Annotated in this window: 56 protein-coding genes and 1 tRNA gene; 20 read left to right on the top strand and 37 right to left on the bottom strand. The window is 65.4% G+C overall.

Going from position 1 to position 55,572, the window contains the following annotated elements:
• Positions 1-283 precede the first annotated feature (283 nt).
• Entirely contained in the window at positions 284-934 is a 651-nt protein-coding gene (locus G6N51_RS26185; protein WP_163750580.1) for a hypothetical protein, read from the top strand.
• Positions 935-1,289: 355 nt separating this feature from the next.
• On the opposite strand, the gene G6N51_RS26180 is transcribed toward G6N51_RS26185, so the two are convergent.
• Together G6N51_RS26180 and G6N51_RS26175 are read right to left on the bottom strand one after the other, a co-directional pair.
• The gene (locus G6N51_RS26180; protein WP_083172569.1) at positions 1,290-3,122 is read right to left on the bottom strand and encodes a DUF2357 domain-containing protein; all 1,833 of its coding nucleotides are present in this window, start codon (positions 3,120-3,122) and stop codon (positions 1,290-1,292) included.
• A gap of 2 nt (positions 3,123-3,124) precedes the next feature.
• Positions 3,125-6,403: an McrB family protein gene (locus G6N51_RS26175; protein ID WP_158086229.1), complete on the bottom strand. Its 3,279-nt coding sequence runs from the start codon at positions 6,401-6,403 to the stop codon at positions 3,125-3,127.
• Between the two features lie 289 nt (positions 6,404-6,692).
• On the opposite strand from G6N51_RS26175, the gene G6N51_RS26170 reads away from it, so the two are divergent.
• A complete protein-coding gene (locus G6N51_RS26170) occupies positions 6,693-6,950 on the top strand; it encodes an ADP-ribosylglycohydrolase family protein (RefSeq protein ID WP_232078487.1) in 258 nt (85 codons plus the stop codon).
• A gap of 362 nt (positions 6,951-7,312) precedes the next feature.
• On the opposite strand, the gene G6N51_RS26165 is transcribed toward G6N51_RS26170, so the two are convergent.
• From G6N51_RS26165 to G6N51_RS26135, 7 genes are all read right to left on the bottom strand, one after another.
• The gene (locus tag G6N51_RS26165) at positions 7,313-7,681 is read right to left on the bottom strand and encodes a hypothetical protein (protein WP_142275003.1); all 369 of its coding nucleotides are present in this window, start codon (positions 7,679-7,681) and stop codon (positions 7,313-7,315) included.
• 509 nt (positions 7,682-8,190) lie between these two features.
• Positions 8,191-8,505, bottom strand: a complete 315-nt coding sequence (locus G6N51_RS26160) for an HNH endonuclease signature motif containing protein (RefSeq protein WP_083172564.1) — start codon at positions 8,503-8,505, stop codon at positions 8,191-8,193.
• 451 nt (positions 8,506-8,956) lie between these two features.
• A complete protein-coding gene (locus G6N51_RS26155) occupies positions 8,957-9,256 on the bottom strand; it encodes a hypothetical protein (protein WP_163750836.1) in 300 nt (99 codons plus the stop codon).
• Positions 9,257-9,495: 239 nt separating this feature from the next.
• On the bottom strand, positions 9,496-9,687 hold the full coding sequence (locus G6N51_RS26150; protein WP_142275002.1) for a hypothetical protein: 192 nt from the start codon (positions 9,685-9,687) through the stop codon (positions 9,496-9,498).
• Positions 9,684-11,510: an AAA family ATPase gene (locus tag G6N51_RS26145; protein ID WP_083172560.1), complete on the bottom strand. Its 1,827-nt coding sequence runs from the start codon at positions 11,508-11,510 to the stop codon at positions 9,684-9,686. Before G6N51_RS26145 ends, G6N51_RS26150 begins: the two co-directional genes overlap by 4 nt.
• Positions 11,507-12,496: a hypothetical protein gene (locus G6N51_RS26140; protein WP_083172558.1), complete on the bottom strand. Its 990-nt coding sequence runs from the start codon at positions 12,494-12,496 to the stop codon at positions 11,507-11,509. The genes G6N51_RS26145 and G6N51_RS26140 overlap by 4 nt, the downstream gene beginning before the upstream one ends.
• A gap of 122 nt (positions 12,497-12,618) precedes the next feature.
• Positions 12,619-12,810, bottom strand: coding sequence for a helix-turn-helix domain-containing protein (locus tag G6N51_RS26135; RefSeq protein WP_083172556.1), 192 nt, complete (start codon positions 12,808-12,810; stop codon positions 12,619-12,621).
• Positions 12,811-12,937: 127 nt separating this feature from the next.
• On the opposite strand from G6N51_RS26135, the gene G6N51_RS26130 reads away from it, so the two are divergent.
• Together G6N51_RS26130 and G6N51_RS26125 are read left to right on the top strand one after the other, a co-directional pair.
• Entirely contained in the window at positions 12,938-13,450 is a 513-nt protein-coding gene (locus tag G6N51_RS26130) for a DUF6214 family protein (protein ID WP_083172554.1), read from the top strand.
• Complete coding sequence (locus G6N51_RS26125) at positions 13,443-14,582, top strand: tyrosine-type recombinase/integrase (protein ID WP_083172552.1); 1,140 nt, start codon at positions 13,443-13,445, stop codon at positions 14,580-14,582. Before G6N51_RS26130 ends, G6N51_RS26125 begins: the two co-directional genes overlap by 8 nt.
• Here the strand turns inward: G6N51_RS26125 and G6N51_RS26120 are convergent, their stop codons facing one another.
• The 4 genes from G6N51_RS26120 to pgm form a co-directional block, all read right to left on the bottom strand.
• The gene (locus G6N51_RS26120) at positions 14,583-15,110 is read right to left on the bottom strand and encodes a hypothetical protein (RefSeq protein ID WP_083172550.1); all 528 of its coding nucleotides are present in this window, start codon (positions 15,108-15,110) and stop codon (positions 14,583-14,585) included.
• A gap of 107 nt (positions 15,111-15,217) precedes the next feature.
• A tRNA-Ala gene (locus G6N51_RS26115) sits at positions 15,218-15,293 on the bottom strand.
• Positions 15,294-15,346: 53 nt separating this feature from the next.
• Complete coding sequence (locus G6N51_RS26110; protein WP_083172548.1) at positions 15,347-16,516, bottom strand: MFS transporter; 1,170 nt, start codon at positions 16,514-16,516, stop codon at positions 15,347-15,349.
• A 92-nt stretch (positions 16,517-16,608) separates the two neighbouring features.
• Positions 16,609-18,237 carry a phosphoglucomutase (alpha-D-glucose-1,6-bisphosphate-dependent) gene (gene pgm / locus G6N51_RS26105; protein ID WP_083172546.1) on the bottom strand — a complete coding sequence of 543 codons (1,629 nt, stop codon included), beginning with the start codon at positions 18,235-18,237 and terminating at the stop codon, positions 16,609-16,611.
• 134 nt (positions 18,238-18,371) lie between these two features.
• Between pgm and crcB (G6N51_RS26100) the strand changes: the two genes are divergently transcribed.
• Both crcB (G6N51_RS26100) and crcB (G6N51_RS26095) read left to right on the top strand, forming a co-directional pair.
• Positions 18,372-18,767 (top strand): fluoride efflux transporter CrcB, encoded by a 396-nt coding sequence (gene crcB, locus G6N51_RS26100; protein WP_083172544.1) that lies wholly within the window; start codon positions 18,372-18,374, stop codon positions 18,765-18,767.
• Entirely contained in the window at positions 18,764-19,147 is a 384-nt protein-coding gene (crcB, locus tag G6N51_RS26095) for a fluoride efflux transporter CrcB (protein ID WP_083172542.1), read from the top strand. Before crcB (G6N51_RS26100) ends, crcB (G6N51_RS26095) begins: the two co-directional genes overlap by 4 nt.
• Before the next feature lies 1 nt (position 19,148).
• On the opposite strand, the gene G6N51_RS26090 is transcribed toward crcB (G6N51_RS26095), so the two are convergent.
• The 3 genes from G6N51_RS26090 to G6N51_RS26080 are packed head-to-tail and all read right to left on the bottom strand — an operon-like array spanning position 19,149 to position 21,014.
• On the bottom strand, positions 19,149-19,766 hold the full coding sequence (locus G6N51_RS26090) for a GNAT family N-acetyltransferase (protein WP_083172540.1): 618 nt from the start codon (positions 19,764-19,766) through the stop codon (positions 19,149-19,151).
• On the bottom strand, positions 19,759-20,637 hold the full coding sequence (locus G6N51_RS26085; RefSeq protein WP_083172538.1) for an LLM class F420-dependent oxidoreductase: 879 nt from the start codon (positions 20,635-20,637) through the stop codon (positions 19,759-19,761). Before G6N51_RS26085 ends, G6N51_RS26090 begins: the two co-directional genes overlap by 8 nt.
• Before the next feature lie 20 nt (positions 20,638-20,657).
• The gene (locus tag G6N51_RS26080; RefSeq protein ID WP_083172536.1) at positions 20,658-21,014 is read right to left on the bottom strand and encodes a DUF488 domain-containing protein; all 357 of its coding nucleotides are present in this window, start codon (positions 21,012-21,014) and stop codon (positions 20,658-20,660) included.
• 47 nt (positions 21,015-21,061) lie between these two features.
• On the opposite strand from G6N51_RS26080, the gene G6N51_RS26075 reads away from it, so the two are divergent.
• On the top strand, positions 21,062-22,336 hold the full coding sequence (locus tag G6N51_RS26075; RefSeq protein WP_083172660.1) for an HNH endonuclease: 1,275 nt from the start codon (positions 21,062-21,064) through the stop codon (positions 22,334-22,336).
• Here the strand turns inward: G6N51_RS26075 and G6N51_RS26070 are convergent.
• From G6N51_RS26070 to G6N51_RS26060, 3 genes are all read right to left on the bottom strand, one after another.
• Complete coding sequence (locus G6N51_RS26070) at positions 22,333-23,025, bottom strand: mycothiol-dependent nitroreductase Rv2466c family protein (RefSeq protein ID WP_174814425.1); 693 nt, start codon at positions 23,023-23,025, stop codon at positions 22,333-22,335. The two genes, G6N51_RS26075 and G6N51_RS26070, sit on opposite strands and share 4 nt — an antisense overlap.
• Positions 23,026-23,050: 25 nt before the next feature.
• Positions 23,051-23,971, bottom strand: coding sequence for an HpcH/HpaI aldolase/citrate lyase family protein (locus tag G6N51_RS26065; RefSeq protein WP_083172532.1), 921 nt, complete (start codon positions 23,969-23,971; stop codon positions 23,051-23,053).
• Positions 23,972-24,123: 152 nt separating this feature from the next.
• A complete protein-coding gene (locus tag G6N51_RS26060) occupies positions 24,124-25,086 on the bottom strand; it encodes a hypothetical protein (RefSeq protein ID WP_083172530.1) in 963 nt (320 codons plus the stop codon).
• Positions 25,087-25,398: 312 nt separating this feature from the next.
• On the opposite strand from G6N51_RS26060, the gene G6N51_RS26055 reads away from it, so the two are divergent.
• Positions 25,399-25,971 carry a hemerythrin domain-containing protein gene (locus G6N51_RS26055; protein ID WP_083172528.1) on the top strand — a complete coding sequence of 191 codons (573 nt, stop codon included), beginning with the start codon at positions 25,399-25,401 and terminating at the stop codon, positions 25,969-25,971.
• Between the two features lie 53 nt (positions 25,972-26,024).
• Complete coding sequence (locus tag G6N51_RS26050; RefSeq protein WP_174814424.1) at positions 26,025-27,482, top strand: protein adenylyltransferase SelO; 1,458 nt, start codon at positions 26,025-26,027, stop codon at positions 27,480-27,482.
• Here G6N51_RS26050 and G6N51_RS26045 read toward each other — a convergent pair.
• From G6N51_RS26045 to G6N51_RS26025, 5 genes are read right to left on the bottom strand one after another with little or no spacing between them, the layout of a single operon-like run.
• Positions 27,479-28,312 (bottom strand): LLM class F420-dependent oxidoreductase, encoded by an 834-nt coding sequence (locus tag G6N51_RS26045; protein ID WP_083172524.1) that lies wholly within the window; start codon positions 28,310-28,312, stop codon positions 27,479-27,481. The genes G6N51_RS26050 and G6N51_RS26045 overlap by 4 nt on opposite strands.
• Before the next feature lie 19 nt (positions 28,313-28,331).
• Positions 28,332-28,763, bottom strand: a complete 432-nt coding sequence (locus G6N51_RS26040; RefSeq protein ID WP_083172522.1) for a DUF4267 domain-containing protein — start codon at positions 28,761-28,763, stop codon at positions 28,332-28,334.
• A 57-nt stretch (positions 28,764-28,820) separates the two neighbouring features.
• Positions 28,821-29,090, bottom strand: coding sequence for a hypothetical protein (locus G6N51_RS26035; protein WP_083172520.1), 270 nt, complete (start codon positions 29,088-29,090; stop codon positions 28,821-28,823).
• 30 nt (positions 29,091-29,120) lie between these two features.
• Positions 29,121-29,540: a YkvA family protein gene (locus tag G6N51_RS26030; protein WP_083172518.1), complete on the bottom strand. Its 420-nt coding sequence runs from the start codon at positions 29,538-29,540 to the stop codon at positions 29,121-29,123.
• Positions 29,541-29,570: 30 nt separating this feature from the next.
• Positions 29,571-29,978: a DUF732 domain-containing protein gene (locus G6N51_RS26025; protein ID WP_083172516.1), complete on the bottom strand. Its 408-nt coding sequence runs from the start codon at positions 29,976-29,978 to the stop codon at positions 29,571-29,573.
• A 116-nt stretch (positions 29,979-30,094) separates the two neighbouring features.
• Here G6N51_RS26025 and G6N51_RS26020 point away from each other — a divergent pair, with 116 nt between their 5' ends.
• Positions 30,095-30,958 (top strand): phytanoyl-CoA dioxygenase family protein, encoded by an 864-nt coding sequence (locus tag G6N51_RS26020; RefSeq protein ID WP_083172515.1) that lies wholly within the window; start codon positions 30,095-30,097, stop codon positions 30,956-30,958.
• 158 nt (positions 30,959-31,116) lie between these two features.
• Entirely contained in the window at positions 31,117-31,332 is a 216-nt protein-coding gene (locus G6N51_RS26015; RefSeq protein WP_083172513.1) for a hypothetical protein, read from the top strand.
• Here the strand turns inward: G6N51_RS26015 and G6N51_RS26010 are convergent.
• Positions 31,329-32,741, bottom strand: coding sequence for a C45 family autoproteolytic acyltransferase/hydolase (locus G6N51_RS26010; protein WP_083172511.1), 1,413 nt, complete (start codon positions 32,739-32,741; stop codon positions 31,329-31,331). The two genes, G6N51_RS26015 and G6N51_RS26010, sit on opposite strands and share 4 nt — an antisense overlap.
• 152 nt (positions 32,742-32,893) lie before the next feature.
• On the bottom strand, positions 32,894-33,238 hold the full coding sequence (locus G6N51_RS26005; RefSeq protein WP_142275000.1) for a hypothetical protein: 345 nt from the start codon (positions 33,236-33,238) through the stop codon (positions 32,894-32,896).
• A 337-nt stretch (positions 33,239-33,575) separates the two neighbouring features.
• Between G6N51_RS26005 and G6N51_RS26000 the strand changes: the two genes are divergently transcribed.
• Positions 33,576-34,775: a glycosyltransferase gene (locus G6N51_RS26000; RefSeq protein WP_083172507.1), complete on the top strand. Its 1,200-nt coding sequence runs from the start codon at positions 33,576-33,578 to the stop codon at positions 34,773-34,775.
• Positions 34,776-34,783: 8 nt separating this feature from the next.
• Here the strand turns inward: G6N51_RS26000 and G6N51_RS25995 are convergent, their stop codons facing one another.
• A complete protein-coding gene (locus G6N51_RS25995) occupies positions 34,784-35,515 on the bottom strand; it encodes a class I SAM-dependent methyltransferase (protein ID WP_083172505.1) in 732 nt (243 codons plus the stop codon).
• A gap of 202 nt (positions 35,516-35,717) precedes the next feature.
• Between G6N51_RS25995 and G6N51_RS25990 the strand changes: the two genes are divergently transcribed.
• Positions 35,718-36,617: a universal stress protein gene (locus tag G6N51_RS25990; RefSeq protein WP_083172503.1), complete on the top strand. Its 900-nt coding sequence runs from the start codon at positions 35,718-35,720 to the stop codon at positions 36,615-36,617.
• Positions 36,618-36,670: 53 nt separating this feature from the next.
• On the opposite strand, the gene G6N51_RS25985 is transcribed toward G6N51_RS25990, so the two are convergent.
• Entirely contained in the window at positions 36,671-37,969 is a 1,299-nt protein-coding gene (locus tag G6N51_RS25985; RefSeq protein ID WP_083172501.1) for an MFS transporter, read from the bottom strand.
• 170 nt (positions 37,970-38,139) lie between these two features.
• On the opposite strand from G6N51_RS25985, the gene G6N51_RS25980 reads away from it, so the two are divergent.
• Entirely contained in the window at positions 38,140-38,862 is a 723-nt protein-coding gene (locus G6N51_RS25980; RefSeq protein WP_142274999.1) for a M15 family metallopeptidase, read from the top strand.
• On the opposite strand, the gene G6N51_RS25975 is transcribed toward G6N51_RS25980, so the two are convergent.
• Together G6N51_RS25975 and G6N51_RS29500 are read right to left on the bottom strand one after the other, a co-directional pair.
• Complete coding sequence (locus tag G6N51_RS25975) at positions 38,859-40,397, bottom strand: serine hydrolase domain-containing protein (RefSeq protein WP_232078486.1); 1,539 nt, start codon at positions 40,395-40,397, stop codon at positions 38,859-38,861. The two genes, G6N51_RS25980 and G6N51_RS25975, sit on opposite strands and share 4 nt — an antisense overlap.
• Positions 40,398-40,536: 139 nt before the next feature.
• The gene (locus G6N51_RS29500; RefSeq protein ID WP_264053230.1) at positions 40,537-40,671 is read right to left on the bottom strand and encodes a hypothetical protein; all 135 of its coding nucleotides are present in this window, start codon (positions 40,669-40,671) and stop codon (positions 40,537-40,539) included.
• Between G6N51_RS29500 and G6N51_RS25970 the strand changes: the two genes are divergently transcribed.
• The 3 genes from G6N51_RS25970 (at position 40,658) to G6N51_RS25960 (ending at position 43,429) form a co-directional block, all read left to right on the top strand.
• The gene (locus G6N51_RS25970; protein ID WP_306460842.1) at positions 40,658-41,257 is read left to right on the top strand and encodes an N-acetylmuramoyl-L-alanine amidase; all 600 of its coding nucleotides are present in this window, start codon (positions 40,658-40,660) and stop codon (positions 41,255-41,257) included. The genes G6N51_RS29500 and G6N51_RS25970 overlap by 14 nt on opposite strands.
• 139 nt (positions 41,258-41,396) lie before the next feature.
• A complete protein-coding gene (locus tag G6N51_RS25965; protein WP_083172495.1) occupies positions 41,397-42,872 on the top strand; it encodes a glutamate--cysteine ligase family protein in 1,476 nt (491 codons plus the stop codon).
• 125 nt (positions 42,873-42,997) lie between these two features.
• The gene (locus G6N51_RS25960) at positions 42,998-43,429 is read left to right on the top strand and encodes a hypothetical protein (RefSeq protein WP_142274998.1); all 432 of its coding nucleotides are present in this window, start codon (positions 42,998-43,000) and stop codon (positions 43,427-43,429) included.
• On the opposite strand, the gene G6N51_RS25955 is transcribed toward G6N51_RS25960, so the two are convergent.
• From G6N51_RS25955 to G6N51_RS25930, 6 genes are all read right to left on the bottom strand, one after another.
• Positions 43,401-43,790 carry a hypothetical protein gene (locus G6N51_RS25955; protein WP_158086228.1) on the bottom strand — a complete coding sequence of 130 codons (390 nt, stop codon included), beginning with the start codon at positions 43,788-43,790 and terminating at the stop codon, positions 43,401-43,403. The genes G6N51_RS25960 and G6N51_RS25955 overlap by 29 nt on opposite strands.
• Before the next feature lie 451 nt (positions 43,791-44,241).
• Positions 44,242-44,433: a ferredoxin gene (locus G6N51_RS25950; protein WP_046183509.1), complete on the bottom strand. Its 192-nt coding sequence runs from the start codon at positions 44,431-44,433 to the stop codon at positions 44,242-44,244.
• A 16-nt stretch (positions 44,434-44,449) separates the two neighbouring features.
• A complete protein-coding gene (locus tag G6N51_RS25945; RefSeq protein WP_083172492.1) occupies positions 44,450-46,813 on the bottom strand; it encodes a CaiB/BaiF CoA transferase family protein in 2,364 nt (787 codons plus the stop codon).
• On the bottom strand, positions 46,814-47,980 hold the full coding sequence (locus G6N51_RS25940; RefSeq protein ID WP_264052925.1) for a CaiB/BaiF CoA transferase family protein: 1,167 nt from the start codon (positions 47,978-47,980) through the stop codon (positions 46,814-46,816).
• Between the two features lie 46 nt (positions 47,981-48,026).
• Positions 48,027-49,559: an aldehyde dehydrogenase family protein gene (locus G6N51_RS25935; RefSeq protein ID WP_083172488.1), complete on the bottom strand. Its 1,533-nt coding sequence runs from the start codon at positions 49,557-49,559 to the stop codon at positions 48,027-48,029.
• A 4-nt stretch (positions 49,560-49,563) separates the two neighbouring features.
• Positions 49,564-50,766 carry an amidohydrolase family protein gene (locus G6N51_RS25930; RefSeq protein ID WP_083172486.1) on the bottom strand — a complete coding sequence of 401 codons (1,203 nt, stop codon included), beginning with the start codon at positions 50,764-50,766 and terminating at the stop codon, positions 49,564-49,566.
• A gap of 312 nt (positions 50,767-51,078) precedes the next feature.
• Here G6N51_RS25930 and G6N51_RS25925 point away from each other — a divergent pair, with 312 nt between their 5' ends.
• Positions 51,079-52,302: a cytochrome P450 gene (locus G6N51_RS25925; RefSeq protein WP_142274997.1), complete on the top strand. Its 1,224-nt coding sequence runs from the start codon at positions 51,079-51,081 to the stop codon at positions 52,300-52,302.
• 18 nt (positions 52,303-52,320) lie between these two features.
• Here G6N51_RS25925 and G6N51_RS25920 read toward each other — a convergent pair whose 3' ends face one another.
• Positions 52,321-53,442: an NDMA-dependent alcohol dehydrogenase gene (locus G6N51_RS25920; protein ID WP_083172483.1), complete on the bottom strand. Its 1,122-nt coding sequence runs from the start codon at positions 53,440-53,442 to the stop codon at positions 52,321-52,323.
• 111 nt (positions 53,443-53,553) lie between these two features.
• On the opposite strand from G6N51_RS25920, the gene G6N51_RS25915 reads away from it, so the two are divergent.
• A complete protein-coding gene (locus G6N51_RS25915) occupies positions 53,554-54,228 on the top strand; it encodes a TetR/AcrR family transcriptional regulator (RefSeq protein WP_083172481.1) in 675 nt (224 codons plus the stop codon).
• A gap of 270 nt (positions 54,229-54,498) precedes the next feature.
• The gene (locus G6N51_RS25910) at positions 54,499-55,545 is read left to right on the top strand and encodes a dihydrodipicolinate reductase (RefSeq protein WP_232078483.1); all 1,047 of its coding nucleotides are present in this window, start codon (positions 54,499-54,501) and stop codon (positions 55,543-55,545) included.
• Positions 55,546-55,572 lie beyond the last annotated feature (27 nt).

Raw genomic sequence — 55,572 nt, 5'->3', positions numbered from 1 at the left:
GGGCAGCTGTTTGACCCTTTCCTAGGTGTACCCCATCCAACCAAAATCAAACACCTGTTCGGTTGGGTGCAAGTTACTCAAGCTCCGCGCGGCGAGGTGGTCGGTTCCCGAGTGAAGTGCCCACGCTGGCGCACGGACCTAAGCTCCGCTAAGCGGTGAGTCGAACCCAGCCACCGCCAGACCAGGAAAGGAAACCTACCGTGGCAGGAGGAGCGGGAATGGAATCGGCCTGGTCGCGCCGATGCGCCGCCAAGAACGCAAAAACACTGTCCACCTTCAGAAGATGACCCGCAACCGACTCCGCATCCAACAGTTCCCGCTGACACTCCGATCGCCCCTGCACACCAACATCGTCGTCAACAACGACCACCAATGGGGCGACCGCCACGCCGGATTATTCAGGGCATTCCTAGACGGGATTGAGCCGCTTCTGCAACGAATCTTCTCAACGGTAGATCCTCACCCAACTTTTCGCGTGATCCGCTTTATCACACGGATGTTACGGGGACGCGGTTCGCTTTGGACGACACTTGACGATCCATTGTGGGGCAAGACAATTCAGGACCCGTCTTTAGTACTATCGAGTTCGCAACTGAACGTGCTGGCCGTGTCGATCTTTCTAGCACTGAACCTTGCGATACCGACTCTGCCTCTTCAGGTCATCGCCCTCGACGATCCGCTCCAGAGCCTAGACACATTGAATCTACTGGGCTTAGCTGATCTCCTGAGGAGAATTAAGGCGACGCGGCAAGTCCTGGTGTCGACTCACGATGAGCGTCTAGCCAACTTGTTAGTGCGGAAGCTTCGCCCGATATCCACAGACGAGCGGACAATACAACTCGATTTGAATGGGTGGACCTCCGCTGGACCAACCGTCAACCAACGTGAAATACCGCCAGACACAGAATCACTGCGGCTCATCGCTAGTGCTTAGGGACTCGCAGTGAGGCTGACGATTTCCAGAAAGTCGATTTGCAACACCATTATCTGATCGGGATGTCATCCTGCGTACGCTCGTCGAGACCCTTTTGCGACGCATCAGCTGTACTGTCGGATTCGCTTCTCGGGGTGCCGCATAGATGACTCCTGCCGCCGGGGTTCGCGAATAGACAACTAAAGCGGTCTACCGGTCGCTTGGGCTGCGATTGAACTAACGGTGACATCGTGGCCGCACAGGAACTGCTACGGACACTGGAGACAGGGCCGTCATCGAATCTCTGACTGGCCCAGCCAATCGGCCGAAAATCGCTGCAGTTACGCGGCGACCGCTGTCGCCGTCGGCCGGTGCTTCAGCCGGTAACAGCGTCCGCGGCTGCGGACGAGCTCATCGACGCCCAGGTTGCCCTCATGAGCGCCGAGACCTCTTGGACAAACACGTCCGGGTCATATGAGTCGCCGGGCCGGAGGGGGACGGCCCCGACGCCACCCCTCGCGGTGAAGTCAGCCCTCGTCGGTGGGTACAGCCGCTGCTTCACCCCCGGATATACCGCCACCGCTGCGAACGCATCCCCGATAGCGTCGCGGTATGTGTGCATCTTGTGGAGATCGCTCGGTTTGAAGGTGCCTTGTTGGCCAGGCTGCCCGTCGTCCTCGTCCTCGTCACTCATGAGCGCGGCACTGAATCCGTCGACGCGGTACTTCGCGTCGAGGAAAATCCGTCGGTGGCTCAATCCGCGTCGCACCTCGATCGAGACATCCGGGCGGAGGCTCAGCGAGTACGAAGCGGCGGTCCCTAAAGCGCGGGGGTCCTTGCTGGCATGCCGATACGTCTGGTTGTACGTGACTCGCACGTGACCATCAGGCAAGAGGAACGCTACCGAACTCCTCCGGCCCTCGGCGAGGTTGACGTGAAGGCCGTCGGGGAGTGTGCGGATGAGCGCGGTCGCCGAGTCCTCGGCCTGTGCTTCATGGCCAAGCACCGATCCCACGGCAGAGACAGTCTCGAGGAAAACCCACATCTCGTACAGGCGGGCCACGTCGCGGTTCTCCTGAAGTGTCCGGAACCGGTCCCAGACGACATCCGTGGTGAGCACGAACTCCCGATATAAACGTAGCAACCGGTTGTACGCGTCCTCCCGCAAGAGGACCTGTGAGGTAAAGGCGAAGGTCGTGAGGTCACCGACCTCCGCGAAGGGCGTGAGCCGGAGCAGTGATGCGAAGCGCACGGCGATGTCGTCGGCGTCTCGGGCGAGCGAAGGCGTGCCGGCTCGTCGAGCGGCGTCGGCAATACTGAGGGCCCGCTGTCGGAAGTTCGTCACCACGAAGCGAACGAAGCGGTTCTCGTAGGTGTCGTAGTCGACTTCTCGCCGGCTTGCAGGCAGGCGCACCGGTCCGAAGTGCTGCTCGGATCTGGTGAATGTCCGCCGCGCCCCGGGCGACACGAGACGCCGCTGCTCGATCTCGGAGACCCTCGCGATCGATCGTGGGTCCGTCGCGATCGACGCGAGCTGGGCTGGAGCGATCTCCGGAGCCAGCCAGGCGTCCATCGATTCGACACGCCGGATCACCCGGCGATGCGGGTTGCGGGAGATCTGCTCCACGGCCTGCGAGACATCATTTGCGATCGAACGCAAAAAGATCAGGTCTTCGTATGCGTAGGAGGTTGCGCGTATGCTCCGAGCGGTCTTCAGCGCTGTCGGACTCGCGACCGTGAGCGCGAGTGCCCGGATCGCCTTGACCACGCTCATGACGAGCCAGGCGAAGTCCGCGTCCGGATCGACCAGCTTGCGCACTCGGATCCTGGCTGCGACCGCGGACTCGTCCTCTGGACTGGTCGGGTCGAAGACTATCGTCGTGAGCCCGATCAGGTTCCCGGTCTCCAGTCGGAAGACGGCCTCGGGGGCTTGCGCAGCGGAGACGGCCTGCACACGTGGCTCGCCGAATCCAGCGCGCTCACATGTCGCACCGGCCACGCGCACCGTATAGGTTGTCTGTTCCTCGAGGACTACTCGGACGGCGTCACGGTCCTCTTCGATGCACATTCCGGTCCCGTGGGGTGATGCGATCCCGCACCAACCTGCGGCCAAGGGCCACGCGTCGTCCCACGACTCGCGTTCCTCGGACGCGACGATGGTGACGACAACGCCATCTCGCTCGCGACGGAGCGCAGAGAAGCGTCTCATGCTCACTCGAAAAAGCTGGCGTAGCCCTCGTCCCGGAGCTGCAGCAGCATGCGGGCGATCTTCCTAGCGGTGCGCGGATACCGCAACTCGTCCGTCCGAAGCGGCCACGGATCGGGCCGCCCCATTGCGCTGGCAGCTGGGATCCCCGACGGTTCGGCCTGAGCGATGCTCTCGGTCTCATCCGCGACTTCTTCGTCCTCACCGTCGAGCGAATCGGGCACATCCCCGGTCGCGGCTGCGATCTGATCGCGGGCGGACCAACCGTCGCCGCCGGCTATCTTTTCCATCGTTGTGAACAGCCGCTCAGGGTCGTCCGCGAGTCGTCGGGCGCGATCGTCGTGACGCGCGGCGGGTGCGAGGCACACCGTGAGGAGTCCACGCAACGGACGCTCAAGTCGCTCACGGGAGCCGGCCAGCTTCGGAAGGACCTTTTGGAGGAGCTGGACATCTAGCGCGACGCGCCGGGCCTCTTCGCCCTCGCCGAGGAGTCCGCCATCCCCGGCTTGCTCCACGAAGGCGAGTACCTCGTTGCGGACCCGATACCCGAAATGCAGCCGGTCGCGTGCGAGCACGGCGTTGACCTCAACGAGCTCAGTGAGCCAGGGTGTGCTTAGGCTCGGCTCGGCAAGGTCGACGAATCGGCCCCCGCGCGCGAAGTGGCCGCGGACCTGGCGTCGCTCAGTCACGGTGACAGCAGTGGAGCCGACAACCCCACTCTTCGTAAGGTCGACATCGAACAGCTCGACGACGTTCGCGCGGTCGAGCACCTTGCGACTGAAAGGGTGGGTCGTCTCGTCGATGTTGACGGTCCCGATGAGGTAGACGTTCGGCGCGAGGCTGACCGTCGGCGGGACGACACCGCTGTCGCCGCTGCTCGGGAGCCCACTATCCATCGTATGGAGCACGATGGGATCACTGGTGAGCTCGCCATCCGGAGTGAGGCGCCGCGATTCGAGCACGCTGAGGTAGTCGGAGAGATAGTGCTCGACGCGGGCGAGGTTCATCTCGTCGAGCAGAAGGATATACGGACGGGCATCGCGTCCCTTGGCCTTGAACTCCTTTTCGGCGTCGAGCAGCAGGCGCGTCGTTGAGGTTGCGACGAACGTATCGGTGAGGAGGTTGTGGTAGCCGAGCAGGCTCTTGCCATCGACCCAGTCCGGGCGAACCGAGACGAAGGCACGAGTGTCCTCGTCGGTCAACAGATCCTGGAGCGCCAGTGCGACCTTCGTCTTCCCCGTGCCTGATAGCCCGGTGAGGATCAAGAACGGCTTGGTGCGCAGTGCGAGGTAGAGGTCTTCGAGCACCCACGACTCGAACCAGAGACCCGCGCCAGCCGTGACGCTCTTCAGGACACGCGGCACCGCGGACGCATCTCTCCAATTCACGCTCTCAGGAGGTTCGGCAGCGATGAGCGCGAGAAGTCGTGACGCGAGCTCGGGTGGCACCGGGTAGTTGGTGGCACTCGCGAACTTGAGGTTCGCCAAGTCGCGAAGGTCCGGATCGGCCTCCAGCGTATCGCGCGTGACCGGCGGCTCGACGATGCGGTCGATCCGCAACCAGACCCTCGTAGCGGTTCCGGCCATGTCATCGCTCGCATTCCGAAAATAGGCAAGCTCGCTCTCGGACTCTGGCATCTCCGCCGGGTTGGACTCGACGGTGGCGAGCGCGATGACCGCGGCCTCTTTCCCGGTGCGGTAGAGGAAGACGCGATGCCCAGCCTTGATCTCGGAAGCGTACCGACTCGTCGTCCACGTCAGGCGCTCGAGCTCACTGACCGCACGATCGATGTCGTAGCGATCCGGGCTTCCTTGGAAGAGCCACCACGATCCGGTGTCCACCCGTGTCGTGGGGGTGTCCGTCGACTCCATGGCGAGGACGCGCCAATACACCCAGTCGATGTCGGAGAGCGAACGAAGCCCACTCTCGGCGAGTAGCAGCTCCCCACGTGCTTTGACCTCTGCGACTTGAGCCGGGGGAGTATCTTGTACCAGCGGCCAGCCGAGCTTCGCGTATGCCCCTTTTACCGTCTCGTTGACCGCCGGCTGTTCCCAATCGCGAACCATCGCGTAGAAGCCGGTCCAGACCGCAATGCCGAAGCCGCGGACGCGCCGATCACCACCCACGAGGGCAGCGATGCGATCGTCGAACGGGATGGTCTCGTCCAGGATCCAGTCGATCGCAGCCCTGATCGCCGGCACGTCGTCCCGCTCGCTGCCGACCGCTCGAGCGAGACCGGTCCAGTGAAGGTTGCCATGTGCAGTGACGCGACCCTCTCGTTCCGCGGCACGGAGCTCGGCGTCGTTAAGCGGGGTCGGCGACTTCGCGTCGTACCTCTTGCCGTCGATCTCGACATGCCCGAACGGCAGGAAGCGGTCGCGAAGACCGGCCCAGAGGGCATCATCGGTCAGGGTGTCTCGCTGCTCGATCCACGCAGCTAGCTGGCGGCACGCCAGCTGATGTAGGTCACCATGCTCGAGGCGCTCACGCTTCAACTCGGCGACGGCGGCGTCGAAGAGGTCCCGTCGGAACCCACGTGGCATCCGTCCCGACTCACCGTGGTCTACGGCCTGGTCGGGCAAGCCGAGACCAGCGGCCTGCATGTCCGCGCCGTCGTCCGAATACACCCAGTCCACGAGCGGGCGGACTGCGCGCGCCAATCGCACCAGGTCGTCGACAAACGCCGGTGCGGCACCGTCCACCTGCTCCGGCGCGAAGTACCTCGAGATGCTGGCTCCGCCTTCGGGCGAGGCGCCAGCGAAGCTGAGCCACTCCTCAAAGGCCCGGAACTCGCCGGCCCCCGGCGGCATGAGCCATTTCTTGCGAAACGACCATTCGGACCCGAGTCGCTGGGTGACGCTTTCAACTACGGCATGGGGCGCGGTCTGCATCCGCTCGTGTACGCGCGCGAACTCTCGAGCGAGCTCGTCGCGCGTGTCGCCGGACTTAGATTGGCTGACACCAGCGCCGAGGCAGAAGCACAGCTCGATGCCGCTGGGCTGCACGATAAGCGCGACCTGCAACCCGAACGACTTGTGGGGCGAAGCAGACGGGTATGCGCAGGACCAGAGCAGTCTGGCCACGTGGCCGCTGATGCTGGGTCGGTTCACATCCGACTTGAACGGACGCCAATCGGCCGACAGCTGGTCAGCGACCGCGGTGGCCGCTTCGAGGAGCCGCGCGCGCAGGTCAGCGATGCCGGATGTCTGCTCCTCTGTGAGATCGCTGGTCTGAGTACCGCCCGCGAACTGTTGCAAGAAGGCACAGTCCAACGCGGTGAACACCGGAGCGCCTCCCAATGGCATGTCCACAACCCTCCGCGTCATAACTGCGCCGACGGCCCCAACGACCGTTGGGGCGGTGTAGGCATCGTTCGGTAACCCGAAAGCTAACCGACGTTACCGCCCGGGCCGGACAGGTGTGGGGACTCTCCGCGGCGTCCGCGCATCGCGGGTATCGCGGTCAGTGGTCGCCACTACCTCGCGATGGGAAGGCCGCGGCGACTGGAGCCAGGGCTTCGCCGTCGGATGTACTGTGCGACGCCTCCCCGGATGAACGCCTGACCGCACGGCGGTGCGCGGCGGCCACGACACCGACACCGTCGCGGCGATCGCGGGCGGTCTGCTCGGCGCCGTATACGGCGCATCGGCGGTGCCCTCGCGCTGGCGGGTGGCAGTTGCGGGGCTGGCCCGGTCTGACGACCCGCGGCCTGATCCAACTGGCGAGCAAGATCGTCGACAAAGTCCGGCCCGACACGTTCGACTACTCGTATTACGAGGTCTGCGATGGCCCTTACCCCGTCTGGCATCCTTCGACGGTGTGACTGGGTGATCGTCGGCGCAATCGCGAGGCGGCTCAGGGATGTCCCAGCGGCGTCGATGCGATCGTGTCGTTACGTCGCGTCAAGGGCGTGCACCCTGCCCGCCGGTGTGAAGCGGCTCGATGTTCGGCTCATCGACCAAGAGAGTCAGAACTACCATCTCGATGGTGCATCGTGATCCGCGTTCTATTGCACGATGCGGCCGATGGGCGGCCACAGCATGCAAAAGACCAGAAAGACTGAGCCAAGCCACCTCGTCTTGGCGCGCCGCCAGGACGTCAGACGGCGTCGTCCATGATCGCGCGACCAGCGTTGTCACGAGCACATTGATCCGGACACACACAGGATGACTGTTGAGGACAGAACCGGCCCGTCAGGTCGAAGCCCGCTTAGCACTGGGCCCGAGCCTCTTGACCTTCGTCATCTGCTGCACCGCCGCGAGCCTGCCCTTCGACTTTCTCTTTGTCACAGAATGCAATTCATTCAGAATGACCTGAAGCTGGCGCACCGCCTGCGGATGCATCGCCAGCAGAGCATCGTCGTCAAGAATGCGCGCCATCGCGCGCGCACCGGCCACCGTAGCGGGCCGCTCGGCCGCTTTAGCGAGTAGTGCGGTCTCATCTAACACCGCCTGCTCCACCGAGCCAACACCATCCGGATTTGGCTGTTTCAAATGATTCACTTGACCGACGCGTTTCGGCTGCGGATACTTCAGGTCCGCGCGGGTCGGCAATGCGACCACGTCGCCGGAAATCCGATCCTCACGTCTGGAAACTCGTACGTGAACGCCCGTCAGGTTGGCAGCTCGATAGTGTCTTTGATATGCCGAATTGGCCTGAGTGCAAGGCAGACATCGGCAACCGTGACCATATGAGGCGCGCGTCCCATGCTCGTCGAAGTCACCGCTCACACTGCTATGCCTCTCGATGTTTGGTCCGAAGCGTCTTCTTGTGCTCCGGCGTCGGCTTGCGTTGCTCGGTGGTCGGCATGACACCAATCGTACTGCCGTATCATGTAATTCCCGCCTGTCGGTTTGCGCAAATTACAGAGGAACCCGTTTGCGAAAATTTCGCCTGCCGAGCAGGCGGCGGAGGGTTGCATTGCTGAAACTCAACCCCCCTCACATAAGTGCAGGTCAGGAGGGTTCCATGGTGTCAGGATGGTCGGATGCGGAGATTTGGCGGCGGCGGAAGGCGGGTTTGCTGGGATGGATTGTGTTGGGTACCAGGCTAATTCGGCAGGCGGGTCGGGCTACCAGGCGGGGCGTATCCAATCTTGTTGTGGTGTTGACTGTCTGGCACGGTTGCACCGCACGTGAGCGGGTGCCAGGTTGCTCGGCTGCATCGCCAGGTGCGGGTGCGACTGCACGGGTTTGATGTGGTCGGTCTCGAACGCCCACGGTGTTTGTGGTGGCGCGTCGTAGTGGATGGGTTGGCGGCAGATGTGGCAGGGTGCGTCGCGTCGGCGGCAGTCCTGTTTGTATGCGGCGGCGACTTGCCGCCAGCGTCGGGTGCTGCGCCGGGTGCCGGGTGGTGTGCCGACACGGGGTGCGCGTCTGCCTGCCATCGTTCAAGTATGCCCGCGCCGTTAGCGTCGACACATCTTTCCGGTGGTGGTCTTATCCGGGATGCCGGTGTTGGTGGCTCCTGGGCGATCTCAGGCCGTCTTACGACGTGCTCTGGCGGGGTTGTGATGGTTGCGTCTGCCGTCGAGGTACCGGCCCGCGATGACACCGCTAGGTTCTGTCGTCGGCGGGTAACGATGCGAGCCACCGTGAACACGGGGGTCAGCGCGACACAGGACTTGCAGATGTCCAACGCTTTCGCCCTGGCGTCGGGGTCGGTCTCGGGCCTTGTCGAAGGTGTTTTCCCTGCCGACACATTTCGCGCCTGGTAGATGCGGTGCGTGCAAAGCTGCGAGGAAGATGTCGAGGGTCATCACGGGCGTGAAGCTACGCCCGAGGCGGCGGGCCACTGTGTGCTTTGCCGCGCTGGGCGTGTCGCACTGAGCTACCGAGTCAACATAACTCGCTCTGTGGCGCAACGGGTTTGGCCCTTTCCAGCACGTACCAAGCCCCAGCGCGGGTGGCTGAGCAGATGTAGTGATCCCACATGTCGTGCCAGGTGTCGGGGCAGTCGGGGTATCTCGCCGCGTGTGCGGTCCTGCTGTTGTTGTCCCAGGTTGCGCACTTGCCGCACATGAGCACGTTGGGTTGGACGAAGAAGTGTGCGCCTCTCAGTCCGATGCGGCGTCCGCACACCGAGCAGTTCAACGCGGGTGCGGGTCCGACACCCCGGGGGTAGCGTCCGGTGTTCATCTTTCGGTGTTTTCCTTTCGGGGTGATGGTGTCGTGCGGGTGCTGTGTTTGGCTTGTGGGAGTCGCGGGTTGATCTTGCGCGAGGCTATCTAGATGACTTGATAGTGGTTGTGCCGCAACGGTTTTTCACTTAAGCTCGATCACCGGCAGCGCCATTATCGCGTACAGACATTCGCGGTACTCCTTCGCATAATCCTTGTCGTAAATGCCTGAGCGCTCGGCATTGCATCGACGTATCGTCAGTCGCCGCAGGTCGCCTTCGCGGTGCAGGTAGACCAGCGCCCTGGCCAGAACTTCTTCATCACCGGTAGGCCATTGCAGTTCGGGTGTATTCGCGCGATCAGAACGCCGTCGCTGTAGCTCAGGCTCTCGGGCCAGCTGGTGGGGAGTTCTGCAAACGCGTTCAGCGTTAGAGCCTTGATTGTGGTCATCTTTCTTCGTGTGTTCCCTCCGGTTGTTGATGTTGGTGTTCCAGCAAACATTTTGGCTTCGAGCAGTAACCGCGACGCCGGGACTCGTCGAGCAGGAGAAGATCGTCACAGTGCTTGCACCGCGGGTTCTCCTGATCTAAGGGGTTTGTTATGTTCGTTATGTTTGTTACGTTGTCTTCATTCTCTTCGTCGTTCGTAACAGACGTAACGCGTAACAGTGGCTTATAGCGTCCGCGACCAAACTTGTTGATACGACCGGAGTCAGCTAACCGATTCAGGCAGACGCGCGCCTGATCCTGGCCGATACCAAGCTCACTCAGGTCAGCCGCGCGGGTCTCGGTTCGACTGTTGACGAATGCCAGAACCTCAAGTGCACGATCCCCAAGCTTTTCCCGTTCCCGCCGGGTCTCGACTGCCTCCGCCGCCGTGCCGAAGCTGCCGCCCTCGAGTTTCCAGATTCCGTCGATCAACAGCGTCGCGTACTCGTTTTCGCGGATGTCGCGCCCGGTCACCGACAGTAGACCTTCCGCGCTCTTGCGTTTGCGGGTGAGCAACAGAATGTAGTCGGCGCTTCCGGTCACACCTTGAGTGCCCGACACGGAGTGCAGCCAGTCCTCCGACGACGCCTTGCGGTCGTGGTGAACGACCAGGATCGCGGCACCGGGAACGGAGTCGGCCACCCGCTTGATGTAGCTGCCGGTCTGGTAGTCGGCGATGTAGGCATCCTCACCGGGCTTGCGCTGCGGACGGACCTTGCCGAACGTGTCCAAGACGACCAGCGGCGGATTGTCGTCGTGGCGATGGGCTTTCAGCCACTCTTTGATCGTCGGCATGACCTGACCGGGTTCGATGACCGTGAGGTAGTCCAACTTCTCGGGTAACGGGTCGTCGCCGTTGAGTTTCCACATGCGCTGCTGCAGGCGGCGTTCCCCGTCTTCCAGTGCGAGCAGCAGCACAGCTCGCGGCGCTACTTTGATGGTGCCGAACACCCGTCCACCTTGTGCACACGCCAAAGCGATACCTGTTGCCAACCAAGACTTTCCAACTTTAGGTGATCCGGCCAGGATGCCGAATCCCTCGGTGATCAGATTGGGGACATGCTCGACCAGCTCCGGAAAAGTCATGTTTTCCAGGTCGGCGGCCGAGCGCAAACCAGCAAGCAGCGGCGACACGACCGTGACCAGCTCGCCGAGTGGGTGCCCGGCGGCGATGTGATCGGCGGCATCCTTGCCCATCTTGGCCTCGGCGATGCGGACGTCGGCGGCGATGTCATCGAGGATCGAGGCCACCTGGTCGGCGTGGGCGTGCCCGGCATCATCGCGGTCCGCAATGATGACCACGTTGCGGCCCTTCAGCGGTGACCAGTCGAACAGGTGGGCTTTCCCGGCGCCCATCGCGTTACAGACCGCGGCGCCTCCGACAGACTCGATGGCCAGCACGTCGTTCTCACCCTCGGGGACGTAGACGATCTCGGCGTCGCCGATGCACTCCACATGGAACAGGGCCTTGCCTTTAGTGTTTCCGCGCTGCCGGAACTTCTTGTCCGCGTCACGGTGCACCTTGCGACCATCGGAGTAGACGTAGGTCGCACCCTTGCGGTCATCGAACAGAGCGCTCATCGACAGCCCCAGACAGGCCATGATGTCCTCGGTCAGGCACCCGGCATGGCAGAACACGAGAACACGGCCCTCGATGGCTCTCAGCCCCAGTGAGGGCCGTTTGTCGGCGTGCGCCGGGCATTGCGCGGTCGCGCTGTCCCCGTTCACCTTGACGGTGCTGCCGTGTTCGCGCAGCGCGTCGAGCAACCCCTCATATGCGCTCATGCCGGTTCTCCAATCTTGTTGAGAACCTGTTCGAGCGCGTCAATGTCGGATTCCTCCTGCGCCAACGCATCCGCGTAAGCGTCCGCGTCCCAATACTTGTCGATCGCATCGGTGTAAAGCTGACGCAGCAGCGGAGGCTCTAGTGCGTCGACCTCCACCTGGACTCCGAGTCCGTCGTCGACCTCGTCATCGGTGAGGGTGTGCTCAAAGTTGGCAAGGAAGTTGTTGAGGTTGGGGTCTTTCGCTTTGGCGGCGTTGCGTGCCAGGTCGTACTCGATGCACTGCTCGGGTGTGAGCGCGACCCGGTACTTGCGGTAGCGGTCGAAGTTCGGGATGACGCTCCATGCCCGGGCGTGACCGCGCTTGCGGCCCAGGTGTTCCGGCATCGTGGACGTATCCCACTGCGGCAGTTCATGATTCATCCAGCACCCGGTGCGGTCCACGAAGTTTTGCAGGATCGACCAGCCGGTGGGGTCGTGGTCACCGGCGTACAGCAGCACGGCGGGTCTGCCGTCGGCACGCACGCGACGGGTGATCTTGTCGACGTAGGGTTTGGAGCACTGGCCCGATAGCGCGATGATCGGCAGGCCCATGTCCGCGAACCAATTCGACAACAGGTTGACCATGCCGGTTTTCTCCGTGCCCAAAAAGATTTGGTACGGCTGACCCTCGGTGCGGTCGCGGCGGTACCGGTCACGCACCGCTTCGACGGCATCTCGCGGCGAGTCCCAGCACGCGGGGACTGTGATCTTGCGGCCCTGGTCGATCAGGTCAGGGAACCTGCCCTCGTAGCGGGCCTGTGCGGTGTTGTGGGCGAGCGCGCAGTACATGCTGTGGCTGTTGGGGATGCGTCCGCGCTCACCCTCTTTGAGCGACACCAGCCGGTAGAACAACTGGCGCAGCGTCACGGCGGTGTCGTAGGACTCGACTATCTCCTTGGCGACCGGCAGGACATCGGCCTTCCAGTCGAGGCGCTGGCGTTTCACAACAAGAGTGGAGACCTTGGTTGGCGGCATCTGTCGGCGTCGACCGTTATGCTTGGTGCCAGTCGTTGACCTCGACTCGGATGCCGTCCTGGTGGTAACAGCGGGGCGGCGTTCTCGTCTCGTCACGCTGAGGCTGCCTCGCTGAGCCGTTCGACGTATGCGGAAAGGCTTTTCGCGGTGATGAATCCGCGCCTGCCGATGTTCACCTTGACCAGTTCGCCGTTGTTCACCAGCTCGTACACAGTCGTGCGACTGACACCCCCGAGTTGTGCACAGGTGTCGGGCACCGATACGAGCAGTTTCTCCCCAGGCATTGCGCGCTCCGTTCGTTAGCCGCTGACAGCCCGTAATCGGGCGGTCGTTGACAGAATGACATGCCACACGCCAGAATGTCACTGACACTAGTTTGTCGTCTGATGGCATACGGGAGGACCAGCACAGATGGCGTTTGAGAAGGTCAAGCTCGTCTACGAGTTGCGCGATGGGCAGGTCGAAGTCACCGACGACACCATCGTGCCGATAGGCGACGTCTACACCTACCGGCAGCTCACCTACACGAGCGACACCGCCACGATCGTGTTCGAGGTTCGGGGCGGTGTCCCCGGCTGCGTGAGCGTCGAACTGCGGTCAGGTGAAAGACCGATTCTCGCGAAGGATTTGGTCGCGATCAAACTGGACCAGCTTCGAGACGAGGCTTTCCTCGTTGTCGGAATGATCATCCCCGACACGGAGGGCGGGCACGACGCGATTCACCGCGTTGCCCGAAAGACGCTGGACCGCATGACCTCTCGGCGAAAGATCACGCCGGAGTTTCTGGCCCGGGTCGCTGAGATACACCGGGCCGCACCCGAAGGCGGGAGGCTCGCAGCCGTGACTGCGGCGTTCGGCGCTTCGGAACGGCAGGCGTGGCGTTACATCGCGCAAGCACGAGAGGCGGGGCTGATCAATGAGTAAACGCGCATCCGGTGAAGGCTCAATCCGCCAGCGGCCCAACGGAACCTGGGAGGCGCGGATCAGCTACGTCGACTCGGCAACAGGTGGGCGCAAGTCTCACTCCGTGTACGCCAAGACAGCCGAGGCCGTGCGGGACAAGCTGGACCAGGCGCGCGACCGTATCAAAGAGCAAGCACCAGTGCGCGATTCATCCCAACTGGTTGCCGACTGGCTCACGCACTGGTCGGGCACATCACTGGAAGCGTCGAACCGTAAAGAGTCGACCAAGGAGCTATGTCGCGGCATAGTGCGCAAACATCTCGTACCGCCACCGTTGGGCACGATGCGGCTGGACAGGTTGCGCAAGACCGACATCGACGGCCTGATCGTTGAATTGCGCAGGCGGGGTCTCTCGGATGCCACGGTGCGCCGTGTCTACACGGTGCTGCGGGGGGCACTCGATGACGCGGTGCTCGACGGACTCGTGGCGCGCAATCCTTGCCAGCTGGTCCGCCGTCCCGGCGCCGAACACAAAGAGGCCAGGCACTTGGACGCCGACGATGTTTCCGCCGTGCTGAAGGCCGCTGAGGGCTCGCGGTACCGCGCGGTGCTGGTGCTCATCGCGGCGACCGGTTTGCGCCGTGGCGAAGCGCTGGGCCTGCACTGGCAGCACGTCAACCTCAATGAGGGCTGGCTGAAGGTTCGCAGCACTGTTCGCCGTGTCAATGATGAGTTGACGATCACCGAACCGAAATCTGAGCGGTCCCGGCGCACGGTGCCGCTGTCCCCCGCCATCGTGGCGATGCTGAAGGCTCAGAAGGCGCACCAGGCGGCGGAACGGCTGCACGCTGGCGACCGGTGGACCGATACGGGGCTGGTGTTCACCACCGAGTTCGGGACGCCGGTCGAACCGCGCAACCTGCTGCGGACCATCAAAGTCGCGGCAGCCAGAGCCGGTGTCGACAACGTCGGGGTGCACACCCTGCGGCACTCGGCGGCGGTGGCCTGGCTTGAGGCCGGTGTGCACATCAAGGCGGTCGCCGATCTGCTGGGCCATTCCTCGATTTCCATTACCGGCGACATCTACGGTCACACGTCGGACGCGACCACCCGGGCCGCTGTCGACGGGCTGTCCGGCGCGCTCGGGCTCTGATCAGAGGCTCGGCAGCGGCAGACCGTTGTCCGGCAGCCACGCATCCCAAGCGTCTACGGCATCTTTAGCGACGTCGAGCGCGTAGTACTCATCACCGCTAGCGCGAGCACGTATCTTCCAGTGGTTCGCTGAGAAGTGAAACGGAAACTGCATCGGGAACCGGGCAGCCTGTGTGTGCTCCACAACTTCAGCCGGGCCACCAGGCGTGTAGAACGTGGGGTGAGTCAGCTTCCCATGCTTGAAGCCGTTGGCGATGTCGGCGCACATCGCCAAGTCCAACGATGGTGGATTTGAGTTGCCCTTCGGGAGGAACTTCGACACGGCATCTTTGATCTGCTGGCTCTGCCCGTCCGCGTGTAGGATCCAGTCCCTCAGATGGAACGCGTCGCAGCAGAAGTGATACAGGATGTCCCGCGCCCGGTTCATCTCGTGAATCTCTTCAAATTTGTTCTGGTCGGCGGTTCTCTTCAGCAGGTCGTATTGCCGGTGCATGCGCCGGTACTGGTCTTCCCAAGTTTCACTGAGCATTGTCGTGACCCCACACGGTTTGCTGGCGGACAAGCGGTGAAAGCTGACTTGGGTACTGCGTTGTGGTATTGCCCTTACCGTAATGGCTTCAACAACCGTATTTATCCTGGTGGAGCTAAGGGGACTCGAACCCCTGACCCCCACACTGCCAGTGTGGTGCGCTACCAGCTGCGCCATAGCCCCAAGTCGTGCCAATCGAAGCTACACCACCGGCAACCGTCGTTCAAAGTTGCTGCTCAGGCTGCCTCACCGTCCGCCGGAGACTCCGCCAAACCGTGCTCGGGATGGATCAGGGTCCGAGTCTCCTGCGCCAGCACCCAACCGAGCGCGGCGACCAGCAAGACGATGCCGCTGATAGTGAATCCCCACCCGAAGCTGAGCTTCTCGGCGACCCAACCGACCGTCACGGAGCCGACGATGGCCCCCAGGTCGGAGGCCATCTGCACCGCGGCCACCGGAATGCCCGCGCGCGCCTCGCTGCCGAGGATGTCGGCGACTGCGGCCTGCATGGGTGACATGAAGATCCCCGTCGTGGCACCGGATACCGCCGCCGCGACCATGAATGCCGGCAAGGACGACGTGACTCCCAGCGCGGCGGTCGCCACGCCGGACGTCGCCAGGCCGACGATCAACAACGTGCGTCGCCCCATCCGGTCGGACAGGTAGCCGCTGGGGATGACCGCCAGGGCGTTACCAGCCGCGAACGCCGCAAGCGCCACCCCGATGACCCCGACGCTGTCGCGCATGACATCGGACAGGAACAGCGGCACCAGCGCGACGCGCAGACCGAACGCCGCCCAGCCCGTCGCGAAATTCGCCAGCAGCACCGCCCAGTACGCACGGACACGCAGCGCTTGGCGCATCGTCACCGTCGATCGGGTCGGCGGCGGGGGCGCGGCCAGTTCGGAATGCCGCAGGCCGTAGAACAGCGCCGCCGCCACACCCAGCATGGCGACGCCGTACACGATGAACGGGGCGGTCAACCCCCACCCCGCCGTCAGGCCGCCAATCGCCGGCCCGCCCACCGCGCCAACCATGAACGAGGTCATGAACAACCCCGCGATGCGCCCGCGCGCGTCGGGTGGGCTGATATGGATCATCAGCCCCAACGCCGAGACGTAGAACATCGTCGAACCGATGCCGCTGATCGCCCGGAATACCAGCAATTGCCAGTACGCCTGCGAATACGCGCACGCGATGGTGGACAACGCGACGATCAGCAAACCACCGATGTAGATCCGCCGCTCGCCGAACCGCTGCACCAACGCACCGCTGACCGGAGCGAAACACAGCCGGCTCAACGAAAAGACGGTGACCACGAAAGTCACCGCCTCGATGCTCACCCCGAAGGTATGGGCAAAGGCGGGCATCGCCGGCGAAATGACACCGTAGCCCAACGCGACCATGACATTCGCCCAGCTGAGGATCCAAACTTCGCGTGGCAGTCGGGCGTTAGGCGACCCGCATTCCCCCGAGCGGGTAAAGCGGAGGGAAAGGGTCACCCAATGACTTTATTAACCACCTCGCGCGCGGCTTCCTGCACCTCCGCCAAATGCTCTGGGCCATTGAAGGACTCCGCGTAGATTTTGTACACGTCCTCGGTGCCCGACGGCCGCGCGGCAAACCATGCGTTCGCCGTCGTCACCTTCAATCCGCCCAGCGCCGCGCCGTTGCCGGGCGCGGCGGTGAGTTTCGCGGTGATCGGCTCGCCGGCCAGCTCCGTGGCGGTGACCTGCTCGGCCGACAGCTTGCCCAGCCGGGCCTTTTGCTCGCGGTCGGCGGGCGCGTCGACGCGGGCGTAGAACGGCGTGCCGTATTCGGCGGTCAGCTCCTGGTAGCGCTGGGATGGGCTCAAACCCGTGATGGCCAGGATCTCGGAGGCCAGCAGCGCCAGGATGATGCCGTCCTTGTCCGTCGTCCACACCGAGCCGTCCCGGCGCAGGAAGGACGCCCCCGCCGACTCCTCGCCGCCGAAGCCGATGGTGCCGCCGATCAGGCCGTCGACGAACCACTTGAACCCGACCGGCACCTCGACGAGCTTGCGGCCGAGGCCGGCGACCACCCGGTCGATGATCGACGAACTCACCGCGGTCTTGCCGACGGCGATGCCGTCGGGCCAGGACGGCCGGTGCGTGTAGAGGTAGTCGATGGCCACCGCCAGGTAGTGGTTGGGGTTGAGCAGGCCGCCGTCGGGCGTCACGATGCCGTGCCGGTCGGAGTCGGCGTCGTTGCCGGTGGCGATCTGGTAGCGGTCGCGGTTGGCGATGAGCCCGGCCATCGCGTCGGGCGAGCTGCAGTCCATCCGGATCTTGCCGTCGTGGTCGAGCGTCATGAACCGCCACGTCGCGTCGACCAGCGGGTTGACCACGGTCAGGTCGAGACGGTGCCGCTGGGCGATCTCGCCCCAGTAGTCCACGCTCGCGCCGCCCAGCGGGTCGGCGCCGATGCGCACCCCGGCCGCGCGGATCGCGTCGATGTCGACCACGTTGGGCAGGTCGTCGACGTAGTTGCCCAGGTAGTCGTGGCGCTGGACGGTCTGCAGCGCCCGGGCCAGCGGCACCCGCTTCACGCCGGTGCCGTCACGCAGAATCTCGTTGGCGCGCTTGGCGATGGCGTTGGTCGCGTCGGTGTCCGCCGGCCCCCCGTTGGGCGGGTTGTACTTGAAGCCGCCGTCGGGTGGCGGGTTGTGCGACGGCGTCACCACGATGCCGTCGGCCAGCGCCTCGGTGCGGCCGCGGTTGTAGCCGAGGATGGCGTGGCTGACCGCCGGCGTCGGCGTGTAACCGTCGCGGGAGTCGACCATGGTGACGACGTCGTTGGCGGCCAGCACCTCCAGCGCCGACACCCACGCCGGCTCCGAAAGACCATGCGTGTCACGGCCGATGAACAACGGCCCGGTGGTGCCCTGGGCGGCGCGGTATTCGACGATGGCCTGGGTGATGGCCAGGATGTGGGCCTCGTTGAACGCCCCGCTCAGCGCCGACCCACGGTGACCCGACGTGCCGAACACCACCTGCTGGGCGACGTCGTTCGGATCAGGCTGAATCGAATAGTAGGCCGTCACCAGGTGAGGCAGATTGACTAAGTCTTCGGGCTGGGCCGGCTGACCGGCGCGCGGGTGGGCCATGGTTACCAATTCTGCCCGTGCCCGTCGCGCACCGCCGCCTTGGACTTCTCAGGTACTTCCCGGGTTCATCTCCTGGTAAGTCGAAGCCCTACGCTGCTAGGCGCACCCACTCGCAGACCGAAGGGAAGCCAACCGTGGCACAGGATTATCGCGAGTTGGCCGCGGTTTTCGTCGGCGGGGCGATCGGCACCCTGGCCCGTGCGGCGCTGCAAGCCGTCGCCGTGCGCGACCCGCATCACTGGCCGTGGGCGACTTTTGCCGTCAACATCGTCGGCGCGTTTTTGGTCGGCTACTTCACCACCCGGCTGCTGGAGCGGCTGCCGCTGTCGAGCTACCGGCGCCCGCTGCTCGGCACCGGACTCTGCGGCGGGTTGACCACGTTCTCGACGATGCAGGTCGAGACGCTGAAGATGATCGAGCATGGCCATTGGGTCATGGCCATGAGCTACACCGTCGTCAGCATTGTGGTCGGCCTGCTGGCGGTGCACCTGGCCACCAAGATGGTGCGCCGGGTCAGGGTGCGCCGATGACGGCCTCCGTAGTCACCACGGCCCTTGTCTGGGGCGGCGTCGTCATCCTCGGCGGCCTCGGGTCGGTGCTGCGATTCGTGGTCGACTGCGCGGTGGGCCGGCGGATAGCCCGGTCTTTTCCGTTCGGCACGTTGGTCGTGAACATCAGTGGCGCAGCGCTGCTCGGCTTTCTCGGCGGCCTGGCGCTGAGCAGGGAGGCGGCCCTGTTGGCCGGCACCGCGTTCGTCGGCGCCTACACCACGTTCTCCACCTGGATGCTGGAAACTCAGCGGCTCGGCGAGGAGCGACAGGTGCGCGCGGCGTTCGCCAACATCGTCGTCAGCGTCGCACTGGGTGAAGCGGCGGCGTTCCTCGCGCAGCGCGTCGCCGAGGGGCTCTGAATCAACCGCCGGGAACGTCGTCGGGCGTGCGGGGCAGCGCATACAGCGCCATCCGCCGGTTCGACATGTCGTGCTCGCCAAGGAAGGCGCAGCCGCCGCGCTCGCAGAACGTGCGCGCCAAGACATTGCGGTGGTCGGGATCGAACATGATGCGCCGACATTGCGGATCGAGGCCCAGGATGCTGCCCACCAGATACGGCAGCAGGTAACCGACGTGTCCCCGCTTGATGTAGTCCAGATCGGCGACCGCGACGTGCAGACCAAGGTCGTGGGGATGGTAGTCATAACGGTGCGCAATGGAATCCTTTGCCGCCCTGTATAATTCGATGTACGCGCGGTTTGTTCCATAGAGCGTTGCGATGAACGGCCTTGAGAAGCCGCCGTCGAGTTGCGCCCTCAGGTACCGGCGCCAGCGCCGCACCGGCCAGGCGGACTCCCACGCTTCCACCAAGTGCGGGCGGCTCATCCACTCGGCGATCATCTCCGCGTCCGCGTCCGGGTCGGCGAGACGCAACCCGTACGGCTCGGGCAGCGCCGGTATGGGCGGCGGCGGGACAGCGCGGACTTCGTCGGGGATGTCGGTCAACTCCCGCGGCAGTATGGGCTGGGCCTCATTCACTGTGCGCAGCCGCCATCCACCGCTCAGCCAGCGCCGAGACCCAGTCGGCCGCCGCCCCGGGCGTGTCGGGGGGCGCCTCTACGAGAACCAATTCGTCGATGCCCAACTCCACGAGGGCGCCGACATCGCCAACGCCCGGTTCGCGCAGCGCGACCGACAGGCGCAACTGCGCGCGATCACGCCCCGAGTCGGCGCATAGCCGCTCCAGCCTGGCGACGCGACCGCGCACGGCCTCGGCGCCATCGAGGTTGAACCCGTACCAGCCGTCGCCCCACGCCGCCACCCGGCGCAGCGCCGAATCGCTATTGCCCCCAAGCACGATCGGGATACGACGATCGCGCACCGGCTTGGGATTGACCCGAACGGAGTCGAAGCGGACGAAGTCGCCGTCGAACGAGGCGACATCGTCACGCCACAACGTGCGCATCGCGGCCGCGTATTCGGCCGTGCGCGCACCGCGACGGGCGAAGGGCACTGACAACGCGGCGAATTCCTCCCTGCACCACCCGATCCCGACGCCCAGCGTCAGCCGCCCACCGCTGAGGCGATCCACGCTGGCGGCCTGCTTGGCCACCACCACCGGATTGTGTTCGGGCAGCAGGAGCACGCCCGTCCCCAGCCCGATCCGCGATGATGCGGCGGCGGCGAAGCTCAAGGCGATCAGCGGGTCAAGCCAGTCGGCTTGTGCCGGAACGGCAATGGTGCCATCGTCGGAGTAGGGATAGCGCGAAGCGGGCCGGTCGACCATCACCACGTGTTCGCCCGCCCACAGCGTGGCGAAGCCGCACTCGTCCGCGGTTGACGCAACGGCGTCGATCACCGCACGATCGGCGCCGGCACCGATGCCCAGCGCGTGCAATCCCAGCCGCATCGCACGATCGTCTCACGCGTTCAGCGGCTTTTCAGCAGCTCCGCGAGGACGGCCGCCTGGCTGATGTCCAGGTCGCGGGTCGCGGTGACCAGGGTGAGGACACCGCGCCCGGCCAGTTCGCGCAACTCCTGCAGGGCCGCGCTGTGGCGCAGCTCGGCCTCATAGCGCCTGGCGAATTCGTCGAACCGCTCGGACCGGTGCTGATACCACTCCCGAAGTTCCTTCGACGGTGCGACCTCCTTGCACCAGGTGCCCACCCGCGGGTCGTCCTTGCGGATTCCCCGCGGCCAGACGCGGTCCACCAGTACACGGCGGCCCTCGTCCGGGGTGACGTCGTCGTAGACCCGCGACACCCGGATCCGGCTCCCGGCGCTCACAGGCGCCAGCGTAGGCGTTTGTCGGCGGCTTTGTTATGATCGAATATATGTTCGAAGAGTTGGCGGAGATCGACGCGAACGCCGATGAATCGGCGCTGATCGAGCGCATCGCCGAGCTGGAGACGGCAAAATCCGCGGCCGCAGCCGGGCAGGCTCGCGCGGCTGCCGCACTGGACGCTTCGCGCCGAGCCAGAGAAGCCGCCGCCGGGGTGCCTGTCGCGCGGCGGGGACGGGGCGTAGCCAACGAGGTCGCCCTGGCCCGGCGCGACGCACCCGCCCGGGGCGGCCGACACCTGGGCTTCGCGAAGGCGTTGGTACACGAGATGCCGCACACGCTGGCGGCACTGAAGTGCGGGGTGCTGTCGGAGTGGCGGGCGACGCTGATCGTGCGTGAGAGCGCCTGCCTGGACGTTGAGGACCGACGCGCGCTGGACGCTGAGCTCTGCGCAGAGCGGGCCGGCCTGAACGGCGTTGGCGACGCGCGAATCGCGGCCGCCGCCAGAGCGATCGCCTACCGACTGGATCCGCATGCCGTCGTAGAGCGGGCGGCCAAGGCCGAGAAAGACCGCACGATCACCATTCGGCCGGCACCCGATACCATGACGTACCTCACCGCGTTATTGCCGGTGGCGCAAGGTGTTTCGGTGTATGCGGCGTTGCGCCGTGAAGCGGACACCCGCGGAGACGGTCGCTCACGCGGACAGGTGATGGCCGACACCCTGGTCGAAAGGGTCACCGGTCGCAGCGCCACGGTCCCCACACCGGTCGCGGTCAACCTGGTGCTGTCCGACGAGACGCTGCTGGGCGGTGGCGATGCGCCGGCCGACGTCGGCGGCTACGGTCCCATCCCCGCCGCGGTCGCGCGCGCGATGGTCAACGGCGCGGTCACCGACCGACGTTCACGCGCGACGCTGCGCAGGCTTTATACCCACCCCCGGGCGGGGGCACTGGTGGCCACGGAGTCGCGGTCACGCATCTTCCCACGCGGCCTGGCCGCATTCATCGGGCTCCGCGATCAGCGCTGTCGCACTCCCTACTGCGACGCACCGGTCCGGCACCGCGACCACGCGCGACCGTGGGCCGCCGGCGGCGCGACCACCGCGGACAACGGCTTGGGGCTGTGCGAGAGCTGCAACTACGTCAAGGAAAACGCGGGCTGGCGGGTGACCACGGCCGTCGACGAAAACCACACTCATACAGCGCTATTCACAACACCTACGGGCAAGAGCTACCGCTCGACCGCACCACCGTGCGCACCTGCGATCACGGTCAGCAAGCTAGAGTCCCGGGTCGGGGTCTGGATCGCACGACACGCGGCCTAGGTCTCCTGGCCGGTGAGCCGCTCGACGTCGATGACTTCACCGCGATTGATGCTGACCCAATCGCGCCCGTCCAGGTAGGGACGCAGGCTTCGGCCGATGAGCTCGACATCGGCCGGGGATTTGGGCCGCTGCAGCTCGTACACGTGGGGCAATTCGGCCATGCCGATGACAACGTTCCACAGCGTCAGGGCCTCGGGGCCGGTCGGCGGGTCCACGAGGACGGGCCCAAACAGGCACTGCCCCAACAGAAACAGGGTCGGCACTCCGTAGCCGCCGGCGTCGACGACCCGCTGATGGTCGCGGAGTATCTCGTCGTGAGTTGTCGGGTCGCCCAGCGCCGCGTCGAAGACCGACGCCTCGACGCCGATGTCGCTCAGCAAGCGCCGGGCGACGGCGGGGTCGTGGGGTTTGCCGCCCAGCGTGTGCAGTTCGCGCCCGACGGCGGCGTACCACCGGTCCAGAAGCGACATGTCCGTTCGGCGCAGGAGCGCCCCGATCCGCATCAGCGACCATCCGTAGGACCACTCCCGTTCCCACGGGTGCTTCTGGCCCTCCGACCGGTTGATCTCTTCGAGGCTGAAGAACCGCCAGTCGACGGTGATGCCGAGCTGCTCGCGAACGTCGCGAATCCACAACGAGGTCTGATAGGCGAACGGGCACATCGGGTCGAAATGAAACTCCACTGCCATGCCCATGCTGGACCCGTTCCGTCGCTCAGTAATGATAGGTGTCCGACGGCGCGGGCGAATGGTCCCGTTCTTCGTCGTCGAAGTCCGACGATTCGATGCCGTAAGCGCGGGCCAGCTCGAGGATCTTGGTGGCCCGGGCGATGCGCGGCAGGTCGGAACCGTTGCGAATCTCTCCCCCGTCGCGCTCGAACTCGGCGAAAAATTCCTTCGCCCAAGATATTTCGTCCTGCGATGGTGAGAGGCCCTCGTTCACCACGGCGCACTGGTCCGGCGCCAGGCAGATCTTGCCCGTCATCCCGAATTCCACGGAGACAGCCGTCGCCTCGATCAGTTTCAGGGCGTTCGAACCGATTGTCGGCCCGTCGATCGCGCTGGGTAGGCTGGCCGCCTTGGCCGCGATCGTGAAGCGCGACCGGGCGTAGGCCAGCGTGCTCGGGTCTTCCCCGAAACCGGTGTCGCGGCGGAAGTCGCCGATACCGAAGGCCAGCCGGAAAGTGCCCTTCGCCGCGGCAATTTCGGTGATGCGCTCGAGGCCGCGGGCCGTTTCCACCAGCGCCACGATCGGCACGTTGGGCAGCCGTTGCGCGGTCTCGGTGACATGGTCCACGGATTCGACCATGGCCAACATCACCCCGCCGACCGGTGTTCCCGCCAGGGCGGCGAGGTCGTCCGCCCACCACGGGGTGCCAAAGCCGTTGATGCGGACCCAGTCGGTGTTACCGGCGCCCAGCCAACTCACCACGTTGTCCCGGGCGGCGTGCTTGTCTTTGGGGGCGACGGCATCTTCGATGTCGAGGACGACGATGTCGGCGCGGGAGTGCGCCGCGGCCTGGAACCGGTCGCCGTGGGCGCCGTTGACCAATAGCCAGCTCCGGGCCAAGACGGGATCGATGCGATACCCGATGTCGTCGGGCTCCGTCGCGCTGCTGTTGACCTGGTCGTACATTCGTCTCACATGGTTGTCGATGTCGGGCTGGTGCCCTAACCGTAGCGAAATGCCCAAACGATCGGTTGACGTGTCCCCTCACGCGCAAACGGTTCGGCCGCCCGGCCGAGGATGGAAACCTCAACCGAGCGGCCTCGCCCGTGAATCCGCTGTCAGTTGATGCCGACGACCTCCTGCGCGATGGCAGCGACGCGCGTCTGGGCGGCCGACACGACCCGCTGGCGGTTCTTGTTGGCCTCCTCGTAGGCGATGATCGCCCGGACGTCGCCCGGATTGGTGAGGTCCTTCACCTCGGCTACGGCCTCGGTGACGTTGAGCTCGTCGTAATTGGCGATGGGCAGTTCGTCGGCGTCGAGAACTCCCACGGCGGCGCGCGCCGCGTGCAGGGCGTCGGCGGTCTGCTGCGCCCCCTCGTTGCGGGTGACCTTTTCGGCCGCCTCCAGAGCGGCGTTGCGCGAAGCGGCGAGCGCCCGCGTCGCCACGTCGCCGGCGTGCGCGCTCCGGCTCACCAATTCGTTGAACGTCGGGCGCGCCGAGCGCAGCGCGTCCGCCGCCCTGTCGACCCCTCGGACCGACCACTCAACCGGCAGGTTCACCAGTTTCACTGCGGTACCGGCGGCCGCCTGCAGTGGCGTGCGACGCAGCGCGGCCGGGCCGCCGAGCGCGTCCTCGGCGAGCACCGTGGTCAGCCAGTCGACGGTCGCCGAGTGGGCGGTGATCAGCCGCGCCGCCAAGCTCTCGATGTCGGGAAGTTCGGCCGCCACGGCCAGCGCCTTGAGGTAGCGGGCACGGTCCAGCAGCTGGTCCTCGAGCGCGAGGTCGCCCAGCAGCGCCTCGTCGAACGGCTGCGCCTGTTCGGTCAGCGCCTTGACGGCTGCGGCGGCACGGCCCAGGAAGGGGCCGACGATGTCGGGGAACCCGCCGAGCTCGCGGATCGCCTTCTCGATGGCCACGGACCGCTCACGCGCGTTCGACGCGTTCTGCGTCAGCTCGCGCTCGACGGCCTCGGTACGCGCCTGTGCGATGCGGGTCTCGGCGACCTGGATCTCGGTGTTGGTCAGCTGGTGCAACGCGCGCAGCTGCGCCAATACCGTCGTCTTGTCCGATGAAGTCATTGAAGAACTCGCCTCCTGCGTTGATTGTGTGGATCGGCACGAGAGCGCCTTCTGGTCGGCTACCCATTCGGTGGCCGACAGATAACATCGGGTCCGGCCGTGTGATCCAGATCGCTTTGCGGTGTGGCCCTCCGGCCTGTTGAACAGCGCGGAAACTGTTGTCTGCCAAAGCCTTCGGACCGGGCCGACACCGCCCCGCCGTGGTGGCGACCCGGCCGTCGTTTAGGGGCTTGTCCAGCGGGTATGCCGTGACAAGCCGCACTCAGCCCATAGTGCGAACTCCAACTCCCGACAAGACCGGAGGTATCGGCGATGGCCGACATGATTGTCCAATCGCCCGACGAGGTCGTCGCGTTCCTGAAAGCCCAGCACAACCTCATCGAGGACATGTTCGACGAGGTGCTGCACGCTTCCGAACCGCAAGCGCGGGAGAAGCCGTTCGTCGAGCTGCGCCAATTGCTGGCCGTCCACGAGACGGCCGAGGAAATGGTGGTGCACCCGCGGGTGCGTCGCGAGACCGACGACGGAGACGCCATCGTCGACGCCCGGCTCGAAGAAGAGCACGAGGCCAAGGAGCTGCTGTCCAAGATCGAGAAGCTCGACATCACCTCGCGTCAGTTCATCGACGAGCTCACCAAGCTGCGCGACGCCGTGCTGCAGCACGCCCGGCACGAGGAGGAAGACGAGTTCCCCGTGCTGCAGCGCGAAGTCGACCAAGACGACCTCAAACGGATGGGCGCTGCCGTGCGTGCGGCCGAGGCCATCGCGCCGACCCGCCCGCACCCGGGCGTGGAATCGGCCAAGCTGAACTTCGCCCTGGGGCCGTTCGCGTCGATGCTCGACCGCGCCCGCGACGTGATCAAGCAAGCCATCGGTGTCGGCTAGGCCGGCGAGGCTGACTTTTCCGTAGGCTCGACGAGGTGAGTGTCGCCCCGGATATGACCGTCGCTCTGCAGGACCGGTTCTTCCGTGAGTTGCCGGAGATGGCCGTCCGCTGGCAAGCAGAGTCCCCGGCCGAGCTGCGGCTACTCGCGCTCAACGAGCGGCTTGCGGCCGAGCTGGGGCTGGACGCCGACTGGCTGCGAAGCACCGACGGGCTGCGATTCCTGGTGGGCGATTTGGTCCCGAGCGCCGCGGTTCCGGTGGCCCAGGCCTACGCCGGGCATCAGTTTGGCGGTTTCGTCCCCAGGCTGGGCGATGGGCGCGCGCTGCTACTCGGCGAGATCGTCGACGGTGACGGGCGGCTGCGCGACATCCACCTGAAGGGTTCCGGGCCCACGCCGTTCGCGCGCGGCGGCGACGGGCTTGCGGCGGTGGGCCCCATGTTGCGCGAATACATCGTCAGCGAGGCGATGCACGCGCTGGGGGTGCCGACCACGCGATCGTTGGCCGTCGTAGGCACCGGGCGTCCGGTGCTGCGCGAGGCGGAATTGCCCGGGGCGGTGCTGGCCCGTGTGGCCAGCAGCCACCTGCGGGTGGGCAGCTTCCAGTTCGCCGCTTCCACCGGCGACACGGATGGACAACAGGGCCTGCTGCGACGCCTGGCCGACCACGCCATCGCCCGCCACCACCCCGGCGCCGCGGAGGCCGAACGCCCCTATCTCGCGTTGTTCGAGGGCGTGGTCGCCGTGCAGGCGGCGCTCATCGCGCGCTGGATGCTGATCGGGTTCGTCCACGGGGTGATGAACACCGACAACATGACGATTTCCGGCGAGACGATCGACTACGGGCCCTGTGCCTTCATGGAGGCCTATGACCCCGAGACGGTCTTCAGTTCGATCGACTTCTGGGGTCGCTACGCCTACGGCAACCAGCCCCTCGTCGCGGGCTGGAACCTCGCGCGGTTCGCGGAGACGCTGCTTCCGCTGCTCTCCGACGATGTCGAGGAGGCCGTCGCGCTCGCGGAGGCGTCGTTCGGTGTCTTCCAGCGTGAGTACGACGCCGTGTGGCAGTCCGGAATGCGCGCCAAACTCGGCTTGCCCGCGGACCTCGACGCGCGAGAATCCACGGCACTGGCCGACGAGTTGCTTGCCCTTTTGAAGGACAACCATGTCGACTACACCTCGTTCTTCCGCCACCTCGGCCGAGCCGCGCGCGGCGATGCCGAACCCGCACGCGGATTGTTCGTCGACCTCGACGGGTTCGACGCCTGGCTGCCGCGCTGGCAAGGCCTGCGCCCCGATGCCGACGTCATGGACCGGGCCAACCCGGTCTACATTCCGCGCAACCACCTGGTCGAGGAAACCCTGGCGGCCGCGACGGCGGGCGATCTGGGTCCGCTGCAACAGCTCCTCGCCGCGGTGACCGCGCCCTTTGACGAACGGCCGGGCCTGGACCGGTACGCGAGCCCGGCCCCGGAGGACTTCGGCAAGTACCAAACGTTCTGCGGCACTTAGCCTTGCGTTAGCTTTGCGGCCTCGGCCTGCAGTTCATCGAGACGGCGAAGGGTCTCGTCGCGAGGCTCGGTGGGCAACTCCACCAGCAGGTGCTCCACCCCGAGCGCGATGTAGCCCTCGAGTTCGTCAGCCGTCGGTGCTCCGCCGTGGAAACTGATCACCGGTACGTCGCGTCCGGCGACGCCGCGCAGTTGCTCCAGCTGAGGCGCCAGAACCTCCGCCGATGGTGTCATCGACAGCCAACCGGCGTGCAGCCGGGCGATGCGTTTGAAGCCCGCAGGCCCGCCGCCGAAGTACAGCGGCGGATAGGGCTTCTGCACCGGCTTGGGCCAACTGTAGATGGGGTCGAAGTTCACGAATTCGCCGTGAAATTCGGCGGTTTCACGCGTCCAGATCTCGATCATCGCGTCGATCCGCTCGTCCACCACTCGCCCGCGCACGCCCGGATCGACGCCATGGTTGGCGATCTCTTCGCGCAGCCAGCCCACACCGACCCCTAACCGGAAGCGTCCCCGCGACAGCAGGTCCAGTGACGCAACCTCTTTGGCCGTGTGGATCGGATCGCGCTGGGGAACCAGGGCGATGCCGGTGCCCACAACGAGCCGTTCGGTGACGACCGCCGCCGCGGTCAGCGCCACAAAGGGATCCAGGGTGCGGTAATACTTCGGCGGGATCGGACCACCCGCCGGATACGGGGTGACGTCGCCGGCCGGAATGTGTGTGTGCTCAGCGAGAAACAGCGACTCGAACCCGCGCTGCTCGAGCGCCTGCCCCAGCTCCACCGGACCGATGCCCTCGTCGGTTACGAATGTCAGCACGCCCAAGCCCATGCTGCTCAGTCAACCCCATTCAGCTCGTCGCCGCGACCGGCCCCCCGGGTGGTCCGGCGCGCCGCGCCCGACCGGCCCCCCGGGTGGTCCGGCGCGCCGCGCCCCAGAGCCCGACGCCGATGCCGATGACGGCGCCGCCCAGGCCGATGATCCGCTGCGAGGGCTTCAGCTGGTCGTGGACGCTGAGGCCGCCCAGCAGGTCGGCGGCGTCGGCGCCGCCGGACGCCAGGAACCAGCCGCGGGTGTTCTTGCCGCGCAATGCCGCCACCGCGAGCATCCCACCGATCAGCGCGTCGCGATATCCCATGGACCGCAACAACAGTCGCGCCGTCGGCGTCGGCTCGCCCGGGTCGCCCCAGAACTTGTTCGCGCTCAGGGGGTCGACGAGAAACCAGACGCCGGAGCTGAGTCGGATGCTGCCCGCCATAAGTGCGGCTCGATCGATTGACATGCTCGGCAGCCTAGGAGCAACCGGCGCCCTCGCGCACCGGTTCACCCCAAGAGCCCGTCATGGCAGTGGGCACGCGTGGGCGATTTGGATGGAGGCCGGCCACAATGCGGTGGTCAGCCCGAAGGCCACCGCGTCGGCACCCGTGGGCAGCACCGCTTCCACCCGCTCCTGGATTCGTCGAGTCTCGTCACCGTGAAACACGGTCCACACGAATCCGATGCACAGATAGGGAATCGCCAGCCACAGCGCCAGTTCGATCAGGGCGCCGACCCGGACCGGGTATCGCAGGGTGCGGCGCAGTAGATCCACAACCGCAGATTCGCACATGGCCGTCGTCAACGCAAAGGTGGCGCAGGGTCACTCCAGCGCGGGGTCGGGCAGCCCGCATAGTATGCATAAGGTGGCGAGGCCGTCGGGCGTGCCGGGCCAGTGCTCGGCAAGGGCACCGGGTCCCGCTGTGCGGCTGATCCAGCGCAGTACCAGGCCAACGATGATCACGTCGTCGGCGAATCCGATGACCGGGATGGCGTCGGGTATCAGGTCGATGGGCGATACGACGAAGGCGATCAACGCGAGCAGAGCAATCCGGATCCGCCGCGGCAGTTCGGGGTCGGCGGCGAGACGTTTGAGCAGCCGGAGCACATCGGGCAGCAGGCGCACCAGGTCCTGCAAGTTGGCCTTGGGCCGCATCAGCCAGAAGGTGACCGCGAGGATCAGCCAGATCACTGCGAACGCGGTCGCGAGGCCGATCAGGATCATCCACCAGTCCGACCACATCGTTCGATCTTCCTCGACGGACCTCGCGCCCTACGCGGCGCCCGGCGTCGGCCACGGAAACATGGGCCACATCCCCGTCGGCGGCAGAGTGGGACCTGGCGGTGGCTCGGCGGTCGGTTCCCCGAGGTGCTGGGGGCAATAGGCGGCCACCGCGCTGACCGTGAATTTGGTTGCATCGTCCACGGAAAATCCGGGATTGCTGGCCGACATGCTCTGGATGACGTCGGCCTGCGAGTGGCCCTGGTCCATCAGCTGGCAGGCCTTTTTCGCCACCCCGATGGCGACGGGTCCGCTCTTGAAGGGCACACCCGCCTGATCGAGCGCCGCCAGGAAACTCGCATCGGGCCCCGGCCCGTTGTTGCCAGCCGGATCGGCCTGTGCCGGGGCGGCAGCGCCGATGACAGCCGCGAAGCCCACCACTGCGAGAAGCGTCCGCACCGCTTCATCCTTGTACAGAAAGCGGGCGTTGTCCTGTCGGCCCGGGTACGCCGTGATTCGGTGTGAGTTGGGGTGAAGTCGGCTTACTGTGGATGCCGGACGAAGGACGAGTGCCAATGAACATCGACGACGAGTCCGTCACGACGCTGGAAGACCTCCGGGGCGATCTGGCGCAGCGGTACAAACGGACACCCACCGGTGGGAGCTCGGTCGACAGCGCCGTCGTCGACGCCGACATGGCGGCCCTCGACCGCGACGGATACGTCATCTGGGAGGGCCTGCTCACCCCCGAGCAATGCCGACAAATCCGTGCGGTGGTGCTCCCCTGGCTGGCGCACACGGGACGCAACTCCTTCGAGGGCCGGCGCACCCAGCGCATCTACAGCCTGCTGAGCCGGACACGCGTCTGCGACGGGATCGTCGACAATCCCCGGGTGCTCGCGGTGCTCGATCGGCTGCTGATGCCCAACTACCTACTTTCGGCGTTGCAGGCCATCAATATTCAGCCCGGCGAGTCGGCGCAGCTGGCCCACCACGACGACGGGTTCTATCCGGTTCCGCGTCCCCGAGAACCGTTGGCGGCGGCGACGATCTGGGCCATCGACGACTTCACCGCCGACAACGGCGCCACCGTCCTCTACCCTGGCAGCCACCGTTGGGGCAAACGCCGGCCCGGCCCCGAGGACGCGGCCCTGCCCGTCGTGATGCCCGCCGGCTCGTGTGTCTTCTTCGTCGGCACCCTCTGGCACGGCGGGGGTGCCAACAACACCGACCGGGACCGTCTCGCCGTCACCGCCCAGTACTGCCAGCCGTGGCTGCGGCCGATGGAAGCGTTCACATTGTCGATATCGCGGGACGTCGCTCGCGCGGTCTCCGACGACATTCGCCGGATGCTGGGCTACAGCATCCACCCGCCGTTCGTCGGCGCGGTCGACGGCCTGCACCCGCTACGGCTGCTGGAAACCGCGCAGGACTCCTAGGGTCTCCTCCATTCCATGCCCGCGTGGATACCCCGGACCTCAGCGACGCTGACTGCGCGCCCGGGCGAGCCGCCGGACACGGCGCGGGCCGGCTGGTGTGTGATGCACCGCACATTTATGCTGGGGGTGTATCGCGGGTCACAACATTAGGAGTCTTCATGGCGGCAACCCACGGCCCGAAGAAACCCGTCGTTGCCGTACCGCGCCCGAGCGGAGCGATCCATCCGCACCGGACAATGCTGGCCGTGGCCATTGTCGTGGCCCTGACCGCAGCGATCACCGGCACCGTGGTGGCCGCATCGACCGGACATACCACCGCCGCGCTCGTCATCGCCGTCGTGACGGGCGGGTGGTTCTCCGCCGCCCTCTGCTAGCGGCTTCGCCCGGCTGCCGCACCGGCCGGGCGGATATGCGCCCACGGCCGCGGGGGGCGATCCTCCAAACAGCCGCGTTGCCAAGTCCATTGGGGGTGCGCGCGAAGAAAGTCCTCGGCAATGAACTCGGCGCCGTCGGCGCGACCGAACCTCGCCCACAAGCTCATCGACTCGACGTCGGCGGACCCGACCACTTTGCCGTCCACAGATCCGTGCGGACTGAACGCGGTCACGTCGTTGAATTGACACGGGTCGGCGTCGTAATGGGCGCAGATGGTCCGCGCTGAGGGGTTCACACAGTCCAGGTACGGGTCGAAAGTGTCACCGAGCATCCGCCGGGCCGCATCGTCGTCGATGTGGCCGTCGTGCTCGGCGAGGAGCTGTTGCCAGCGGACCTCCCGGGCCCCGTTGGGTGACCGGACGTCGTCGAACCCTGTCGCGCGGCACTCCAGGTTGCGGATGCGCGGGTCCCTCGGAGCGTTGTCGCCCCAGAAATAGCCGTCGGCCTTCCGCGTGAGCCCCTGATACAGCAAACCCTGCTCATGGCAGGCGATTTCACCGCTTTTGATGTCCCCGATCAACCACGAGCAGGCGTAGCCGCCATTGTTCTCGGTGTTGAGCATCTCGATCCAGTCATCGATATCGCGCGCGTATTGACAGGCCTTGCGCGCGCGGACGAACTCCGGCACGCGGGTCTCGTCGTAGCCCCTGGATCCGTCGTAGCCGCTGATCGTTGTCTCGCAGATGGCCAGACCCGCGCCGGTCAGCCAGAAATCGGTCATGCTCGCGATCCAGCCCGGCGCGGTCTGCATGACCATTCGGTTGCCGTCCTCGGGCGTCACATCCAGGATGACGTTCTCGAACTGGCCCTGCCAGAAGTCGGTAAAGCTGGTGTGGCCCATCACTATCGATCCGTCCACGGTCGCGCTGCCGGTGGCGATGAAGGCGCTGCAGTGGCTGCCTTGAGCGCCCGTCGGTGCCACCGCGCCATAGCGACCAGAGTGTTTCGGCCACCAATAGCCGGTGAGCTCCATCCAGTCGTTGATGCCGAGGACGTCGTGGAAGGTGGCGGGGACGCCCGCGGCGGTCAATCCGGCGGCAATGCCTTCCATTTCCTCGCGCAGCTCGTCACCGACGTGGTCGGCATGCAGTTCGTTGGCGCGGGCGACGAAGAAGTCGTAATCCATGCCGATGGTCTGATACGTCATCTCCCGGTAGACGCGGACCGACTCCGCATACTCGCTGGCGACGAGGTAGCCGTATTGGAACCCACGAGCCGCCGGGGACCCGTTGACCGCGACGTGAATCCATCCATCGACTTCCCGCCGCGAAGCTTGGCCGAGCCATGTCCGCTGTTCCGCGGTCAGCTCGGCCGGCGCGGACGTTGTTCGTTGCTGTTCCCTGCTCATCGACTCCCTCATCAGACCGGCGGACATACGCTGGCTTACCCACATGAGGCGTGGATTCACGGAAGTCGACGAAATCGGGCCGATCGGCGATTTACGCGCGGGCGCCGCCCCGGGACTCGATCAGACTGGTGGCGCCTGAGCGCCGGGTGCGGCTAGCTGGCGACAGCGCCGGGGCAGTACTTGATCCGGCCCAGGTCGACCCACATGTTGGCGCGCTTGGCGGCCTGCTCCGGGTTCAGTCCGGTCACGCTCTGATTGTTGGCTTGTTGCATCGCGCCGACCAGCTGGGCGCGTGACCAGCCCTGTGCCATGGCATTGCACATCGTCTGTTCGGTTTGCATCTCGTAGAACGGCCAGTCCGGCGGGAAGCCGATCGGGTCGGCGTGAGCCGCAGCGAGCGTGGGCGGCAGCGAAGCCGAAGCAACGAACGCGATCACGAACGACAGGGCGGTGAACAGCCTTCTCGTGACGGACAGGGGTGGGAGCGACAGTTGCACGGACACGTCTCCTCGATTCAGCGCCTCGATGACCTGGAGGCTCGGCAAGCGGTGGCCCCCGCTCACCAATCGTAGGGCTTGGGTGCATTGACGGGGTCAGAAGCCGGGAGTGGAGTAAACGTGCAACCTCGGCCATGCGAGGCTACGTCGTGTCCGACGACCGAAACATCCGTGGTCTTGAGCGCCCGCGGGCCGGGGGCTTCGAGAGCCACGGCATGTACCGGCATTGGGGAGAATGCAAGGTGAGAGCCCTGGTTGCGGGCGCCCGCGTCGAGGTTGTCGGGCGGGACAACTTGTGTAACGTGGCACGCACATCACCGAAAGTCGGCTTCCTGACATGAGATTCGTGCTGGCAACCTTGGGAACTCGCGGCGATATCGAGCCGTGCGCCGCCATCGCCCGGGAACTGCAACGCAGGGGTCACGACGTGTTGATGGCCGTGCCGCCCAACTATGTGGGCTTCATCGAGTCGGCCGGGCTTGCCGCGGTCGGCCACGGCCCGGACCAGGTGCGGCAGAACGCAGAAATCGCTCGCAAATACGGGGCGACGCCGAACCCCGCCACCATGGCGTGGGAAATCTTCCGGGACATCACGCAAACGTGGCCGGAGCTGGGTAGGGCGCTCACGTCACTGGCCGACGGGGCCGACCTGCTGTTGACAGACGCCAGCGAGCAAGGGCTGGCCGCCAATGTTGCGGAATACTATGACATTCCACAGGCCGCGATTCACATCTATCCCATTCCCCCCAGCGAAACGCTTTCGCCCGTAACCAGAGACGCCGAGGACGACCTACGCCGGGCGCTGGGGCTGGCAGCGGAAAGGGGCGCGTCCGCGCCGCAGCCGCTGGAGATCCAGGCCTACGACGACTTCTTCTTTCCGGGACTGGCAGCCGAATGGGCGGAACACGGTGTCCGGCGACCATTCGTCGGGGGCCTGACGCTGGAGTTGCCGACCGAGGACGACGACGACGTCTCGTCATGGCTCGCCGCGGGAACGCCGCCAATCTATTTCGGTTTCGGCAGCAGCGCGCGAGTCGCATCGTCCGTCGACATCATCGCGATGACCACCGCGTGTGCCCAGCTGGGCGAACGGGCGTTGGTTTGCAGCGGTGTCAGCGACCTCGCCGACGTCCCGCATCTCGAGCACGTGAAGCTGGTGAGCGCGGTGAACCACGCGACCGTTTTCCCCGCCTGCCGCGCGGTCGTCCACCACGGGGGCCCGGGCACCACGTTCGCCGGCATACGCGCGGGAGTCCCCACGTTGGCGCTTGCCGTCTCGGTCGATCAGCCGCTATGGGCAGCTGCGGTCAACCACTTGGGAGTCGGCATAGGACGGCGCTTCGTCGATACCACTCCGGATTCGCTGATCGCGGATCTGCGGTCCATCCTCACGCCGCAGTGCGTGGCTCGTACCCGTGAGGTCGCCGCCCAGATGGCCACACCCGCGGAAAGCGCCGCCACGGCCGCCGACCTCTTGGAGGAGGAAGTTCGTCTCCGCCGCTCGACTGACGGGCAACCGCCGCGGACCGCGGAATGATCCTGTTGTCAGTGCGCGGCGGTCGAATGCTGAATCTGCGCGGCCGAGACGCTGCGGTAAGACGGCAACTCGAAGTCGGGGCAGGCACAGATGTCGGTACTGTCCCTGACACGCTCCAACCAATAACTCCGATCACCGGCCGACGCGCAGGCGTAGAGCTTCATGTAGGTGGCCGCGAACGGGAACAAGACGCCGTTGCCGACGGCCTGCCAGACGGCCGCCGCCACGCCGGGGGTCTCGACCCCCCGGTAGTCGTCCAGCGCGATCACACCTCGTGGCGCGGCGTGGGTCACGGCGAGGTCGATGTCCTTGGCCACGCAAGGGTAGCTGTGGCAGCCGTCGACGTGGGTGAAACGGAGCGCCCGTTCGCCAAGATCGAGTTCTGACGACGGGCAGACCTCGAGCTGTGGCCGGCGCGTATGGAACCGATCCCAGTTGGTCAGGAACTGCTGCTGGTCCAGGCCCGCGTACTGCTGGCGTGAGATCGGCGCGATGTCGCCGTGGTCCACCACCGCACCGAACAGGTCACAGATCACCAATTCTTCGTCGTCGCGCAGGCCGTAACCCATGAGGATGGCGGACTTGCCCTGATACGTGCCGATCTCCAGCATGTCGCCGGTGATGCGTTCGGCCGTCTGGCAGGCGAGCAGCTTGCTGAAGAGCGCGACATCGGCCTCGAAGAACCAGCCGTCGACGTTGTCCATCTGCTCGGCATAGAGGGCCCAGGCGGCTTCGGTCATGACGCGCTCCTGCGCATGAACTCCTCCAGGGAAGTCGGTAGTGGCCGACGTCGTGCGCCGTGCGTTGAAGGGTATCAATGCGTCGGGCGGCCCACTCGGTGCCTTTGGTCCTTCGGCTTGCATCTCTTCGGCCCTGACACTTACGGCCGCCCCGGGCGATCCTGCCGGTGGGTACACGGGGCCGATCAGAAAAGAACTTCGAATGTGGCAACCACCACGTGGCGCGATCTTGGTAGGCGTTGATGGCTCGGCCGCGGCTCTGGGCGCCGTCCGGTGGGCGGCCCGCGATGCGGCGCTGCGGAAGGCGCCGCTGGCCCTCGTCCATGTCGTCGACGCCTTCTTGCCGCAGTGGTTCGAGGTCGCCGCGCCGGCCGGCTTCAGCCAATGGCAGGAACAGCGGGCTCGCGATGTCATCGCGTCGGCGATCAAGGTCGCCGCGCAGGACACCGGTGCCTGCGATCCGGTGCGGATCGATGGCAAGGTGCTGCACTCGGCGACCATCCCGACACTCGTCGGCCTCTCCCGAGCGGCGGAGATGGTCGTGACCGGCTACCGGGGACACGGCGGCGCCTTGGCCGGCGGCTTCCTGGGCTCGGTGAGTTCGAACTTGGTCTACCACGCGCATTGCGCGGTTGCCGTAATCCACGACGACAAAGCCATGACCGGCACTGGCGCGCGGGCGCCGGTCCTGGTCGGCATCGACGGCTCACCGGCATCGGAAGCGGCCACCGCCATCGCATTTGAGGAAGCCTCCCGACGCGGTGTCGGGCTGATGGCTTTGCACGCCTGGACCGATCCGCGGGTTTCCGGCTCCAAGGCGTTGTTCCAAGACTCGAAATGGGACGCTCAGCTATCCGAGGAGGAGGAGACGCTGGCTGAACGGCTGGCCGGTTGGCACGAACGCTATCCCCAGGTGGGGATCGACCGCCGGATCGAAATCGGTGATCCGGCACGTTGGCTGATCAAGGCGTCCGAACGGGCGCAATTGATCGTGGTCGGCAGCCACGGCTGCGGCCGGTTCAGGGGCAGGTTGCTGGGATCGGTCGGGGCGGCGGTGGTCAACAGGGCCAAGGCCCCGGTGATCGTGGCGCGCCAGCCCTGACGGTGGCCGTGGGTTGGCATGTGCCGCGGACGATCCCGGACGTCATCGCTCGCTCATTTCTTCGGCCCGACCGGCACGAGGTCTTCTGTGAGGGCCTCGTCAGCCAGGTGTTCGAGTTCCTTGCCTTTCGTCTCCGGTCCCATCGAGTAGCCGACCAGCGTTAGCACCCAGAGACCGGCGAGCGCCAGATACGGTGTCTCGAGCCCGTATTGCGTAATGCCCCAACCGACCACGGCCGGGGCCGCGATGGAGACCACCCGGCCGCCGCCAACAGCGATGCCGAAACCGGTGCCGCGCAACACGGTTGGGAAGAGCTCTGAGACGTAGGTGTCACCGACGCCCCAAAGCCAGCCGAGGGTGGCGATGGCGATCGCACCAAAGATCAGATATCTGTCCAACGAGTGGGAGGTGGCGGCCAGGATCGTTGAGATCAACTCGATCACTCCGGCGAGGATCGCCGAAGGGCGCCGGCCCACCCAATCGGCGAGCGCGGTTCCCACGTAGACGAAGAGGACCTGAAGCAGGAAGAACACCAGGGCATAGCGGATCGCGTCGATCGAGGATGCGTGGAACCTCTTGACGATGTACGTCGTCAGAAAGACGGTTACGCCCCAGTAGCCAACCGCGTTGGCGGTGTAGATGAGCCAGCCGGAGATGAGTCGCCGACGTACGCCGGGAAGTTGCCAAAGTCGTGGCCTGGCGGCCCCGTTGTCGACCCTGGTCTGCACATCGGTGTACCGGTGCGACTCGGCGATACCCCGCCTGACGAGGAATAGGACGACGGCCGGGACGATCGCCACGACGAAGGCGGATTGCCAGCCGAAGCGCGGGACCAGGGCCAGCGCGACGGCGGCCGCGAGGACATAGCCCAGCGAGAAGAAGGAGAAGATCACCCCGCCGACTCCGAGCGCGCGCGTCTTCGCAGGCCAGACTTCGGCGGTGTAGGGCGCACCGACGGCCAGTTCACCGGCGCCGCCGACACCGGTGAGGAAGCGAAGTCCGGTGAAGGCGGCCAGATTCGCGGTGAGCCCGGCCAACGACGTGGTGATGCCGTAGAGCAGGATCGACGCTCCGAGCGTGGCTTTGCGGCCCCACCGGTCGGCGGCGTATCCGAAGCCGATGGTGCCAATTGTGTAGCCCAACAGGAAGATCGAGCCGATGTACCCGGCCTCAGCGTCGGTGATGTGCAACGTCTTCTTGATGTCCGGCAGCACCAACCCGTAGATGTTTACCGCGTACGAGTCGAAGCCGTAGCCGAGCCCGGCTGTCACTGCGACGAAGAGCGCCTGCTTGAACGTCGCGGGTATGGCTCTAGGTACCTGGGTCGGGATGCTGCCCACATTCGATGTCACCCCGGGAAGGTATGCGGCGACGCCACTTGCGCAAAAGGATCACAATCCGCGTGATCGGAACAGGCATCGGGCGAACCGGGTAGCGTTGCACCGGGCTGTCTGGCCAAACCGCTTATCGCGGCGGCCTTGTGCGGATGGAAGAAGCAAGCGGTGAGGACTCATCCCCGTTGATGCCCGTCAAGCGGCGGGGTGCCGCGGTGGCGGGAATGCTCGCAGCATGTCTCGTGCTGGTGCAGTGCACCGCTGCGCAGCCACCTCCTGCGGCGACACCGGCGCGGTCCGCCACACCAGCGCCGCCGACCGCCGCGACGTCGGCCCCTGCGCCGAATGCACCCGCCGGTGGCACCGTGGCGCCCGTCACCGCCGCCGAGCTCGGGGAGAGCTGGCGGCCGGGGTGCCCAGTCGAGGCAGGGCGGCTGCGACGGGTCGACGTCGACCACATCGGTTTCGACGGCCAAACGCATCGCGGTGAACTGATCGTGGATGAAGACTTGGTGCCGGAGGTCGTCGCGATCTTCGACCAGCTGTACCGACTGCGCTATCCCGTCGAGAAGATCGGCACGGTCGACCACTACCCGGGCGCCGATGATGAATTGTCCATGGAGGACAACAACACTTCGGCGTTCAACTGCCGGCGCATCCCGGGAACCGACGACTGGTCTCCGCACGCCTACGGCCGGGCGATCGATCTCAACCCGCGTGTCAACCCGTGCCTCTACGCCAGCGGCTATTTCGAACCACGGAACGCGGCGGCCTTCCTGGACCGCAACCGCACCGACCCGGGGCTCTTGCACGTCGGCGACCCGGCGGTCCGAGTCTTCACGGATCGTGGCTGGCGCTGGGGTGGCGAGTGGACGGCTCCCCTCGACTACCAACACTTCGAGCGGCCCTAAAGGCCAAGGGCCTGCGCGGTCGCCGTGGCGACCTCGCCACGCAGATCCGACATCGGTGGACTGCCGCGCGTGTGAATCGAGTTCGCGAGCAAGACGATGTAGGTATCGGAGCGTGGGTCTATCCACACCGAGGTTCCGGTGAAGCCGGTGTGGCCGAAGCTGCCGATCGGGAAGACCGCACCCCGCGCCGTGGACTGGCCCGTGTCGATATCCCAGCCAAAGCCGCGCAGGTTCTGCCCCGCGATCGCCGGATAGCGCGGCGCGAGCAGCGGATCGGCTTTGTTCGGCCTCTTCGCGAGGGCCGCCCGGGCGGCATCGTTGGCCGCCTGGAGTTGATCGGGCGAATGTCCGGGCTGCTGCGGAGTCGTCATCAACTCGAGAGTTGTTTGCGCCAAGGGGAATTCGCTCGGCCTGCCCGCGAGCCGGTCAAGCAGTGCCTGCGCGAAGACGCCGACATCGTGGGCCGTCGAGAACACGCCGGCATGTCCGGCCACCCCACCCATGCGCCGCGCCGTCGTATCCTGCACGGTGCCCCGGAGCAGATGATCGAGATCGGGATTCCTGCCCGGATCGGCCCGGCAATCTTCGTCACGTGCCGTCGGCGCGATGCGCGGCAAAAGACCGGTGCTCCACGTACCCGCGGGACAGGCGCCCGTCGGCCCGTCATGCTGCGCGGGAGACCAGGCGACCGCGGCTCCGATTATTGTGTGCGGACCGCATGCTTTGGCCAGGGGAAGGTAGCGGGTGTCTGCCATGCCAAGCGGCTCGAAGACGTGTCGCTGAACGTAGACGTCCAAGTCCTCACCGGTGATCTTTTCGACCAGCGCGCCAAGCAGGATGAAGTTGATGTCCGAGTACCGGAAGCCGCCACCGGGCGTCGACTCCAGCGGCGTGGTGAGCGCGCGCTGAATGCCCTCTCTTTTGTCGGGTTTGTCCAGTCCCCAGGGGTCCCCCAGGTTGACGTCGCCCGTTTCACCGGACGTATGGGTGAGGAGCATGCGAACGGACACCCGCGCGCGGTGCGGATCGTTGGTGGTGTTGAAGTCGGGCAAGTACCGCTGCACGGGATCGTCGAACCCGACCTTGCCCTGCTCGTAGAGCTGCATGACGGCAGTGGCCGTCGCGAGGCTCTTCGTCAACGAAGCCAAATCGAAGAGCGTGTCCTCGGTCATCGGCTCCGCGGGTGCCGGCGACCCGTCCAGTCCGGGTTCGCCCGCAAGCTTGCGGGAGCCATAGGCCTGGTGGAAGACGACGTGGCCGCCGTGCCCGACCTCAACCACAGCGCCCGGCAGCTTGTTTGCCGCGATCGCCTGGTTGATCAGCTTGGAGACTGGTGCGAAATCGATTGCGGGGGCCGGGTCGGGCGGTTTGACGACTGTCGCGACGTCGGGTCTGGGAACCTGTGTGCTTGTACCCGGCGCCGGGCGTCCCGTGTCGCCACGCGAGCAGGCCGCGGTCAGTGCGAGGAAGGCAGTCCCGGCGGCGATGGCGGTTCGCATGGCATCGCGGAAACCTGCGGCGGCCGGTCGATTCATCGTGGGGCTCATCTCGTTGACTGCGATTTTGTTTTCGGATCAGGGCGGCGTCAAGGCGGGACAACGAAACGCACCCCTCGCTCCCGGATCACGCCCGTATCGTGAGGACGGTGTGCGAGCCCGCGCCCGGCCGGCCCCATCAACCGCCGGCCGTTGTCAGTCGTCGCCGGCTGTTAGGGGTGGCCGGCAGCATGGGTGTGGCGTCCATGATCGGTGGGTGCTCGACGTCTCCTTCCGCGACGTCGACGACCCGCGCCAGCTTGACGGCAACCACTTCGGCATTGTTGCTATGCCGAGATGCCTGGGGCGCGCGGCCCGCCCGCTCCGGTGGGAAGCGCCACACCATCACTCGGATGACGCTCCACCACGAGGCCGTCGTCCTCGGTGACAACCGATATGCGCCGGGCCACCTCCGACAGGATCAGCGGTACCACCAGGATCAGCACGGGTGGATCGACATCGCCTATCACGTCGGCGTCGACCGCAATGGCAACATCTACGAACTCCGGAGCACCGAAATCGCGGGCGACACCGCGACGGACTACGACACAACGGGTCATTTCCTAGTCCTCTGCGAAGGAGACTTCGACCAGGAGGCCGTGTCGGAGGCCCAGCTTCAGGGGGCAGCGCGGGCGTTTGCATGGGCCGCCCAGACCTTTCGGGTCGCGACCGCCACACTGGCGGGCCATCGCGACCTAGCCCAGACGTCTTGCCCGGGTGCGAACCTGTATGCCCACCTTTCCTCGGGTGACCTGAAACGCCGGATCGACGACTTGCTCGCCGCGGGCGGGGTGGACCTCCAGCGCTTCTGCGGATCCGACGCGGCCGCCCGCGTCGCGGCAATCGAGGCAGGCAACTGAGAACCCGCCCAGGGGCGGCGGCTCGAGAGGAGCCGCCTTCCGACGCTGAAGCGTCGCTCGACCCGTCTCATGCGCCTAGATTCCCAAGTGGGCCTCCGCTGAGCGGGTCCACGTCCAGCTATGCCGCGGGAGGTGCGCCGTGGGTGACCGCATCGACCCTTCCGCCTTGGTTGTCGGCCATGACGACGAGGTGCGCCGCAGGCTCGAGCTGTGCGTTGTCGCGATGCAGCGCATGGTCGACGGCGGCTGGTTCGGCGGTCATGAGGACACCATCGGTATGGAGGTCGAGCTCGATCTCGTAGATCCGTTGGGCCGGCCACGGCTGATCAATGACGCCGTCCTTGCCCGGCTGGGCCGAGCGGACATGCAACACGAGCTCGGCCAGTTCAACGTCGAGCTGAACCTCGCTCCACGGCTGCTGCACGGGCAGGTGCTGCGTGACAGCGAGCGCGAGCTCGCCGAAGTGCTCGATGCGTGCCGGGCACGGATCGAGCGGCTCGGTGTGCGACTGGTCGCCGTCGGCATGCTGCCCACCCTGAGCGCCGATGAGTTGACCGTCGAGCGGATCTCCCACAACCCGCGCTACGCGCTGCTGTCCGGCCGCATGAGGGCCGCCCGCCACAGGCCGTTCCTGGTGCGCGTCATCGATGGACGTGAGCCGGTGGAGTTCAAAACCGACTCGGTTGCTCCCGAAGCGGCCACGACGAGCCTGCAGCTGCACCTGCGGGTGCCACCAGACCGGTTCGCCGCGTACTACAACGCCGCGCAGATGATCGCAGGGGCTCAGGTCGCGGTGGCCGCGAATTCGCCGTACCTGCTGGCCCGCCAGGTATGGCAAGAAACCCGCATCACGCTGTTGGAGCAGCTGCTCGACACCCGCCGCCGCGGGGAGGTCCGCGCCGCTGCACCGGCGCGGGTCCGGCTCGGTGACCGGTGGGTCAGCGGGCCCGTCGAGCTCTTCGACGACCTCGTGCGGCTGTATCGGCCGCTGTTTCCGACGCTGGAAGCCGAGGATCCCGGCGCCGCCCTGGGGGCCGGACGCGCGCCGGCCCTGCGTGAGCTGCGGCTACACAACGGAACGGTGTGGCGCTGGAACCGTCCCGTCTATGACGTCCAGGCGGGGCGCCCGCAGCTGCGCATTGAAAACCGGGTATTGCCCAGCGGGCCAACTCCCGTCGACATGGTCGCCAACGCCGCGTTCTACTACGGCCTGGTCCGCGCGCTGGTCGACAGCGACCCACCCCCGTGGACTCAGATGTCCATCGCGGCGGCCGAGCAGAACCTGCACCGCGCGGCACGAGACGGGCTGGCGGCGCGGCTGTCCTGGCACGGCGACGACCGCCCCGCCGATCAGCTCATCCGTGACGTCCTGCTGCCGGCCGCGGCAGCGGGGCTCGACGCTTGGGGTGTGGACGCAAGCGACCGTGACCGGTACCTGGGAGTTATCGAAGCGCGTGCTCGATGCGGCCGCACCGGCGCTGTCTGGCAGACCCGGACGGTGCGCTACCTCGAGGAGCACGGGCTGCAACGCATCGTTGCGCTGCGTGAGATGACCCGGCGGTATGCGGAGCACGCGCGCAGCGGTGCCCCAGCCCACGAATGGCCGGTGCCATGACGGCCGCACCATGCGGGAAAAGCTCTCGCTCGTGCGGCGTGGCGTGCGCGGGCAAGGTCGTCGCCCGTGATTACTCTGTGGGCGACAACTGCGGGGGGCACCGCGACCACGAAAGGACGCACCACGTGAACCCCTGCAGCCCGACGAAAAACCAGGTCCTCTCGGCGTTGAGCGTGGCCGTGTCCGCCGTCTTGTGCTTCGGTGCGGGAACTGCCCGGGCCGACACCGCCGGTGTCCACTTCCAACCGGCAACGCTGAACAACCTTCCGAGTCTGCAGGTCACTGTCACAGACACCAGCGGCAACGGGAGCCCTGGCACGTACGGCTCCTGCGTTTTCAACGCCACCCCGACCTTTGGGACCATGGACGTCCTCCAGGGCGTCGGCACGCCGATGGCCCCGCTCAACCAGACATTTCAGCTGAACCAAGGCGGCCAGCAACAGTTGAACTTCGCGCCCGAGCTCCCGACGGGCACGCTCTGGAACGTCACCATCACCTGCACCGACCCCGTCCAGAACCAGACCGGGACTATCTACAACCAACCGATCCCGTTCTGAAGACTTCGCAATCGTCGACAAATGGTCTGGGCCGATGCGACAAGCCGGCCGGGACTAGCAGCCCCGAAGCCTGTCGCCTTCCGGTCTTGACCGCGTCAATGCTCACGATCCGCTGTCCGGGCTCGTCGGACTCGTCGGACTCGTCGGGTTCGCAGGACTCGTCGGAGTCGTCGGGCTCGTGGGAGTCGTCGGGCTCGTGGGAGTCGTCGGGCTCGCGGGAGTCGTGGGAGTCGTCGTCTTCACAGGACTCGTCGGGCTCGCGGGACTTGTCGGGGTCGTCGGACTCGTCGGGGTCGTAGGACTCGTCGGGGTCGTCGGACTCGCCGGCGTGGGAGTCGCAAGGCCTGGGCCTTCGCCACACCAGTCCGCCACGTCTTTCGGGTACTGCTCGAGCGGTGGAGGACAACGCTGCCCCGGCGGGAAATTGGCGCCGGCGTTGAGCAGATCGCAGGGCACATAGACCTGCTTGCCTTTGGGGGTGTTGGTCAAACACTTGGTCGGCGGATCGGGATGGCCCTCGGCAGGGACGATGATCGCCACCGCCAAAGCGGCCAGCACCCCGATGGCAAGGCGATAGATCATGAGCACTCCTTGGTGCCGAGCCCCTGCGTCGCAATGACAGAGACCCTAGATGACGTTAGCTGCACGGCCGTCGCTCCACTTTCAGTAGCGGAACGGCCGTCGGCCTCAGCACGAAGATAGCCAGCACATCCCGGCGACAAGAAAACTGGCCAGAGCCTGTGGCCCTGACCAGCAATTTCTCGGTGGAGCTGCCGGAAATCGAACCCGTTTCGGGGTGCTGGTGGGCGTCGTCATTCGTCCATGCTGATGGCGCGCTCGGGGCAGTTCGCGATCGCCATCAGCGCTTTGTCTTCCCATTCCGGCGGGATGTTCTCGACATGGACGAATGCCTTGGCGTCGTCGTCGACGTCGAAAATCTCCGGGTACGTCAAGGCACAGCGACTGTGACCCTGGCAGGCATCGAGGTCTATCCGTACGCGCATCGTTTTCTCTCCCCTGCTAACCGATGCCCCGGAGTCGGGTGCCGATCACAGATTCAGCGGTAAGCTCCTCGATCGCGGTTTCGTCCAACCCGAGCAGTTCCTTCAAGATGCTCTCGTTGTGCTCTCCGACGGTGGGCGCTGGCGTCCGACACCACCGATCGACGCTTCGGAACCGGAATGGAATGGTCGGCACCTGGTGCTGACCGACGATCGAGTGATCCACGTGTTCGAAGTAGCCACGCGCGATCATCTGCGGGTGTTGAGGGCTGAGCCGCGCGTCGTAAAGCGGTGAGGCGGGAACTCCGGAAGCCGACAGCGTCGCCGCCACCTCGGTGCAGTCTTGGCCGGCTGCCCACTGCTCCAGCTGCTTATCGATCAGATCATGTGCACGCCAACGCCCTTCGTGTGTATCGAGCGCGGGATCATCCGACCAGCCTGGCCGACCGAGCACGGTTTTCAACGCCGCCCATTGCGCGTCGGATGCGACGGAAACAGCCAACCACTGTTCGTCGCCGCGGCACGGGTACAGCCCCTGCGGCGCCGCGTCCCTACTCCGGTTGCCCAACCGCGACAGTATGGTGCCGTAAGCGGTGTACTCAATCGCTTGCTCAGCGGCAGCATTCAGTGCCGCCTCCACCATGGAGACTTCGACGAGTGAGCCGCGTCCGGTCTGCTCGCGCCGGCGCAGGCCGACCAGCATCGCAAAAGCGGAATGCATACCCGCCAACGGGTCACAAGGGCCACGCGGGATCCGGGGTTGGTCGTATTCGTGGCCGGTCACCCAGGCCATGCCGGTCATTTGTTCCATGGTCTGCGCGAAACCGACGTTGTTCCGCCACGGTCCGTCCAGACCGAAGGCGGGCATCCGGGTCATGATCAGCCGCGGGTTGACAGCGCTCAGTGCTTCCCAGGTGATACCGAAATTCTCGAAGACGCGCGGTGAGAAATTCTCCACCACCAGATCGACTTGCTCGACAAGCCGGAAGAACAGCTCTCGGCCTTTTGCAGATGAAAGGTCGAGCGTCAAACCCTTCTTGTTGGTGTTGGTGGCCAAGAACATGGCCGAGCGCTCCCACCAGTCGGGCCGGTCGATGAATGCTGCGGCCGTCATCCTCGCGCCGTCCGGATGCTGAATCGACTCGAGGTGAATCACGTCGGCGCCCAATGCGGCGAGGATGTGGGTGGACGAGGGCCCAGCCCACCAAGCGGTCGCATCGATGATGCGGATGCCCGCCAAGGGGAGGTTCACAGGCGACTGGGTAACCTCCGATTTCCTTGAACTCCAGGGACATTCAGAAGCGCCGAGCTCGCCGAGTCGCGGTCCCGGCTTGGGGCTGCTGCCGGGCCTCGTCCCGTTTATTCGGTAGGGCGGTAGCGGATGGGTGAATGAGCCGTCAGCGCTGACGCGCCAGGCGCCGCGCGCCTTGAAGTGTGGGTGCTGCAGGACGGTCCGGCCGTTGTTGACCTGCGCGACCGGAATCCGAAGTGCCGAGGCGAGTTCGACGACCTCTTCCGTGGTGTGCCGGGTGGTCCAGTCACGCACGATCTTGTTCCATTCCTCCATTCGCTCGAATCGAGTCGGAGCCAAGGCCCAGGCCGCATCCTGCTCAAGCAGATCGTCGCGCTCGATCATGAGCAGGAAGGACTCGAATTGCTGACGGGTGTTGGTATTGAACCCAACCCAGCCGTCGGCGGTCGGCTCGATCGAGGGCAGTTCAGTCATTCGCGGTGGAGCCGAAATCGGTGGACTGCCGGCGAGCGCGTAGTACAAGTCGATGAAGCCGCTGGCGCTGAGGTGGCATGCTTCCATCAGCGAACAATCGATGATCTCGCCACCGCCTCCGGCACGGGCACTAAGGTATGCAGCCAGCGCACCGACCGCCGCATAGCTTCCGAGGACCCATTCGAAGACGCGGCCACCGGCTTGCAGGGGTGGTTGGTCCGGCCGGGCCCGCAGACCCATTGTTCCGCTTTCGGCCTGCAGGGTGAACTCTGTTGCCGGCTTGTCGCGAGACGGGCCGGTCAGGCCGAACGGTGACATCACAGCGATCACCAGATGTGGCAATCGACGCAGTAATTCGTCGTGGTCGATTCGGCCGCAGGCTCCCGCATCGATCACGATGTCGGCTCCGGCGATCAAGCCATCGACGTGCGGTTCGCCGTAAACCCCCACGGCCGAGCGCTTTCCGGCGTTCAGAAATGTGAACAGAGCCCCATCGTCGTCCGCGCGCCGCCCCGTCCCCCTGCGACGAAGCCGATCGCCGCGTGGCGACTCGACCTTGATCACTTCGGCGCCAGCGTCTGCGAACAGCTTGCCGCAGTACGGTCCGGCAATCTCGTCGGCGATCTCGACGATCCGCGCCCCTTGGAGAATGTTCATTCAGATCACTCCGTCGCGGTGCAGCGCAGCGAGTTCCGTCTCGTCGCAGCCGGCCAGCGTCGTGAGCACCTCGTCGGTGTGCGCCCCGACGGCCGGCGGAAGCTCCGCGGCGAACGGACGGTCGGGCTTGGTCTTGATCGGCGTTGCGATCAGCCGCAAACGCGGCCGGTTCGCGGCGGACGGCTCGTAGGCCATGCCACGTGCTTTGACGTGTTCGTCGTCAAGCAGGTCGCTGCTTTCGAAGGCCGGAGCACCGGCGATATCGGTCGCTATGAAGAACTCAGTCCACTCACGACGACTGCGGCTCTTGAAGATCGCGGTGAGCTCACTGCGCAGGTGTTCGTCGGCGTGCGGATCGTCACCCAGACGCGCGCGGCCACGCTCGTAGAGATCGATTCGGTCCACGGCTTCGCAGAATCTGCGCCAGAACTTGTCTTCCAACGCGTTGAACACCACGTAGTTCCCGTCGCCGGTTTCGTAGTACTGGTACCGCAGCGACGCGTGCACACCGTCTGAGTAGCCGAACAGGCCGTTCGCGTGGGCAGTCAGCTTCTGAAAGTTCCACGCGATCGCGGCGTCGACTTGGGAGACTTCGACGTATTGCGCTCGCCCGTCACGGCGCGCGCTGTGCAGTGCAGCGAGAACCGCCATCGCGGCGTAGAGCGGACCGGCCAACACACCCGTCGTGCCCGTGGCACCGGCCGACAGGCGCGGTGTGCCGTCGGCCTCGATCAGCGGCGGGTTCAGTCCGGCGAAGCAGTCGAACGACAACCCATGTGTCGGAAGCTTCGCGTACGGGCCGTAGCTACCCATCCCGTTGAGGCTGCAGTAGACGACGGTCGGGTTGAGTTCGACGACGTCGTCATAGCCGAGGCCGAGTCGCTCGGCGGCGCCCGCCCGCAAGCCGTCGATCACCACCGTGGCGTCGGCGGCGAGGCGCCGGAAGATCGCGACCCCCTTCTCCGATTTCAAATCGAGCGTGACGCTTTTCTTTCCGCGATTCCATTGGAGGTTTTGCACGTTGTCGGGCGGAAAGAGTCCGCCGCGGAACCCGCCGCCCCCGGGTTGTTCGATCTTGATCACCTCGGCGCCCAGGTCGGCGAGGTGTCCGCCGAGGGCGTCGGGGGAGAAGAGGGACAGCTCGAGCACGCGAACATCGTGAAGCATCGGCAATCAACCTTTCAGAATTCCGATGCCCGCGTGCACTGGAGCCTCACATCCACGAGATCGACTTGATCTCGGTGAACTCCTCGAAGCCCCAGCGGCCCTGCTCGCGCCCCAGACCGCTGTGCTTGAAACCACCGAAAGGGCCTCCGCCGTTGAACATTCCACGCGCGGGCACCGACCAGCCCGGGCCCTCGCCGTTGCCCGGATTAAGACCGGGATCTGCCGGGCCACCGCCGCAGCACTGGACGATGATCGTGCCGGTGCGGATTTGGCGCGCCACGTTGAACCCGCGTGCGGCGTTGTGTGTCATGACGAGCCCTGCGAGTCCGTAGTCGGAGTCGTTGGCGATCCGGATCGCCTCGTCTTGACTCTGGTAAGTCTGCACTGTCAGAACTGGGCCGAACACTTCTTCCCGGCAGATCCGCATTTTGTTGTGACAGTTAACGAACGCCGTCGGCTCGTAGAAGAAGCCTCTGCTCAGATGTTCGGGCCGTTTGCCTCCGACCACCAGCGTGGCTCCCTCGTCGAGCGCCGATTGCACGTAGCCCTCGACCCGCCGCCGCTGCTGTTCACGGATCAGCGGACCAACCACCGTGGCCGGGTCGCGGGGGTCACCGATGGTGAGGTTCGGCGCCATGGCCTTCACGCCGTCGATGTAGGAATCGAGCAAGTGCTCAGGCAGCAACAGGCGCGACGCGGCGACGCATGCCTGTCCCGAATGCATCAGCACTTGACCGAAACCGATACCGGCGACGTCGGATTCGGTCACGTCGTCGAGAACGATGTGAGCACTCTTCCCGCCCAGTTCCAGCTGAGCCCGCTTCATCGTGCGCGCCGAAACCTCCCGGATGCGCTTTCCGGTCTCCGTCGACCCGGTGAAAGCGATCATGTCCACCAGGGGATTCGTTGACAGCTCCTCCCCCACATCGCCGCCGCCAACCACGACGTTGAAGACACCCGCCGGTATGCCGGCCTCCTCGCCGATCCTGGCCAGTTCCAGCGCATTCATCGGCGTCCACGGATGTGGTTTCAAGACGACCGTGCAACCGACCGCCAGCGCGGGCAGGCACTTTTGCAGGTTGATCGAGAAGGGGAAGTTGAACGGTGTGATCACGCCGACCACCCCGACGGGCTCCCGAACGACGACGGTGCCGCCGAGCCCGGTCGGTGACACCGTCGGCCCTCCCGGAGTCTCCACCCAGGTGACGTCGTGCTCGACGAAATCGCTGTAATAGTGGGATGCTTCGATCGCCCCGCCCACCTGCAGAAAGTCGGTGAGGAAGCCCACCGAGCCGATCTCGGAAACGATGAGCTCGCGAAGCTCGTCGTGCCGTGACTCCATGATCTCGCTGAAGCGCTTCAGGATTCTCGCGCGGTCGCGCACCGACATCCACGGCCAAGGACCTTCGTCGAATGCCCGGCGCGCCGCTTCGATGGCCATGACGGCTTGCTTTGCACCGCCGTCGAGAACGCGGCCGACCAGTTCTTCGGTGGCCGGGTCGACCACGTCTATCAGCGCGCCGGCGTTGTCACTCGTCCATCGACCGTCGATGAAGTTCTCGTACTGGCGGATCGCCACGCCGCTACTTCGCGACCGGGTACGGAGCGGGTTCGAAGTTGAAGACGCGCCGGGCATTGCCTTGCAGCACTTTGTACTTGTCCCCGTCCGACCTGCCCTCGAGGCTCTTGAGCGCGGCTTCCAGTGAACGGGGCCAGAGGCTGTCGGTGTGCGGGTAGTCGGTTTCGATCATCACGTTCTCGACGCCGATGTAATCGAGGTTGGCAGCGCCGAATTCGTCCTCGATGAAACAGCCGTAGATGTGATCGCGGAACAACTGTCGAGGCGACTCCGGGAAGACGGCCGGGTCCGCGGCGATTGCGCTCATCCGCATGGTCGCCGGGTCGACCGTCCAGTTGTTGGCTCGTAGGTAGCGATATTCGGAGGCGACGTGCTCCGCCCGCTCGAGCAGGTAAGGGATCCACCCGATGCCACCCTCGGCCAGAACGATCTTGAGGTCGGGGAACTTCTGCAGCTTGCCCGAGAACAGCCAGTCCGTTGTGGAGTGGGCCAGGTTGAGACCGATGTTCACCGACTGCACGCCGAACGGCGCATCGGGCGACGTGTTCGGGCTGACGGACGACGACCCGATGTGCGTGCAGAGCGGCATCTTCGTTTCGTTCGCTGCCGCGAAGAATCCGTCCCACTCCCCCGAGTGGATCGACGGGAAGCCGAGCGCGTGCACGTTCTCGGAAAATGCGATCGCCTTCGCACCCTTGTCTGCGCACCGGTGCACTTCGGCGACCGCGAGTGCGGTGTCCCACAGCGGAACGATGATCATCGGAATGTAGCGGCCCGGCGCCGCCCCACACCACTCGTCGATGATGTAGTCGTTGTATGCCTTGAGGCATTTCAACCCGAGTTCCCTGTCCTGAACTTGCGAAAATACCTGTCCGCAGAAGCGCGGAAAGAACGGGAAGTTCAATCCGGCGATGACGTGATCCTCGTCCATGTCTGGGATTCGGGCCTTCGGGTCGAAGTAGACCTTCGGCAGATCGTCGTAGTTGACCGACAGCGGGGAGTAATCGTCGGGCTGCTGATGGGCGGCCACCAAGATGCCCATGACTGTGGCGCGATGCCTCTCGTAGACCCATGTGTCGACACCGTTGATGCGTTCGACGTGCGGCACGCGATCGCGGTCAGCGGCGGATGCGCGATCGACCCAGACGTTCGGCGGCTCGATGATGTGGTCATCGACGGAGATGAGCCACTGCAGATCTTGTTCCACGGATACTCCCTGGGGCCGTTGTGTGATCGTCCGGCGGCTGCGCGTCGGTTCGTCGGGCGGAGCGCGCTTGATCGCCGACGACTCCCAACCTCTTCGGACACTATGAGTGTGAATCGAACTTGTCAAGTAACACTCGATAGTGCTGCGCGCGATTATCGAGTGACACTTGACGACCGGTTTTTGGGCATCTATCGTGCGAAAACACGGCTTTCGGACGTACGAGTCGGCCCGAGGCCGACCGCTGCAGGAGGACCGCGTAGCGAAGCCGCGACACCGACGTCGTGGTCGCACGAAGAGAAGGATTACGCCCCAGTGCCCAAGTCGCTCGAGGACCATGCCGAGAACTTCGATCTTCGCCACGAGGATTTCAAGGATCCGGACTTCTTGTACGAGCTGTATTCGCACATGCGCGACAAGGCGGCAATCGCGCATACCGACTTCCCGTTTCTGAGCACGCGGGAAGACGGTGCCTGGTTGGCGATGACTTACGACGAGTGCTACGAAATCCTCAGGGACTGGGACACTTTTTCGAGCACGCCGCCGCCCGGCGACGCTATGCAGCTATCGGGTGACGTCGTCATCCTCTTGGACCCACCGCGCCAGCAGGCGCTCCGTAAAGTGCTCAACCCGTACTTCTCCCCAGGCCGCATGAAGCAGCTGCAACCGCAGATCCGCGCCGAAACCGATGCATTGATCGATGGGTTCATCGAAGACGGCCGCGGCGATTTGGCGGTGGTCGCCTGGCAGCAACCTGGGATCGTGTTCTTCAAGTATCTGCTCGGCATGCCGGTCGGCGACGTTCCGCTGTGCATCGAGCTCACCGATACAGCGCTGAACGGGGAAACCGAAGAGATCCGCCTAACGGCTTGGGGCGGCCTCTACCAGCACATCACCCATGCCGTCACAACACGGATGCAAGGTGAACCTCAAGACGACATGATTGACGTCCTGCTATCAGCGGAGATCGACGGTGTCAGACTGAAATTCGATGACGTCGTGTCGAACGCGATGCTCTTGGTGCAAGCGGGCTTGGAGACGACGGCCAGCGCGATGTCGTGCGCTTTCCACTACCTGGGCACCCGTCCCGACGAACGGGATCGGCTGATCCACGAACCCGAGCTCATGCCGACTGCGGTCGAGGAACTGATCCGCTTCGCCGGCTCGATTCACGGCATTCCGCGCACGGTTACCAAGGAGGTCGAGATCGGTGGGCAGAGCCTGTGCCCGGGACAACAGGTCATCGTCAACTACGCATCCGCCAATCGCGACGACCGCGAGTTTCCCGATGCGCACCGATGCCTCCTCGACCGAGAAACCAACCGCCATCTCGGGTTTGGCGCCGGCGTTCACCGTTGCCTGGGCTCGAACCTCGCGCGGCTGGAGTTTCGCATCGGCGTCGAGCAGGTGCTGGCCCGGATGCCCGACTACACCGTAGCGACCGATGCCGAGTCGGTCTTTCACGGTAACTCCGTGACCCGAGGGTTCCGCAAGATTCCTGTGGTGTTCACACCCGGGCCGCGAGTGAGGCTGGACTGACGCGTTCAGCTCGAGGAGTCAGTGTTCGTGAATGATCACGCCGCGAATGTTTCGGCCGGCGAGCATGTCGTCGTATGCGTCGTTGATGTCGGCCAGCTTGTATTCGGTGGTGACTGTTTCATCGAGTAGAAGCTTGCCCTCGCGATAGAGGCTGAGCAGTCGCGGAATGTCGGCACGCGGGTTGGCTTGGCCGTAAAGGCTTCCCAGCACGCGCTTCTGATACAGCGTGACCAGCGCGACCATCGACATCGGCAGGCTCGCCGTCATGTCGAGCATCGACCCCAGCGCGGTGATGACGACGGCGCCGTTCTTGCTGACGATGTTGAGTGCGTCGACGATCATCGGGGCTTCCACCAGGCCGACCGTCACGATGGCGGAGTCGGCCATCACGCCGCGGGTCAGATCCGCCACCAAGGCCGTCGCCTCCTCCATCGACCTCGCGAAGTGGGTGGCTCCGAACTGAGACACCATGTCCCGCTTGCCTTCTACGATGTCGACGGCGATGATCTTCTCGGCCCCGGCCAGCCGCGCCCCCTGGATCGCCCCACTGCCGATTCCGCCGCACCCGATCACGACGACGGTGTCGCCAGGTTTGACTTCGGCCGTGTTGACCGCCGAGCCCCAACCGGTGGTCACGCCGCAGCCCACGAGACAGGCGCGGCTCAGCGGGAGGTCGTCGTCGATCTTGACCACCGATGCCTCCGGCACGGTGCCGTATTGCGCAAATGCGCCGAGCCAGGCCAGCGCGCCGATGTCGCGGCCCTTGGCGTGACGGCGAAAGCCGCCGTCAAGTTGCTCGCCGGTCGCCATCTGGGCACCGAGGTCACACAAGTTCTGGTGGCCGCTCGAGCACCAACGGCATCGCCCGCACGCCGGCAGGAACAAGCCCACCACATGATCGCCGACGTTCAGGTTCCGGACGCCCGGCCCGACCTCTTGGACGATGCCCGCGCCTTCGTGGCCCCCGACGAGAGGTAGCGCGAGGGGAAGATCACCCTCGCGAACGTGGTGATCGGAGTGACATAGCCCCGTCGCCTCAAAGGAGACGAGCACCTCGCCTTCTTTGGGGCCATCGAGCTCGATCTCCTCGACGCTCCACTCCTGGTGCACATCCCACAAGACCGCTGCGTTCATCTTCATTGTCGACGCATTTAACGACGTCGCGAGGCTATTGTCAAGTGCCACTTGATAATGACCACCTGCGGAGCCCAATGTCAATGATGAAGCGTGTCGTCGCGTTACGGTGTTCCTATGACCAGTAGCGCGAAGCGAGTCCGCGATAAGGACGGGAAGCAGCGCGCGCTACTAGAGGCGGCCACTGAAGTCTTCGCCGAACAGGGGTTTGATGCGGCGGTGACGAAAGAGATAGCTCGCCGTGCCGGCTGTTCAGAATCCATGCTTTTTCACTATTTCGGTGACAAGCAGGGCATCTTCGAACAAGTGGTATCACGTCAGATCGCTGAGGGAGTTACCGAAGCAGAAGACAAAGTGATGGAGGCTTTGCCTAACCAATTCGTCGAGTTTGTTGAGCAGCTCTTCGACACGCGACTTCATCATGGCCAGGGCACGGTGCCGGGCTGGGACATAGCGGGACGCGCGTTATCCGACCCCTCGTTCTCCATGCGAGTCGTGCGTCCCAATCACGAGCACCGTGTGTCGGTGATCGCCAAGGGCGTCGCCCATTATCAAGGTCTCGGCCAAATCACTCCTGACGTTGACCCCGTCACTCTGGCGGAGTTGCTCGCCAATTTCACGATCTTCACCACGACCGTCGGTCCGCGCTGGTTCGGTACCGCCGAGGCCGACATTCGCGCCCAGATAGCACTTGGGGCGCGGATTTTCGCCGAAGGCGTCCGGCCGTCCACTCCCCGCAAGGTCACCAAACGCCCTGGGCCGCATCGGTCACGATCACGATCGGGCGCTTAGCTGCGGCTCCGAAGCCGTCGCTCGACCCAGTGATGATGATGGTCCGCTTCGGCACCTGCGTCGCCTCCCTCGATCGCGGCCCGCTGAACTGAACCGGCTTCTGGTAATCCTTACTAGGATTGCCTACAGTAAGTTGGGATCCAATGAGTTGGCAATCGCGCCGTCGGCTCGCGACGAGCCCGCCCGACACCCGCTATCGGCTGAGAGGCAACGCCTGTGACTTCATCTCCTGCCACCGCGAAGCGTCGTGTTGTTCACGTCGGCACCGGCATGACGGGAAGCGTGGCCCTCCGCGCGATCATCGACGACCCCGCACTGGACCTGATCGGGGTCAAAGTGTCGTCGCCGACGAAGATCGGCACGGATGCAGGTCGATTGTGTGGACGCCCCGATGTGGGCATCGCAGCGACGGATGACCTGGCGGCAGTTCTGGATGCCAAGCCGGATTGCATCGCCTACTGCGCGACCGCCGTCCGGCGTGAAGACGAGGTGATCGCCGACATCGCCGGCTACCTGGAAGCCGGCATCAACGTCGTCACCATCTCAGCGATCCCGATGGTCTATCCGAAAGCCGCCCCGGCGAATTGGCGTGACCCGATCGAGCGGGCCGCTCGAAAAGGCAACGCAACCTTCTACGCGACGGGGTGCGAACCCGGTTTCGTGAGCCTGAACCTGCCGACCGCGCTGCTGGCCGGTGCCGGTGTGATCGACTCGTATCGAATGGACGAGTACGCCCTCGACCTCGACTTGGCCTACCCGATCTGGGAGGTCCTCCACGAGTCGATGGGTTTCGGAAAGCCCGACGGTCACGTTCCCATTCGCATTGCGGTGGGCAAGGTGAACAACGACTGGGAACCCGTCGTGCGCTACATCGCCGACACGTTGTCCGTGGAGGTCGACAGAGTGGCGTTGGACTGGGAGACGATCCTCGCCCCGCACGACCTCGACACCGCACTCGGCGTGATCCCGCAGAACACGATCTGCGCCCACCGCTGGCGGCTGGCTGCGATCCACGACGAGCGGCCTGTCGTGTCGGTTCAATACTTCGCGACCGTGACCTCCACACCCTGGCCCGACACCTGGCCGCGCCCAGCGCAACCCGGCAAGGGCGGAATGGTGTTCCGCATCGAGGGGTTCCCCAACATGACCCTCGACCTTCGCCTCGACCCCGCGCGAGACGACGCCACCAACCCCGGCGTCGCCGCAACAGCGATGGCGGCGATCAACGCGATACCGGCCGTCATCGACGCCGCACCCGGACTCCTGCCCGGGCCACTGGCCGGTTCCTCGATCGTGACCCGTCAAACCCGTCGCTGAGACGGTTCCGCGGGCTTCGCGCTTCTC

Origin of the sequence: Mycobacterium paraseoulense (assembly GCF_010731655.1) — a bacterium.
In the GTDB taxonomy this organism is placed as follows: Bacteria; Actinomycetota; Actinomycetes; order Mycobacteriales; family Mycobacteriaceae; genus Mycobacterium; species Mycobacterium paraseoulense.
The sequence above is the reverse complement of the archived record's forward strand: the minus strand, read 5'-3'. Positions and strand labels throughout refer to the sequence as shown.

What these genes read in the sequence shown, in the direction of transcription:
- G6N51_RS25975 (WP_232078486.1), bottom strand. Translation starts at nt 40,397, where the DNA reads ATGAATCGACCGGCCGCCGCAGGTTTCCGCGATGCCATGCGAACCGCC.
- G6N51_RS25945 (WP_083172492.1), bottom strand. Translation starts at nt 46,813, where the DNA reads ATGAACATTCTCCAAGGGGCGCGGATCGTCGAGATCGCCGACGAGATT.
- G6N51_RS25990 (WP_083172503.1), top strand. Translation starts at nt 35,718, where the DNA reads ATGTGGCAACCACCACGTGGCGCGATCTTGGTAGGCGTTGATGGCTCG.
- G6N51_RS26145 (WP_083172560.1), bottom strand. Translation starts at nt 11,510, where the DNA reads ATGAGCGCATATGAGGGGTTGCTCGACGCGCTGCGCGAACACGGCAGC.
- G6N51_RS26070 (WP_174814425.1), bottom strand. Translation starts at nt 23,025, where the DNA reads ATGGCAGTGGAGTTTCATTTCGACCCGATGTGCCCGTTCGCCTATCAG.
- G6N51_RS26075 (WP_083172660.1), top strand. Translation starts at nt 21,062, where the DNA reads ATGTTCGAAGAGTTGGCGGAGATCGACGCGAACGCCGATGAATCGGCG.
- G6N51_RS26015 (WP_083172513.1), top strand. Translation starts at nt 31,117, where the DNA reads ATGGCGGCAACCCACGGCCCGAAGAAACCCGTCGTTGCCGTACCGCGC.
- G6N51_RS26150 (WP_142275002.1), bottom strand. Translation starts at nt 9,687, where the DNA reads ATGACCACAATCAAGGCTCTAACGCTGAACGCGTTTGCAGAACTCCCC.
- G6N51_RS26000 (WP_083172507.1), top strand. Translation starts at nt 33,576, where the DNA reads ATGAGATTCGTGCTGGCAACCTTGGGAACTCGCGGCGATATCGAGCCG.
- G6N51_RS26110 (WP_083172548.1), bottom strand. Translation starts at nt 16,516, where the DNA reads ATGGTCGCGTTGGGCTACGGTGTCATTTCGCCGGCGATGCCCGCCTTT.
- G6N51_RS26035 (WP_083172520.1), bottom strand. Translation starts at nt 29,090, where the DNA reads ATGTGCGAATCTGCGGTTGTGGATCTACTGCGCCGCACCCTGCGATAC.
- G6N51_RS26020 (WP_083172515.1), top strand. Translation starts at nt 30,095, where the DNA reads ATGAACATCGACGACGAGTCCGTCACGACGCTGGAAGACCTCCGGGGC.
- G6N51_RS25940 (WP_264052925.1), bottom strand. Translation starts at nt 47,980, where the DNA reads ATGCTTCACGATGTTCGCGTGCTCGAGCTGTCCCTCTTCTCCCCCGAC.
- pgm (WP_083172546.1), bottom strand. Translation starts at nt 18,237, where the DNA reads ATGGCCCACCCGCGCGCCGGTCAGCCGGCCCAGCCCGAAGACTTAGTC.
- G6N51_RS25915 (WP_083172481.1), top strand. Translation starts at nt 53,554, where the DNA reads ATGACCAGTAGCGCGAAGCGAGTCCGCGATAAGGACGGGAAGCAGCGC.
- G6N51_RS26040 (WP_083172522.1), bottom strand. Translation starts at nt 28,763, where the DNA reads ATGTCAATCGATCGAGCCGCACTTATGGCGGGCAGCATCCGACTCAGC.
- G6N51_RS26050 (WP_174814424.1), top strand. Translation starts at nt 26,025, where the DNA reads ATGACCGTCGCTCTGCAGGACCGGTTCTTCCGTGAGTTGCCGGAGATG.
- G6N51_RS26185 (WP_163750580.1), top strand. Translation starts at nt 284, where the DNA reads ATGACCCGCAACCGACTCCGCATCCAACAGTTCCCGCTGACACTCCGA.
- G6N51_RS26125 (WP_083172552.1), top strand. Translation starts at nt 13,443, where the DNA reads ATGAGTAAACGCGCATCCGGTGAAGGCTCAATCCGCCAGCGGCCCAAC.
- G6N51_RS26045 (WP_083172524.1), bottom strand. Translation starts at nt 28,312, where the DNA reads ATGGGCTTGGGCGTGCTGACATTCGTAACCGACGAGGGCATCGGTCCG.
- G6N51_RS26120 (WP_083172550.1), bottom strand. Translation starts at nt 15,110, where the DNA reads ATGCTCAGTGAAACTTGGGAAGACCAGTACCGGCGCATGCACCGGCAA.
- G6N51_RS26160 (WP_083172564.1), bottom strand. Translation starts at nt 8,505, where the DNA reads ATGGCAGGCAGACGCGCACCCCGTGTCGGCACACCACCCGGCACCCGG.
- G6N51_RS25920 (WP_083172483.1), bottom strand. Translation starts at nt 53,442, where the DNA reads ATGAAGATGAACGCAGCGGTCTTGTGGGATGTGCACCAGGAGTGGAGC.
- G6N51_RS26055 (WP_083172528.1), top strand. Translation starts at nt 25,399, where the DNA reads ATGGCCGACATGATTGTCCAATCGCCCGACGAGGTCGTCGCGTTCCTG.
- G6N51_RS26010 (WP_083172511.1), bottom strand. Translation starts at nt 32,741, where the DNA reads ATGAGCAGGGAACAGCAACGAACAACGTCCGCGCCGGCCGAGCTGACC.
- G6N51_RS25950 (WP_046183509.1), bottom strand. Translation starts at nt 44,433, where the DNA reads ATGCGCGTACGGATAGACCTCGATGCCTGCCAGGGTCACAGTCGCTGT.
- G6N51_RS26085 (WP_083172538.1), bottom strand. Translation starts at nt 20,637, where the DNA reads ATGCGGCTGGGATTGCACGCGCTGGGCATCGGTGCCGGCGCCGATCGT.
- G6N51_RS26065 (WP_083172532.1), bottom strand. Translation starts at nt 23,971, where the DNA reads ATGTACGACCAGGTCAACAGCAGCGCGACGGAGCCCGACGACATCGGG.
- G6N51_RS26130 (WP_083172554.1), top strand. Translation starts at nt 12,938, where the DNA reads ATGGCGTTTGAGAAGGTCAAGCTCGTCTACGAGTTGCGCGATGGGCAG.
- G6N51_RS26135 (WP_083172556.1), bottom strand. Translation starts at nt 12,810, where the DNA reads ATGCCTGGGGAGAAACTGCTCGTATCGGTGCCCGACACCTGTGCACAA.
- crcB (WP_083172542.1), top strand. Translation starts at nt 18,764, where the DNA reads ATGACGGCCTCCGTAGTCACCACGGCCCTTGTCTGGGGCGGCGTCGTC.
- G6N51_RS26155 (WP_163750836.1), bottom strand. Translation starts at nt 9,256, where the DNA reads ATGAACACCGGACGCTACCCCCGGGGTGTCGGACCCGCACCCGCGTTG.
- G6N51_RS26180 (WP_083172569.1), bottom strand. Translation starts at nt 3,122, where the DNA reads ATGAGACGCTTCTCTGCGCTCCGTCGCGAGCGAGATGGCGTTGTCGTC.
- G6N51_RS25980 (WP_142274999.1), top strand. Translation starts at nt 38,140, where the DNA reads ATGCCCGTCAAGCGGCGGGGTGCCGCGGTGGCGGGAATGCTCGCAGCA.
- G6N51_RS25910 (WP_232078483.1), top strand. Translation starts at nt 54,499, where the DNA reads ATGACGGGAAGCGTGGCCCTCCGCGCGATCATCGACGACCCCGCACTG.
- G6N51_RS25995 (WP_083172505.1), bottom strand. Translation starts at nt 35,515, where the DNA reads ATGACCGAAGCCGCCTGGGCCCTCTATGCCGAGCAGATGGACAACGTC.
- G6N51_RS26060 (WP_083172530.1), bottom strand. Translation starts at nt 25,086, where the DNA reads ATGACTTCATCGGACAAGACGACGGTATTGGCGCAGCTGCGCGCGTTG.
- G6N51_RS26030 (WP_083172518.1), bottom strand. Translation starts at nt 29,540, where the DNA reads ATGTGGTCGGACTGGTGGATGATCCTGATCGGCCTCGCGACCGCGTTC.